44 protein-coding genes and 3 tRNA genes (2 of these 47 cut by a window edge) are annotated in these 57671 nt (G+C 41.8%); 24 read left to right on the top strand and 23 right to left on the bottom strand.

Annotated elements, in window-relative coordinates:
• On the top strand, positions 1-632 hold the 3' portion of the coding sequence (locus OCV39_RS19920; protein WP_253825333.1) for an HAD-IA family hydrolase. It extends 49 nt beyond the left edge of the window; only the last 632 of its 681 coding nucleotides appear in the window; the start codon falls outside the window, past its left edge; its stop codon occupies positions 630-632.
• A gap of 494 nt (positions 633-1126) precedes the next feature.
• On the opposite strand, the gene OCV39_RS19915 is transcribed toward OCV39_RS19920, so the two are convergent.
• The gene (locus tag OCV39_RS19915) at positions 1127-2557 is read right to left on the bottom strand and encodes a methyl-accepting chemotaxis protein (protein WP_261889806.1); all 1431 of its coding nucleotides are present in this window, start codon (positions 2555-2557) and stop codon (positions 1127-1129) included.
• 151 nt (positions 2558-2708) lie between these two features.
• The gene (locus tag OCV39_RS19910; protein ID WP_017053127.1) at positions 2709-3911 is read right to left on the bottom strand and encodes an aromatic amino acid transport family protein; all 1203 of its coding nucleotides are present in this window, start codon (positions 3909-3911) and stop codon (positions 2709-2711) included.
• A gap of 391 nt (positions 3912-4302) precedes the next feature.
• Between OCV39_RS19910 and OCV39_RS19905 the strand changes: the two genes are divergently transcribed.
• Entirely contained in the window at positions 4303-4428 is a 126-nt protein-coding gene (locus OCV39_RS19905) for a hypothetical protein (protein ID WP_017053126.1), read from the top strand.
• A 314-nt stretch (positions 4429-4742) separates the two neighbouring features.
• Complete coding sequence (locus tag OCV39_RS19900) at positions 4743-6014, top strand: DEAD/DEAH box helicase (RefSeq protein ID WP_171757209.1); 1272 nt, start codon at positions 4743-4745, stop codon at positions 6012-6014.
• A 209-nt stretch (positions 6015-6223) separates the two neighbouring features.
• On the opposite strand, the gene OCV39_RS19895 is transcribed toward OCV39_RS19900, so the two are convergent.
• Positions 6224-6655 (bottom strand): FKBP-type peptidyl-prolyl cis-trans isomerase, encoded by a 432-nt coding sequence (locus OCV39_RS19895; protein ID WP_017053124.1) that lies wholly within the window; start codon positions 6653-6655, stop codon positions 6224-6226.
• 382 nt (positions 6656-7037) lie between these two features.
• Between OCV39_RS19895 and OCV39_RS19890 the strand changes: the two genes are divergently transcribed.
• Positions 7038-9518 (top strand): EAL domain-containing protein, encoded by a 2481-nt coding sequence (locus OCV39_RS19890; RefSeq protein ID WP_261889805.1) that lies wholly within the window; start codon positions 7038-7040, stop codon positions 9516-9518.
• Positions 9519-9662: 144 nt separating this feature from the next.
• Here the strand turns inward: OCV39_RS19890 and OCV39_RS19885 are convergent, their stop codons facing one another.
• Complete coding sequence (locus OCV39_RS19885) at positions 9663-10400, bottom strand: TetR/AcrR family transcriptional regulator (RefSeq protein ID WP_113797875.1); 738 nt, start codon at positions 10398-10400, stop codon at positions 9663-9665.
• A 156-nt stretch (positions 10401-10556) separates the two neighbouring features.
• Between OCV39_RS19885 and OCV39_RS19880 the strand changes: the two genes are divergently transcribed.
• From OCV39_RS19880 to OCV39_RS19870, 3 genes are read left to right on the top strand one after another with little or no spacing between them, the layout of a single operon-like run.
• Entirely contained in the window at positions 10557-11633 is a 1077-nt protein-coding gene (locus OCV39_RS19880; protein WP_261889804.1) for an efflux RND transporter periplasmic adaptor subunit, read from the top strand.
• On the top strand, positions 11633-12703 hold the full coding sequence (locus OCV39_RS19875) for an efflux RND transporter periplasmic adaptor subunit (protein ID WP_261889803.1): 1071 nt from the start codon (positions 11633-11635) through the stop codon (positions 12701-12703). Before OCV39_RS19880 ends, OCV39_RS19875 begins: the two co-directional genes overlap by 1 nt.
• The gene (locus OCV39_RS19870) at positions 12700-15762 is read left to right on the top strand and encodes an efflux RND transporter permease subunit (protein ID WP_261889802.1); all 3063 of its coding nucleotides are present in this window, start codon (positions 12700-12702) and stop codon (positions 15760-15762) included. The genes OCV39_RS19875 and OCV39_RS19870 overlap by 4 nt, the downstream gene beginning before the upstream one ends.
• A 74-nt stretch (positions 15763-15836) precedes the next feature.
• Here OCV39_RS19870 and OCV39_RS19865 read toward each other — a convergent pair whose 3' ends face one another.
• The 3 genes from OCV39_RS19865 to OCV39_RS19855 all read right to left on the bottom strand — a co-directional run bounded on the left by OCV39_RS19865 (position 15837) and on the right by OCV39_RS19855 (position 17784).
• Entirely contained in the window at positions 15837-16163 is a 327-nt protein-coding gene (locus OCV39_RS19865) for a c-type cytochrome (RefSeq protein ID WP_017053119.1), read from the bottom strand.
• A gap of 90 nt (positions 16164-16253) precedes the next feature.
• Complete coding sequence (gene ltaE, locus OCV39_RS19860) at positions 16254-17258, bottom strand: low-specificity L-threonine aldolase (protein WP_261889801.1); 1005 nt, start codon at positions 17256-17258, stop codon at positions 16254-16256.
• Positions 17259-17268: 10 nt separating this feature from the next.
• Positions 17269-17784, bottom strand: a complete 516-nt coding sequence (locus OCV39_RS19855; protein ID WP_017053117.1) for an NUDIX hydrolase — start codon at positions 17782-17784, stop codon at positions 17269-17271.
• A 293-nt stretch (positions 17785-18077) separates the two neighbouring features.
• On the opposite strand from OCV39_RS19855, the gene OCV39_RS19850 reads away from it, so the two are divergent.
• The 4 genes from OCV39_RS19850 (at position 18078) to OCV39_RS19835 (ending at position 23226) form a co-directional block, all read left to right on the top strand.
• A complete protein-coding gene (locus tag OCV39_RS19850) occupies positions 18078-19739 on the top strand; it encodes an ATPase RavA domain-containing protein (RefSeq protein ID WP_261889800.1) in 1662 nt (553 codons plus the stop codon).
• Positions 19740-19750: 11 nt separating this feature from the next.
• Entirely contained in the window at positions 19751-21196 is a 1446-nt protein-coding gene (viaA, locus tag OCV39_RS19845) for an ATPase RavA stimulator ViaA (protein ID WP_113797888.1), read from the top strand.
• Positions 21197-21368: 172 nt separating this feature from the next.
• Positions 21369-21442: transfer RNA gene (locus OCV39_RS19840), tRNA-Cys, on the top strand.
• A gap of 182 nt (positions 21443-21624) precedes the next feature.
• Positions 21625-23226 (top strand): EAL domain-containing protein, encoded by a 1602-nt coding sequence (locus OCV39_RS19835; protein WP_261889799.1) that lies wholly within the window; start codon positions 21625-21627, stop codon positions 23224-23226.
• 280 nt (positions 23227-23506) lie between these two features.
• Here OCV39_RS19835 and OCV39_RS19830 read toward each other — a convergent pair.
• The 6 genes from OCV39_RS19830 to glpA all read right to left on the bottom strand — a co-directional run bounded on the left by OCV39_RS19830 (position 23507) and on the right by glpA (position 33047).
• A tRNA-Gly gene (locus OCV39_RS19830) sits at positions 23507-23582 on the bottom strand.
• A gap of 34 nt (positions 23583-23616) precedes the next feature.
• Positions 23617-23703: transfer RNA gene (locus OCV39_RS19825), tRNA-Leu, on the bottom strand.
• Between the two features lie 273 nt (positions 23704-23976).
• Positions 23977-28173: a formate dehydrogenase subunit alpha gene (gene fdhF, locus OCV39_RS19820; RefSeq protein ID WP_261889798.1), complete on the bottom strand. Its 4197-nt coding sequence runs from the start codon at positions 28171-28173 to the stop codon at positions 23977-23979.
• A gap of 506 nt (positions 28174-28679) precedes the next feature.
• Positions 28680-29909 carry an anaerobic glycerol-3-phosphate dehydrogenase subunit GlpC gene (gene glpC, locus OCV39_RS19815; RefSeq protein ID WP_261889797.1) on the bottom strand — a complete coding sequence of 410 codons (1230 nt, stop codon included), beginning with the start codon at positions 29907-29909 and terminating at the stop codon, positions 28680-28682.
• Entirely contained in the window at positions 29906-31351 is a 1446-nt protein-coding gene (gene glpB / locus OCV39_RS19810; protein ID WP_261889796.1) for a glycerol-3-phosphate dehydrogenase subunit GlpB, read from the bottom strand. Before glpB ends, glpC begins: the two co-directional genes overlap by 4 nt.
• Positions 31338-33047 (bottom strand): anaerobic glycerol-3-phosphate dehydrogenase subunit A, encoded by a 1710-nt coding sequence (gene glpA / locus OCV39_RS19805; protein WP_113797898.1) that lies wholly within the window; start codon positions 33045-33047, stop codon positions 31338-31340. Before glpA ends, glpB begins: the two co-directional genes overlap by 14 nt.
• 527 nt (positions 33048-33574) lie before the next feature.
• Between glpA and OCV39_RS19800 the strand changes: the two genes are divergently transcribed.
• Both OCV39_RS19800 and glpK read left to right on the top strand, forming a co-directional pair.
• Positions 33575-34429 carry an MIP/aquaporin family protein gene (locus tag OCV39_RS19800; RefSeq protein WP_017051886.1) on the top strand — a complete coding sequence of 285 codons (855 nt, stop codon included), beginning with the start codon at positions 33575-33577 and terminating at the stop codon, positions 34427-34429.
• A 113-nt stretch (positions 34430-34542) separates the two neighbouring features.
• Entirely contained in the window at positions 34543-36057 is a 1515-nt protein-coding gene (glpK, locus tag OCV39_RS19795) for a glycerol kinase GlpK (protein WP_113797900.1), read from the top strand.
• Positions 36058-36301: 244 nt separating this feature from the next.
• Here the strand turns inward: glpK and OCV39_RS19790 are convergent, their stop codons facing one another.
• The 4 genes from OCV39_RS19790 to OCV39_RS19775 all read right to left on the bottom strand — a co-directional run bounded on the left by OCV39_RS19790 (position 36302) and on the right by OCV39_RS19775 (position 40430).
• Positions 36302-37711 carry a YfcC family protein gene (locus OCV39_RS19790; protein WP_017051884.1) on the bottom strand — a complete coding sequence of 470 codons (1410 nt, stop codon included), beginning with the start codon at positions 37709-37711 and terminating at the stop codon, positions 36302-36304.
• Between the two features lie 27 nt (positions 37712-37738).
• Entirely contained in the window at positions 37739-38848 is a 1110-nt protein-coding gene (locus tag OCV39_RS19785; RefSeq protein ID WP_017051883.1) for an NAD/NADP-dependent octopine/nopaline dehydrogenase family protein, read from the bottom strand.
• A 192-nt stretch (positions 38849-39040) separates the two neighbouring features.
• The gene (locus OCV39_RS19780) at positions 39041-39967 is read right to left on the bottom strand and encodes a LysR family transcriptional regulator (protein WP_261889795.1); all 927 of its coding nucleotides are present in this window, start codon (positions 39965-39967) and stop codon (positions 39041-39043) included.
• A gap of 214 nt (positions 39968-40181) precedes the next feature.
• The gene (locus OCV39_RS19775) at positions 40182-40430 is read right to left on the bottom strand and encodes a YgjV family protein (RefSeq protein ID WP_029203287.1); all 249 of its coding nucleotides are present in this window, start codon (positions 40428-40430) and stop codon (positions 40182-40184) included.
• 345 nt (positions 40431-40775) lie between these two features.
• On the opposite strand from OCV39_RS19775, the gene OCV39_RS19770 reads away from it, so the two are divergent.
• From OCV39_RS19770 to OCV39_RS19740, 7 genes are all read left to right on the top strand, one after another.
• A complete protein-coding gene (locus OCV39_RS19770) occupies positions 40776-41309 on the top strand; it encodes an RNA methyltransferase (protein ID WP_017051880.1) in 534 nt (177 codons plus the stop codon).
• 168 nt (positions 41310-41477) lie between these two features.
• Positions 41478-42074 carry a TetR/AcrR family transcriptional regulator gene (locus OCV39_RS19765; RefSeq protein ID WP_017051879.1) on the top strand — a complete coding sequence of 199 codons (597 nt, stop codon included), beginning with the start codon at positions 41478-41480 and terminating at the stop codon, positions 42072-42074.
• A 198-nt stretch (positions 42075-42272) separates the two neighbouring features.
• Positions 42273-43310, top strand: a complete 1038-nt coding sequence (locus OCV39_RS19760) for an NADP-dependent oxidoreductase (RefSeq protein WP_261889794.1) — start codon at positions 42273-42275, stop codon at positions 43308-43310.
• Between the two features lie 16 nt (positions 43311-43326).
• Positions 43327-43944 (top strand): glutathione S-transferase family protein, encoded by a 618-nt coding sequence (locus tag OCV39_RS19755; protein ID WP_113797910.1) that lies wholly within the window; start codon positions 43327-43329, stop codon positions 43942-43944.
• A 333-nt stretch (positions 43945-44277) separates the two neighbouring features.
• Positions 44278-44934, top strand: a complete 657-nt coding sequence (locus OCV39_RS19750) for a Qnr family pentapeptide repeat protein (protein WP_261889793.1) — start codon at positions 44278-44280, stop codon at positions 44932-44934.
• Between the two features lie 125 nt (positions 44935-45059).
• Positions 45060-45404 carry a YajD family HNH nuclease gene (locus OCV39_RS19745; RefSeq protein WP_017051875.1) on the top strand — a complete coding sequence of 115 codons (345 nt, stop codon included), beginning with the start codon at positions 45060-45062 and terminating at the stop codon, positions 45402-45404.
• 132 nt (positions 45405-45536) lie between these two features.
• Positions 45537-45884, top strand: coding sequence for a helix-turn-helix domain-containing protein (locus OCV39_RS19740; protein ID WP_017051874.1), 348 nt, complete (start codon positions 45537-45539; stop codon positions 45882-45884).
• A gap of 163 nt (positions 45885-46047) precedes the next feature.
• Here the strand turns inward: OCV39_RS19740 and OCV39_RS19735 are convergent, their stop codons facing one another.
• Together OCV39_RS19735 and OCV39_RS19730 are read right to left on the bottom strand one after the other, a co-directional pair.
• Positions 46048-46437 (bottom strand): ASCH domain-containing protein, encoded by a 390-nt coding sequence (locus OCV39_RS19735; protein WP_017051873.1) that lies wholly within the window; start codon positions 46435-46437, stop codon positions 46048-46050.
• A gap of 12 nt (positions 46438-46449) precedes the next feature.
• On the bottom strand, positions 46450-46917 hold the full coding sequence (locus OCV39_RS19730; RefSeq protein ID WP_017051872.1) for a hypothetical protein: 468 nt from the start codon (positions 46915-46917) through the stop codon (positions 46450-46452).
• 231 nt (positions 46918-47148) lie between these two features.
• Between OCV39_RS19730 and OCV39_RS19725 the strand changes: the two genes are divergently transcribed.
• On the top strand, positions 47149-49149 hold the full coding sequence (locus OCV39_RS19725) for a methyl-accepting chemotaxis protein (RefSeq protein ID WP_261889792.1): 2001 nt from the start codon (positions 47149-47151) through the stop codon (positions 49147-49149).
• A 147-nt stretch (positions 49150-49296) separates the two neighbouring features.
• On the opposite strand, the gene emrD is transcribed toward OCV39_RS19725, so the two are convergent.
• The gene (gene emrD, locus OCV39_RS19720) at positions 49297-50502 is read right to left on the bottom strand and encodes a multidrug efflux MFS transporter EmrD (RefSeq protein ID WP_261889791.1); all 1206 of its coding nucleotides are present in this window, start codon (positions 50500-50502) and stop codon (positions 49297-49299) included.
• A 499-nt stretch (positions 50503-51001) separates the two neighbouring features.
• On the opposite strand from emrD, the gene OCV39_RS19715 reads away from it, so the two are divergent.
• Both OCV39_RS19715 and OCV39_RS19710 read left to right on the top strand, forming a co-directional pair.
• Positions 51002-51343, top strand: a complete 342-nt coding sequence (locus OCV39_RS19715; RefSeq protein ID WP_029203286.1) for a YggL 50S ribosome-binding family protein — start codon at positions 51002-51004, stop codon at positions 51341-51343.
• Between the two features lie 448 nt (positions 51344-51791).
• Positions 51792-53861, top strand: coding sequence for an ATP-binding response regulator (locus tag OCV39_RS19710; protein ID WP_261889790.1), 2070 nt, complete (start codon positions 51792-51794; stop codon positions 53859-53861).
• Between the two features lie 46 nt (positions 53862-53907).
• Here the strand turns inward: OCV39_RS19710 and cqsA are convergent, their stop codons facing one another.
• Positions 53908-55092, bottom strand: coding sequence for an alpha-hydroxyketone-type quorum-sensing autoinducer synthase (gene cqsA / locus OCV39_RS19705; RefSeq protein ID WP_113797920.1), 1185 nt, complete (start codon positions 55090-55092; stop codon positions 53908-53910).
• A 411-nt stretch (positions 55093-55503) separates the two neighbouring features.
• Here cqsA and OCV39_RS19700 point away from each other — a divergent pair, with 411 nt between their 5' ends.
• Positions 55504-56376: an NAD(P)-dependent oxidoreductase gene (locus OCV39_RS19700; protein ID WP_017051866.1), complete on the top strand. Its 873-nt coding sequence runs from the start codon at positions 55504-55506 to the stop codon at positions 56374-56376.
• A 184-nt stretch (positions 56377-56560) separates the two neighbouring features.
• Here the strand turns inward: OCV39_RS19700 and OCV39_RS19695 are convergent, their stop codons facing one another.
• Both OCV39_RS19695 and OCV39_RS19690 read right to left on the bottom strand, forming a co-directional pair.
• Positions 56561-56782 carry a hypothetical protein gene (locus OCV39_RS19695; protein WP_017051865.1) on the bottom strand — a complete coding sequence of 74 codons (222 nt, stop codon included), beginning with the start codon at positions 56780-56782 and terminating at the stop codon, positions 56561-56563.
• Between the two features lie 343 nt (positions 56783-57125).
• A protein-coding gene (locus OCV39_RS19690; protein ID WP_261889789.1) for a DEAD/DEAH box helicase crosses the window boundary here: on the bottom strand, positions 57126-57671 show its end. It continues 684 nt past the right edge of the window; 546 of the gene's 1230 nt are visible here — the last part of the coding sequence; its start codon lies off the right edge, out of view — the gene reads right to left on this strand; it ends in the stop codon at positions 57126-57128.

The raw sequence follows: 57671 nt of genomic DNA, 5'->3' as shown, positions 1-57671 counted from the left end.
GTGATGGAACGCTAATCGATAGTGAAAAGCTCTGTTGCCAAGCACTAGTGAATGTATTTACTTCATTTGGGGCAGAGTTAACTCTTCATGAAAGTATCGAGCATTTTCAGGGTGGAAAATTGGCAGATATATTATCTGAAACTAATGCTCGTGTTGGTTTAAATATTTCATTAGATGTTTTAGAACCAATGTATCGAGAGCAAGTTAGCCTCTTATTTCAAGCCGAGTTGAAGCCAATGAATGGCGCTAGATCACTTATTCAATTTTTAGAAAAAAATCAAATTGAGTTTTGCGTGGCATCAAATGGACCAAAAGATAAAGTGCAATATTCACTCTCTTTAACGGGTCTACTAGATAGTTTTGATGGGAAAATATTTTCAGCGTTTGATACCAATAGTTGGAAGCCAGAACCTGACTTAATTATGTATTCTGCGATGAGTATGGGTTTCTTACCATCAGAATGTCTGTACGTTGATGACACAAAAAAAGGCGTGCAAGCAGGTGTTGATGCCGGAGTGAAAACAATCCAGCTATGTAATGGAATGTCTGCAACAAAAGTTGATTTGCCAAGTGTCACACACATCCATCACTTAGGTGAAATTGAGAGTTGGATTAGTGATACACACTGTTAGATAGATATACATATGTGTGTTGGCGTTGATGCTGAAAATGGTGATGGTTGTTTTTGATAATAGATTTGAATTGTTTGGTATGAAAACCACACGATCCACATGTAAACTTTTCACCACTTTCTGATAGTAGGTACTCGTCATGGTGGCAGAGCGGGCATACAACGTCATTGTTTAGTTCTGGTTTTATTTTTATCATATTGGATCCCTGGCAGCAAAAGTAAGGAAAATCCTTATCAATTAAGATTACTCCTTTTGTCTAACTTTTGAGCATACAAAAACTTATTTATGTGTAAAAAATGAGACGCGATTCAAGTACTGGTTATTGGAATGAAATAATGCTGTTATTGAGGTTGTTGAAAGTACCCAAAGTTGTCCATAGACGTAAACTTCGTCTAACTGCTTGCTCGATGTGAAGTACATTCTGAAGATGAATAGATAAAAATAAAGCGCTCACTGAGCGCTTTATTAGTAATGGGCACAAACGTTAGATCGGATTAAACCGTGCGGTAACGTTTCAGTACTTCTCCGAGTGAATTCGATGCTTCTGTAAGGTTCGAAATACCAGCCGAAGATTGTTCAGCAACAGATTTAAGGGTATTGGATTGAGTTCGGATATCACTTAACTCTGCTGCAATATCATTCGCAACTGCGCTCTGCTCTTCAGCAGATGTAGAGATTTGAATACTCATATCCATTAAGGTGGTTGCTGAATTCGCAATTGAACTCACATCACTTCCAATATCAGAAATTAAGTCGCTGCTTGTATGTGCTTGGCTAACTGTTTGCTGAGTGATATTGGCAATATTTTGGCTTTCTGATTGTAATTTCTCGATCATCGCTTGAATTTCGACAGTCGCTGCTTGAGTACGACTCGCTAAAGTTCTTACTTCATCTGCCACGACAGCAAAACCACGACCTTGTTCGCCTGCACGCGCTGCCTCAATGGCTGCGTTTAATGCGAGTAGGTTGGTTTGTTCAGAAATCGCATTAATGGTTGTGATAACTTCGTTTATTTGAGTCGTGTTTTCATTCAAGGTTGCTACTGAATTTGACGCTTGCTCGATATATTGAGACAACTGGCCAATTTCATTAATTGCTTGCTGAACACGCTGGTGACTTGAAGCAACATGTTTAGCATCCTGATCGGTTTGTCCTGTCGCTTGTTGAGCGATGTTAGAGACTTCCTGAGCTGAGGCTGTCATCTGTTCCATTGCCGTTGCAACTGAATCTAAAGACGCATATTGATTGGTGATTTGTGCTTCGCTCTGCTTCATTTCGCCTTCAAACGAAGATGAAGTATTGCTAAGTGTTTCAGCACTCTCTTTAACGCTAACCACAAGTTCTGTTAGCGTATCCATCGATTTATCTAATGCGCAACCGATAGTGCCAAACTCATCACGTCCAGGGTGGAAGCCTAAGCGTGAAGTAAGATCACCCGCCCCAATTTTTTCTGTAGTACTAAATAGAACCCACAAAGCACCACCTAGGAAAGTCGCAACCCAGTATACAAAAATACCAAAAGGAACAGCCCAAAGGTAAGTTAGGAAAAATGAAGTTAAGGCCTGTTGTTTTTTATCGCCTTCAAGTTGTTTTACATTTTCTGTAAGGGTAAATGCTTGACCTGAAGAATGAGTAGCACTAACGGTAACCACACCATTTGTATATTGAGTTGATTGCACACCGTTACTTTTACGTAAAGAAGAGGCGGAAAGAACATCTAGATCTGAATTAGATAGCATTCCTTGCAGTTTGTATTCGGCAGCAGTGATAGATTGTGATTCAATTTGATCAATACTATTGAAATAACGAGCCCCAGCGGTTGCGGTCAACGCTACTAAAAAGAGTGCAAATATCACCCACATCTTGTCATTAATTGACATCTTTATAAATAGGCGATCAATCGTCCTAAATTGTACTTCCTTCATAAATGCTCCGCAGCAAAATTATATTGAGCCATTCTTACGAAATAGAGCACATTTTAATGTGCTCTATCGCACTTTCTTGTGAAACCCACAGTAAGTGACTTTTAATAAGTGTGATCTAAGTCATCAAAAGTTAAGTGTGAATTCAATCTAGTTAACCAAGCGGGCTTAGAATGCCAAAACTTATTAACAATTGAGCTCCAATGATAACACAGCCACAAATGCCACTAAAAACTAATGAAAGATTACCGCCTTTAACTTGGTAAAATTGATCATTATTGCCATTTTTTCTTACAGTATGAGCCATGACTGCAGGTAACAATACAGCAAGTATAGCAAGGGCTATGGCAGCGTACCCAAGTGCCATAATAAACCCTTGCGGGTAAAAGAGAGCGAAGCATAGTGGCGGAACAAAAGTAATAAGAGCAGACTGAACTCGATTTTTCGTACCTTGTTGTTTGTTAAGCGTATCACCCATGTATTCGAATAGGCCTAGGCTCACACCTAGAAACGAAGTTACTAGCGCAAGATCCGCAAAAACCCCAACAATGTTCGCTAAGTTGGAATTATGTACAGTTTGTGAAAGCGTGTTTAGTAACGCACTTAGGCCTGAATTGTTGACTAATACGGACTGGCTGATCACACCCAGTGTGACGATTTGCCATAAAATGTAAATAACCAGCGGTAGAGCAGAGCCAATCACGATCGCTTTCTTCAATGCTTTTGTTTCACCGCCCAAGTACTTCACAATAGCTGGAATACTGCCGTGGAAACCAAATGAGGTAAAAATCACTGGGATTGCCGCTACAACTAAACCTTGCTGCATAGGCATACTCAGAAGGTAAGACTCAGTGACATTTGGCGCAAGAAAGGTGAGTACGAACACCATGGCGACTAATTTTAATGTAAATAGTACGCGGTTTACCTTATCTACAGTACTTGTTCCGACAGTCACGACCATTGCGACAAGCAGAGTAAATAATAGGGTTCCTGAGGTTTGGTTCACGACACCCATATCTAGGCTGTTTAAACGTTCTGTAAATTGAGCGCCTCCACCCGCAATGTAGGCCGCACAGAGAGAGTAGAAAAGGAACAGCATGGAAAAGCTAGCAATAAACTTTCCTTTCGTACCCAAAATCTGTTTTGCGAGGGTATGGAGAGTTGCATCACTACCTGCGTATTGATGGACTTCTAGCATTAATAGTGCTGTGAAAGCCATTAGCCCCCAAAGAAAAAGCATTATGATGAGGGATGTTCCAAACCCGATGCCTGCTGATGCTAGTGGTAGAGCTAGCATACCAGCACCAATGGTGGTTCCAGCAATGATTAAAGTACTGCCAAAGATTTTTGATGTCATGAGTGTATTCTTAATTTTACATTTCAAGATGTTGTAGATACTTTTATTTGGCGATTGGCCATTCTTGTGTGTCGTATCTACTGCTTTTATCGCATTTTGAAGAATAATTAAGTGCAAAGCAATCACTTTTGTACATTATTATTTCCTTGATGTAATTTTTTGTTTACAGTCATTATGTGGCACGGTAGTACAGTCATAAGCAAACGTTTACTTATGATGTTGTTCATATTAGTTTGAGAATTATCTTTAGATCGTTAGCAAACTGTCATATAAGGTAGATATAAAGGCACGGTGGCTTTTAAAAATAAACGATGGGTTTGTCGTCTTAAGATGATTTCACACACTGAACTAACAGCCCATCTATTTTGTGTACAAGAAATGGAGGTCAATAATGAGTGACCAAACAACCAATGAAGAGAGCTTGGAGCTCTTGGATGCAATCGAAATAGGCATCGACTTATCCGAATATGAGCAGGCAGTTGAAGAGCTTGCTGATAGCATTTTTGCAAATAAATAGATAACCGTTGTAGCCAGCACAATCATGTGCTGGCTAAATCTATATTAAAGGGCTCAGTAACTAAGAGCCATGTTAACTAAGAGCGATGTTAACTAAGAGCCATGTTAACTAAGAGCGATGGTAACTAACAGCTATAGCAATTGAGAACTTTAGCAATTAAAAACCTTAGCAATTAAAAACCTTAGCAATTAAAAACCATAGCAATTAAGAACGGTAGTAACTAAAAACTACAGTAATTAAGAACCACAGTAATTCGTGAAAGCGATGAACAGTTTTGTTACAATCCGCGCCTCTTTGATATTTGAGCGCAATTCATGTCTGATACCACTCTTACCTTTGACCAATTAGGTCTTTCCAAATCAATACTCGCAACACTGGCGAAACTGAACTTTTCGCAACCTACTAGCGTGCAAGAGCGCGCAATTCCTCATGTTTTAGCAGGAAAAGATGTATTAGCAGGCGCTCAAACGGGAACAGGGAAAACGGCCGCTTTTGGTTTCCCTATCATTCAACGTTTATCCCAGAATCCAATTGATAGAGAGTCTCATAGCAAAGTGGTTCGTTCGTTGATTTTGGTTCCGACGCGAGAGCTTGCTCAGCAGGTCTTTGATAATTTAGAAAGTTATGCCGAAGGTAGCGATGTTAAAGTCGTTGTTGCTTATGGTGGAACGAGTATGCATGTTCAAACAAAGAATCTACGAGGAGGTGCTGATATTTTGGTGGCGACTCCGGGGCGTCTTATTGATCACCTCTTTGTGAAAAACATTGTTTTAAACCAAACTGAAACTTTAGTGCTTGATGAAGCCGATCGTATGCTAGATATGGGGTTCATGCCTGATATCCAACGTATTCTTCGTCGAATGAACGATGAGCGTCAGACTTTATTTTTCTCGGCAACGTTTGATAAAAAGATAAAGAAAATAGCGCACGATATGATGCGTGATCCGACTGAAATACAAGTCACACCTTCAAATAGCACCGCAGATAAAGTGAAGCAACTTGTCTTTCCCGTTGATAAAAAACGTAAAAGCGAGTTATTGGCGTATCTTATTGGCTCTCGAAACTGGCAACAAGTTCTTGTCTTTACTAAGACTAAACAGGGAACAGATGTGCTTGTCAAAGAGCTGAAATTGGACGGGATCAAAGCAGCATCCATTCATGGAGATAAGAGTCAAGGCGCACGTCAGAAAGCGCTCGATGATTTTAAATCAGGCAAAGTACGCGCTCTTATTGCGACAGATGTTGCCGCAAGGGGACTGGATATTCAGCAACTAGAACAAGTTGTGAACTTTGAATTACCTTACAAAGCGGAAGATTACGTGCATCGAATTGGGCGAACAGGCCGAGCAGGTAACGAAGGCTTAGCGGTATCACTAATGAGTAGGGACGAAGAATACTTACTTGAAGCGGTAGAAACGCTACTTGATACTCGCTTACCGCAAGAGTGGTTAGCTGGTTTTGAACCGAGTTTGCTTGGCGATGTTGAAGAAGATCGCACGCCACATAAAAAAGGACGCTCAGCCGACAAGCGCAAAATGAAGGCTAAGTTGAAAATTCATCAGAACCGAGGCAAAGCGAAGCGTTAAGAATTCGCCTGTGCGGATTTAGTCGTCGGGGTTTGGATGGGTGAGTTGATACGCGATAGCTTATGTGGATAGTTTATGTGTATTGCTGAGACAGCTATCGGCTTTATCGACTCACATAAGGCTTATTCACTTAAACTGATATCTAGTGGTAAACGGTAACGGGCTTTGTCTGGTGAAAACAAAGCCGTTTCGTTATATCCACCAGTGGATTAAAATATATCCAATAAGCGGATATCGATAGTTAAAACAGCATTCGGTCCAATGCTACTGCGATTTCCCTTTTTCCCCCACGCCAAATCTGGCGGGATTACAAATTCATAGCGAGAACCTAATGTCATGTATTGTAGTCCTTCGGTTAAACCGTCTATTGCTTCTTCCACACTAAATTTTTCTGGGCTGTTGGTCTTGTATGTATCTGCGATAATTTTCCCGTCAGTTAACAGAATTCTTTGATGAACCTCAACACTATCATCCATTGTTGGTTTGCGTTCATTCGTAGCTTCAATCACGCGATACATTAAGCCGGAATCAGTCATCGTGACGTCCGATTTTTGTTGATATTTGACAAGAAAATCTTCACTTTGCTTTCTATTTTGCCCAGCGGATCCTTTACCACTTTTTTTATCTTTATTGCGTGCCATTATTTATATTCCAAGCTGATAAATTGATTGGTTTGTAATTTGACTTTAGTTATATAAAAGCCTGATATTTCTACATAAAGAAATATATACATAATAATTAGTACCATTAAATATCATACCAAACCTAACAAATTACGGCTCACTTATAATTGAACGTAATGGTCACTTTTTGCGTGTTGGCACAGGAGTTAAATGTTTTTTCATATTTATGACGGTGAACAACAGATTCAAGCGACATTATTTGAAATATACGTAAAGTGGCATATCATTTTAGCAGGGCATAATATTCAACGTATTGTCACTTGCTACTAAAGTGACGAGCCACTCACGTGAATTTCAGTTGCATATTCGTGGAGTAGGCCAAGGAGGCATTCGTTCACTTATGTTTAGATCATTATGGATTTGCTTTCTAATATTTAGTGGCTCTTTAACTGCGTCTGAATTGAATATAGATGACAGATTTGAACAACAAAATTTAACGTCGCCTTTAGATACTGCTCTTGATATTGATTCAAACTCAGCTGAATACATGCTCGAAAATGCAAATTTTGATACGGCCTCATACCAACATTCCACCTCTCCAAATGCCGATACGTATTGGTATCGAATCCAACTGTCTGCTTCACAGCTTAAGCGGCCTAAAAATCTAGTATTGCTTTCTCAAAGCCACCTATTGCAGCATTTAGATTTCTATCTATTTAAAGATACGACGCTGATAAAGGCTGAGTCGCTCGGAATTCTCGATAGGCCTATGACGAATGAACCGTATAAGGGCGTAAATTTTGAGTTTACAATTCAAGACGATGAGCAACTCACATTGCTGATAAAAAAGCAAAGTGATGGTCCTGCCATTATGCCTTTGGTTTTAATGGATGAACCTGAGTTCGCCCGTCAGCACATGAATACACTGTTTCTTTGGGGTGGCGTTATAGGGATGTTCCTTGCGTTAGCGGTTTATAATGGCTTTATATTTTCTCTAAATCGACATAGTTCGCAATATGGATGGTACTTACTGCTGCAACTTTGTATGTTTCTTCAATTTGCACCGTTACATGGTTTTGGCTATTTAATTTTCCCTGATGTATTTTGCCGATGGTTAGGCACTCATATGGGTGTTTTTCACCTATTGATGCTTTGGTGCGTATTACGGTTTGGTTTCCATTATCTAGATATCAAAAAATTTAGACCGACGTTAGGAAAGCTTATTGGAAAAAGTTCGTGGTTTTTCATTATTCTGCTGGTGGTAAGCTTTCAAATTGCTGAATTGCAACGGATGTATGTCACCTCGGTTCTTATTGTCGTTGTCAGTTATATATGTATCAGTACTGCTATCATCGCGTTGAAACAGAAATATTCTCCAGCACTGTTTTATCTACTTTCTTGGGTGTGTACCTTTGTCGGGGCTGCGGGTGGATTTCTTACTTATGCGAATGTGTTACCACAGAATATAGTGACCTTACACAGTTTTATGCTTGGTGTGTTAGCTGAGTTATATCTGCTATCGGTAGGGCTTGCGAAGCGATTACAATATCAAGAACACCAAGACAAACAGCACCGCTTGATTGATCAAACGTTGAATATGCCCAATCAGCATTTCTATCAATATGTTCTGAATGATCAGTTCATTGCTCGTGGCATCGATATAAAACGAGTCAAGTTGATTTTAATTTATGTCGAAGGATTAGATCATCTCATTAGTACATTGGGTAATGAAATCGTCACAGTTGAAACTAACACGTTGTTATCTAAAGTAGCCAAACCAATCTCTGAATTACCTTGGCAGCTGAGCATGAGTTTAGATCAGGAACATTTTGGTGTGTGTATTCCTCCACAGCAGACTTTAATTTTTGTAACTGATGACGAGAACACCGAAACGCAAATAGAAAAGGTGCTTCATATTTGGCAAAAGCAATTAGCGAGCAGTATATATTTTTCAGACTTATATCTTAGGGCTGCGAGTGCGAATCTGAGTGATGGAGATGATGGTATTTCAAGCCTCCATCAAAAGGCTTATATGGCATTGCTAGAGGCTCAGAAAAGTGGTTTAAAATGGCGGCAATTCAACGAAAAAATGACTGAAAAGATAGAGAGTCATGTAAGAATTTTGCATGATCTTAGGCTGGCGATATACGATCAAAAAATCGATATCTATATTCAACCAAAATTTGATCTGCACACGAATATCGTTGTTGGTGGTGAAGCCTTGATGCGTTGGACGCACCCTTCTTTGGGCATGATACCACCGAGTGAATTCATTCCAATTGCTGAGCAAAGTGGTCTAATTCATAGCCTCACTCGTATCGCAATTGAAAAAATGTTTGCTTGGGTTGCAATGCGAAGAGTCGACATTCAACTGTCTATCAATATTTCGGTTCTTGATCTTCGACAAAAGGATTTTATCGATTTTTTGCAATTCAAAAGAGATGAGTTTTCAGTCGATGCTCATTATATCACTTTCGAAATTACTGAATCTCAAGAGTTAGAGAACTCCAGTGAGCTTATTAAACGTGTCTGTGACATTAAACAATTGGGCTTCGCTATCTCAATTGATGATTTCGGTACAGGCTATTCATCAATGGCTTATCTAAGCCAATTGAATATTGATGAAGTAAAAATAGACATGATGTTTGTGAAGTCGATAGAAAATAATGTGACGAATCAAAAAATTGTCCGAATACTACTGAATATGGCGGATGTTTTTGGCGCTGAAGTTGTCATCGAAGGAATTGAGACGCACAAAGAGCTTACTGTGATAAAACGGCTCGGAGGTAAAGTCGGACAAGGTTATTACTGGTCTCCAGCGATTGATATCAAAAAGTTTGAGCAACAATATCTGCATGAGACACATAGTATTGAATGCTAGGTTTATGTAAGGCTCTTGGGCTATGTTTTGATTCCCATTCAGCCTTTCCATAAGTTACTGTCTTCACATTGGTATTAACGTCTTAGTCGGTCGCTGGGAAGCAAGATTATCCTTGAACCTCTCGTGGTGCCATTTTATCGAAAATCACTCGGATAAGTCCGATTTTCGGTTACAGTTCATCTTGCATTCTACTTCATAAACTATCTCATTAAGTGAGGTCGGTTTCAGTTCATCTTGCGGGGCAATATGGAGTTTTCTAACCATACTTTGATTAAAAATCTGCCAGTGATTAAGTAAACATTGTGACTCACAAGTTGTTTCGTTGGCCCAAGTCTCTTTCATGAATGGAGTGAGACTCGCAGCGGCGTGCGCAGACATGATGGATTGCCACTTTATCTCTTCTATGCGGATCGGCGTTTCCGGAAAATCTCGGTTATAGTCAGCCTCAAGCTTATACACCACCGCTTCAATTTCACCCACGCTATCAATAAAGTAGTCTAATAGCTCTCCGGCCTGCCTCACAGCATCAGCGATAAACTGGATTGGCTCTTTTCTAATGAGCATGTGTGCTTGCATTCTAGTTATAAATAGATAGAGCGTTGTATTTGCGGTCAATCCTTGTGGCATTTCTTGAAGAATATGCTTCATATACGCCAGCATATACTCATGTAAAGAGTCACTAATGGAGTACCAAATGTTCTCTTTGCTGCCAAAATGATGACGGATCAAACTGTGTGAAACGCCAGCTTTCTCACTGATATTTCTTAGTGAAACACGCTCATACCCGAGCTCACAAAACATTTGAGCGGCAACGGTAATGATTTGATGCTTTGTCTCTTCTGCCGCCAGAGCACAGCGGCGACCTTGTTTTCTTTCCGTCATACGAACCTTCTTATCATCTAAGCTGTCTTTTTATCAGATTTCACAATATTTTTCATAAAAATAATTACTGCACAGGTGGAAAGTATACTTGATCTGAACATAAATAACTATATACTGCCCGCATGTATAATAAACCTGAACGTATTGGATTTCGTTATGATTAACTCCCCATCGTTATTTAGTAGTCAGCTGAAATTGACGGCAGTGATTGCTCTGAGTTTTTTTATGGTTGGCTGCAATCAAGCAAACTCAGAACCACAAAAGAATATTATTAAGCCAGTGAAACTCATCACGGTTCCAGATCTATCTAGCCAGCATACGGATAATTTCTTAGCGAAAATTGGTGCCACTGAGCGCGCAGAATTATCGTTTCAAGTCGCTGGTGAAATTGAGTCAGTGCCAGTAAGAATGGGTGAGATAGTTGAGAAAGGGCAGGTGTTAGCACAGCTTGATCCTACGGACTACCAAATTGCGCTAGATGCGAAACAAGCTCAGTTTGATCTGGCTAAAACTCGATTCGACAGAGCGGAGAAACTGTACAGAAAGAAGTTGATCAGTACCGATTCTTTTGACCAAACAGAAACGTCTTACCAGGCTGCTTTAGTGTCCCTTGAGCAAGCGAAAACAGATTTGAGTTACACGGCAATTTCTGCTCCTTTTGATGGTGTTGTATCACTTGATTTCAGCAAAGCACATGAACTTGTTGCGCCTAAGCAAGTGGTGTTGAACCTCATCAATAATGTAAAGATGGACGTGACGTTCAGCATTCCGGTGAAATACGTAGAAAAGAATGGTTTATCCGCAATTAAAAAGACGCAGCTTTTTGTTCGAATGGATAGCCATTTGACCCACCTTATCCCTGCAAATTTCAAAGAGATCTCTACTCAGGCCGATCAAGATACAAACAGCTATACCGCGGTTGTTAGCATCACTAAGCCTGAAGGTATTAACCTGTTGTCTGGCATGACTGGGCAAGTGCAAGTAGTGAATAGTGAAAGAAGCTCAGGGTTCAAGATTATGGATTCGGCGTGGATCACGAAAAACAGTGATAAAGGAACACTTTGGCTTTTTGATAGTGAAAGCAAGCAAGTTGAAAAGACCCAAGTGATGCTTGATGACGAAGGTTACGTATTAGATGGCTTGAAGCAGGGTGACCTCATCGTCGTTGCTGGCGTTAGTGACATTTCGGAAGGACAGCAAGTGAAAGTATGGCAACGAGAAGGTGGAATCTAATGTCGTATAACGTGAAAAAAATAGGTTCATTATCTGTATTAATGTTGGCACTGACTGGCCTTCAAGGTTGTTCAGATGCAGATGTTGTTGCTCCGTCACCTCTATTACAAGTTTCAACGCTAACCGTCGATGCACCTTTAGAGAGCCAGTATCGCAGCTTTAACGGTCAAGTAGTTGCGGCCGAGTTAACGTCTTTATCCTTCCGTATTGAAGGAGAAATCAATCAAGTTGCTGTTCAACCTGGGCAACTTGTTAAAAAAGGTCAAGTGATTGCGACTTTAGACGATCAAAAAGCGAAGCAGAATCTAAAAGATGCGAAATCTCAATTAAACCTAGCAAGTCGCCAACTGAAGCGTGGCAACGACTTATACCGTAATGAGATGGTCTCAAAAGCTGAACTAGATGAATTGACTGCGAACTATAAATTGATGTCTGCAAACTTGAAAGCGGCGGAAATGGCCATCAAATACACACAACTACGTGCGCCATTTGATGGATTAGTGTCTGACGTTCCAAAAGACAATTTTGAAAATACAGCAGCAGGTGAAGTGGTCGCTACTCTATATAAAAACGACACGGTTTACGTACGCATTCAAATTTCAGACAGCGTTTTGGCGATGCTAAACCCAGAAGTTAATTCAGAAAGCTATCAACCTAGCGTTCGATTCTCAGGGGTTGACCAAGCTTATCCGATGAAATATTTAGAGCACACGAGTGAGTTACATCCTCAGTCCCAAACTTATGAATTTTGGCTACAAATGCCGCAAGTTTCCCAGATGATCATGCCTGGAACAAGTGCAACTGTCACTGTCGATATGATGAAAGCGGGCTTGAGTACTGTTCAGGGATATCAGTTGCCGATGACAGCATTGGATGCAGGGAGAGAAGAGGGTGAGTTCTTTGTCTGGAAAATGGTCAATGGAGCGGTTGAAAAAGTGAAAGTTGGCGTTGAAGAAACGACCAGTCAGGGTGTCATTGTTGAATCTGGCATTACTCAAGGAGACGTATTAGTGACGTCTAATCTAAGAAAACTTCGTCAAGGCATGGAATTAAAAGGAGCTGCTCAATGACTATCGCAGAGTACTCGATTCGTAACAAAGTAATCAGTTGGTTATTTATCGTTATATTAGCGATTGGTGGTGTGGTTTCATTTTCAGATCTAGGTCGTTTAGAAGATCCAGCATTTACCATTAAAGACGCAATGATCATTGCAAACTACCCGGGAGCAACGTCCCAAGAGGTAGAAGAAGAGCTGACATATCCGCTAGAAAAAGCGATCCGTCAGTTGCCGTACATAGATAAAATTACATCAACGTCATCAAACGGCATGTCACAAATGATGGTGAGCATGAAGATGGAGTATGGCCCAGACGAACTTCCTCAAATTTGGGATGAAATGCGTCGTAAGGTCAACGATCTTCGACCTGCATTGCCATCTGGTGTCACTTCTGTACAAGTCATGGATGATTTTGGTGATGTTTACGGCGTGATGATCATGCTAACGGGCGATGACTTTGACTATGTTGAACTTAAGCAATATGCCGATTACCTAACGCGCGAAATCGAACTTGTCGAGGGCGTGGGTAAAGTGAGTATAGCTGGTGATCAACAAGAGCAGCTTTTCGTTGAGATCTCATTAGAGAAGCTTGCCGCGGTCAATTTAGACATGTCCATCGTGAACAATTTATTGAATCAGCAAAATAGTGTTCAATCTGCTGGTGAAGTCATGCTCAATGGACAAAAACTTACCATTCGACCAAATGGCAGCATGAGCACGGTTGAAGAATTAGAAGAGCTGATCATTCACGGACGTGATACCGGTAACTTAATTCGCCTAAAAGACGTTGCAGAAGTGTCACGTGGTATTCAAGAAAAGCCGTCAAATATCGTCACTTATAACGGTAAACCAGCGATCAACCTTGGCATATCATTCAGTTCAGGGGTTAACGTTGTTGAAGTTGGTAATGCGCTTAGCAAAGAGCTTCAAACACTTGAAAACATTCGCCCTGCGGGTGTAGAGCTAAATTATTTTTACAATCAATCGGCGGAAGTTGACCAATCGGTTAAAGATTTTGTTATCAGCTTAGCTGAAGCTGTCGCTATTGTGATCATCGTTCTGCTTTTTGCTATGGGGCTTCGAAGCGGCATCATCATTGGTTCGGTATTACTACTGACCGTAATGGGCACCTTCATTCTGATGAAGTGGAATAATATCGAACTGCACAGGATTTCACTTGGTGCTTTGATTATTGCTCTAGGGATGTTGGTTGATAATGCTATCGTTGTTGTTGAAGGCATCCTTGTCGGCATTAAGAAAGGACGTACGAAGGTCCAAGCTGCTAATGAGATCGTAAAACAGACACAATGGCCACTGCTTGGTGCAACGATTATTGCCATTACTGCGTTCGCTCCAATCGGTTTGTCTGAAGATGCGACAGGTGAGTTCCTTGGCGATCTTTTCTGGGTACTATGCTATTCGCTTTTCCTAAGTTGGGTGACTGCGTTAACCATCACTCCGCTGTTGGCTAATCTATTATTTAAAGATGAAAAACCACAAGATGGCGATGAAGAAATAGACCCATATAAAGGGGCGCTATTCACTCTATTTAAATCCATGCTGACATTTGCATTACGATTCAGATGGCTTACCATTGCTTCAATGGTTGGATTGCTGGTCGTCTCCATTATTGGGTTTGGACAAGTGAAACAACAATTCTTCCCGCCTTCAAATACACCGATGTTCTACATTGATATGTGGATGCCTGAAGGTACTGATATCCGTGAAACATCGAAGCAAAGTAAAGAAGTCGAGCGTTATATTCGTGCGCAGGATAATGTTGAATTTGTTACTACTTCGACAGGACAAGGGCTACAGCGTTTTGCACTAACCTATCAACCAGAAAAAAGCTACGAAGCATACAGTCAGCTACAAGTGCGAATGAATGATCGTGAGCATATGTTTGACCTATTGCACTTGCTGGATAAAGAGTTAGCCACGAAATTTGACCAGCCATCATTCCAATTTAAGTTGATGGAGTTTGGCCCTTCGCCTGCGTCTAAAATTGAAGCAAGGATCAGCGGTGCCGATCCACAAATATTGCGTGATATTGCGATTCAAGTAGAAGATATTCTTGCTGCTGACTCAGGTTCTAGAAACATTCGACATGACTGGCGCGAAAGAACGAAGGAACTGGTTCCACAGTTTAATGAATCTAAAGCGCGTCGTTTAGGGATCTCAAAGCAAGATCTGTCAGAAACATTGCAAATGTCCTTCGGAGGAAGTTCCATCGGGCTGTTGCGTGATGGTACGCATATGCTGCCGATTGTTGCTCGCTTGCCAGAAAGTGAGCGTGTCGATTTTGAATCGCTAAGTAATGTAAAAATTTGGAGCCCAACCCTTCAAACTTACATTCCGGTAGAACAAGTGATCGATGGCGTTAAGTTAAGTTGGGCTGAGCCACTGATTCAGCGTCAAGACAGAAAACGTACGCTTACAGTATTAGCTGACCATAATGTTTTGGGTAATGATACCGCGGCGAGCTTATTTGCACGCGTGCAACCAAAAGTCGAAGATCTTCATCTACCTGATGGCTATGTTATTGACTGGGGTGGTGAGTACGAGTCTTCAAAAGATGCACAAACATCTCTGTTTGGTTCATTACCAATGGGCTACTTGTTGATGTTCATCATTACGATGCTGTTGTTTAACTCGGTGCGCAAGCCTCTTGTTATATGGTTCACAGTACCTTTAGCCATTATTGGTGTATCGGTAGGCTTACTTGGCTCAAATCTACCATTTAGCTTTACAGCTTTCTTAGGTTTACTAAGCTTAAGTGGAATGATTTTGAAAAACGGTATTGTTTTGTTAGATCAAATTAATATCGAGTTAGAGAGTGGGAAGGATCCTTACTTAGCTGTGGTTGATAGCGCGGTTAGCCGTGTACGACCAGTTTCAATGGCAGCATTGACCACCGTACTAGGCATGATTCCACTTGTCTTCGATGCGTTCTTTGGTTCAATGGCTGTTACGATTATGGCGGGTCTTGGCTTTGCTACGGTACTTACATTGATTGTAGTACCTGTGCTATTTGCTATTTTCTATAAAATCAAACCATCCACTGCCGGCTAATTTGATTATTTACCGCCAAGCCCTACCGATTATTCGGTGGGGCTTTTTTCGTTTAAGGGACGAAGGAAATGTAATCAAGGTTGAGAGGAATAGAAAGCCGCAATATCTTTGAGATCTTGATCATTAAGACGTTGAAGTTGCGTTTTCATCATGCTGGCGTAATCGCCCGTTCTTTGGTCATTTTGATAAGCTTTCATGGCATTGAAAAGGTATTGTGGGTTTTGGCTGTTCAGATTGGGGTAAGTATTGTTCTGCGCGATACCATTTTGTCCATGACAGAATACACAGCTTGGCGACTTTATCTTACCAAGTTTAGGGTCTCCAAAAGAGGCCGCTGTGGTAGACAATGACGTGAGATAAAAGAAAGAAGCAACGAGATGAGTCAGGAAAGGTTTAGTCATGAAAATCTCACATTAAGAATATAGAACAATAAACTAAAGCCTCCCCTTAGGGGAAGCTCAAGTCATCGTTCTATAAAAAGAGAGTGAGATTTAACGATAGGCTTTAATTTTTTCTAGTACCGTATCAATATCACGCTCAGATATATCGTTGTGGGTAACAAATCGAACTGGATTGCCAGGGCTGATGGTAATGCCATCCTGAGACAGCTTCTGCGCGAGAGATTTGATATCAACCGTGCTATCCAATTTTGCAAACACGATGTTGGTATGGATAAATTCAGGGTTAACATGAAACCCATCTATTGCCGCTAATCCAAGCGCGAGCTTTTTGGCATTGCTATGATCAATTTTGAGTTGTGGGACTTGCTCCGTGAGCGCTAATTTTCCAGCCGCCGCAAGAATACCCGCTTGACGCATACCCCCACCAAGCATTTTACGAATACGTCTTGCTTTGGCGATAAAGGCTTTATTACCAAGCAGCAGTGAGCCAATTGGGGCCGCGAGCCCTTTGGATAGACAGATCGTCATAGAATCAAAGTATTTGCCGATCTCTTTGACTTCCACATCTAATGCTGCCGCAGCGTTGTAGACTCGTGCGCCATCTAAGTGAAGTTGTAAGCCATGAAAATCGACAAACTCTCGTGCTTCAGCCAGATACTGCATCGGTAACACTTTGCCATTAATCGTATTTTCTAAACTTAGCAGTTTAGTTCGGGCAAAATGGCTGTCGTCAGGCTTAATCGCAGCCGTTAGTTTATTAAAATCTAGAGTGCCATCTGGGTTGTTCTCAATCGGTTGAGGTTGAATTGACCCCAATACCGCTGCGCCCCCGGCTTCAAATTTGTAGTTGTGGGCTTGTTGACCACATAAATATTCATCACCTCGTTCACAGTGAGACATAAGAGCAAGCAGGTTTGCTTGAGTCCCTGACGTGGTAAATAAAGCCGCTTCAAACCCATTCTCTTTTGCTACCCACTCTTCAAGTTCATTAACGGTAGGATCATCGCCATAAACATCGTCGCCAACTACTGCTTTCGCCATCGCATTGCGCATTGATTGTGTAGGTTTTGTTACTGTGTCCGAACGAAAGTCCATTTAAATTCTCCTAAATATAACCGCAAAGTTTGGCTTTACTTAAACATGCAATAGTTTTGGCATCAGTGATGCTTTCTTGTCGTATTTTATCTTCCAACTCATCAAGTGACAATGTCACAACCTCGATAATTTCGTCATCATCACAAGCGTAGCGACGAGTCTCACTGAGTTGTTTTGCAACATAAAGGTACTGTATTTCATCACAAAACCCAGCCAGAGGAGTGACAAGGCCAAGAGAAATGAACTCTTCACCACTGAATCCAGTCTCTTCTTCTAGTTCTCGTTTAGCGCATTCTAGAGGCTGCTCCCCCGGCTCAATCGTTCCCGCTGGTAGCTCTAAGAGCCACTTTTTTAATGAAGGGCGAAATTGATTGATTAAAATAATGTTGCCACTTTCTGTCACAGGAAGAATAACTGCAGCGCCGGGGTGGTGGATCATAGTGTGAGAAATCGTATTGCCGTTGGGGAGGGCGATATCTTCTTCAATGAGGGATATGTTTTTCCATCTATGGATAATTTTGCTCATGCAAATAGGGTCACTTTTTCTAGCATGCTGCCCAATTTTGGGTTGATAGCAGAAACCTTAACGATAAATAACGTTTAGCGAAAGCAAAAAAATGCAAAAAAGTTGTTAACTGACCACCTCAGTAGGTGATGTAGTTCCCAAAAGTGCAAACTATGATTGCCGTGAATTCCGTGGTACACAGATCTGATATAAGTACGAGTCAAATTTTAAATTACACTTGTAACAAAGTGATAACAAATGTATATATTTATTATATACATTTATAAAGTACATATTCCCCAAGGAGTTCCGGAATGATAAACACCTCGATAGCGTCTCATGCACAAAAGGCATTGCTTTCGGAACGTATTAATAAGCTTGCTGCTGCGCTTTCAGATGGTGTTTACGAACGAGAAGACACGATAAAGCTTTGCTTACTGGCCGCGCTCGCTGGCGAAAGTGTGTTTCTGCTCGGTCCTCCGGGCATTGCCAAAAGTTTAATTGCAAAACGATTGATACAAGCATTTGATAATAGCAGTTATTTTGAGTACTTAATGACACGCTTCTCTACCCCGGAAGAGGTGTTTGGGCCATTAAGCATTCAAGAGTTAAAAGATAATGGACGTTATGTTCGTTTAACCGAAGGGTATCTTCCTACGGCTCAAGTCGTATTTCTTGATGAGATTTGGAAAGCAGGGCCTGCCATTCTGAATACACTGCTCACTGTTGTGAATGAAAAGACATTTAAGAATGGCAGTGAAATCGAACGAGTTCCAATGAGGTTGTTGGTTTCGGCATCCAACGAGCTTCCCGATGAAGAGAGCGGTCTCGATGCACTTTATGATCGAATGTTAGTGCGAGTGTTTGTCAATCGAATTCAAAATAAGCAGAACTTTAAATCAATGCTTACCGTCGGTACGACGCAAGAAGCCATCATTCCTGAAGGGTTAGCCATTACCGATACGGAATACCACCAGTGGCAAGCTGAGCTTGAAAAACTAGAACTGACGGATGATTGCTTCGAAAAACTGTTCCAGTTAAAGAGCATGTTGGAAAAAACCATCGAGTCTAAAGGCATTGATGCCTCTGTCTCGGACATGTATGTATCTGATCGTCGCTGGAAAAAAGCCGTCAAGCTTCTCAAAGCAAGTGCTTTCTTTAATGGAAGAGATGCCATTAATCCTCTTGATTTACTTCTTCTGCAAGACTGTTTATGGAACAGCCCAGAATCAAGGGATTTGGTACGAGATGTGATCAAAGAGTTCGCCTTGCAGTATGCTTTTGATCAGCAAGAGGTGACTCAACAAATCGAACTGTGTAAAGAAGAGTTAGCGGATATTCAAGCAGAACTAGAAGCACAGTTTGGCGTAGTACTCACAATGGAAGCTGCATCTGGCCTATTGCGCAAAGAGGTATACCAATTTGATACATCGAAAGCGAAGCAGTACAAAGTGGGGAATGCCACCAACTTAGTCAAACTGGTTCTCCTGCAAAGTAACCTCTCTGTCTCGGAGTCTGAAAAGGGGGATAGCCGTTGGGTTTATGTACCTAAAGATGAACTTGAACGAGTCGTCAAAGAGGGGCATGGGGATGTCTATGGCTATGTAAACCAGAACACTAGCTTGTGTCGTTTACGTTTCGATCTCGATGCTTCAAATCAGTTGGTCATAAAAGATATTGCTAATCGAGCAGTGCTGGTTAGCGTGGTGACAACTGAAGGATTGGATGAAAATGTTTATCAGCAGTGGAACACGAAAGCGGATCAAGCTTTAGCTCAGCTTCATAATGCAGAACATCATTTAAGGCTTGTGAAATCTAATTTCCACGGAGCGCTTCCACATAACTTTATCGACCCTGAGCTGCCTGTTGCCATGGAATCGAGCTTGCAGTTAGTTTCTCAGTTACTTGAATCTACTCAAAAAGAGAGTGAAAAAATCGCGCAACGTATTATCAATCTGAAACATTTTTTTGAGTAAGAGGGGTAAGCATGCTAGGAGCCGATGGACTTAATTTAGCGCTGATGATTGCAGACTCCGGTATTATTGATACCGCAGTTAATGATCTACTTGCACGTTCACAAGTGATGATGGTGGCTGAAAATCAAGGTGTAAAAAGCTCAGTCAAAAACCACTTGAACAAGTGGCGAGGTAGTGTAAAAAAACGCATCACTAAAGTATGTGAAACTGAACGTTTTCAGCATGAACTCTCCCTTTATCAAGAAGTGATCCATTGGGATGAAGCGACATTTTTCTTAAAAATTAATGACGTCGTAAAAGAGCTGGAGTGGCACTCTGCTTTCTATATTCAAGCCCGCCGCTTACTTGAAAAAAACAAAGCCATCAATAATCCTATGTTCCCGCATTACTTTTGTGATCAGTGGTATAAAAGTCTATCCGATGCGATTAAACAAGCTCAAGTGTCTGAGCTTAAAGTGAATAAAGAGAAAGTGTTAGCCGATCTTTATCAGCGAATGGAAACCATGAAAAGCATGGATAAAGTGACAGATACTGGTGATGAAGGCAGTGTTGGTCGCTTATGGGATATGGCGTCTGCGAAGCTTAGCCGAACTGATTTAAGTGTCATGAAACGCCATGCAGAGTTCTTAAAGAAGAATAAAGGATTACAAGAGATCGCAGAGCAGCTTGGTCGCATGGCTGGGCAGGTGGATGATCCGGATTTAAACAAAGCACCAGCAGAAGAGCTGCAGATGGTGGAAGAGAAAAGTGATGAAGCGACAGATGATATTGTTGGCATTCATGAAAGTGATGATTTAAATAAACTTCTACCAAATGAAACCATGTTTTTAGCCTACCCAGAGCTTGAAGTGGTGTTTTATAAACATTTAGTTGATAAACGTCTCATGAACTATCGTATGCAGGGCAAATCTCGCACCTTACGTAAGGTGAGAGCGCATAAGCCTGAACATAAGCAGCTTGATGTAGAGAAAGGGCCCTTTATCGTTTGTGTTGATGCCTCTGGCTCAATGAGCGGCTTCCCTGAGCAGTGTGCAAAAGCGATGGCGTATGCGTTGATGCAAATCGCGCTAGCAGAAGAGCGTGAATGCTATGTCATTCTATTCTCTACAGAACAGATCACTTATGAACTTACTCGGCCTGATGGCTTACGTGAGGCGAGTGATTTTCTGAGTTACAGTTTTCATGGCGGGACAGATTTGGAACCAGTGCTGATCAAGTCGATTGATCTGATGAGTAGTGATAAATATCGAAATGCTGACTTAGTTGTTCTATCGGACTTTATCGCGCCGAAGCAGCCTGAAGAGGTTTTAAAGAAAGTCGCGCAGTTGAAAGCACGTAAGAATCGATTCCATGCCGTGAGCTTGTCTAAATATGGAAACCCTGCGTTGATGTCGATGTTTGATCATAACTGGGCATATCATCCAAATATTGTAGGGCGTTTAATTAAAAAGTGGTAATCATCACTTAAGTATTGCTGTTCAATAAATAACAGATCAGATCAAAGCTTCAGCAAGTTGAGGTAAATACAATCAAACAAATTTAATTTTCACTTTTTTGTTTGACTCTGTTCGCTCAATCCGTAAAGTATGCCCCAACGCAAAGGGAACACCCTAACGCGTTGAAAAATATGGCGCCTTGGCAGAGTGGCTATGCAGCGGATTGCAAATCCGTGGACCTCGGTTCGACTCCGGGAGGCGCCTCCAGATTTTGATAAAAAAACCTGAGCTTTTAAGCTTGGGTTTTTTTATGCCTAAAATTGCGTATTTTATGGATTGAGTCATAATTTTACCTTTGAGTTCTTGAACAAATTGTTTAAATGTATATCGTAAGGTAAAAATAAATTGTCCACCTTATCTCTACCAGCGTAATAGACTCAGGAAACTCAATGCCATTTCCTCAAATATCATTTAAATATAATGATGGTGTGAAAACCGTCTTGTTTTTCCTTTTTTCCTTTTTCATGTCCATGCTTCTCCTTGTTCCATTTGCCTCAGTACACTACGAAAATGTGACGTTAAATGCTGTCCATTCTGTTGAAGTTAAGCTAGATGCAATCAAGTCGGATTTCCAAAAGTTCATTGCTCAAGATAGCTCTGAAAAAGGGTGTCCATTAATGGTTCAGGAGTTACGACAAAGTGTTTTTGGAACCCATATGGTGAAAGAGGCTGCCTTATTTGATTCTAGTGGCCTTTTCTATTGCTCAACGACTGACGGTAGTGTGTCTTTTCAACTATTTGAGTCTATAGAGAGGCGTTTAGAGGCTACGAATACGACACTATCTTATTCAAGAGCAGCCGTTACTGGTCTGAAATCGATAATGTTGATATTCACAAATGGGAAGAATGGTGGAGTGAGTCTTCTCATTCCGCCGAAATATATCTATGACGTTGTTCAGTCAGAACTTGGAAAAGATGATATTCATACTAAAGTTGAAGTCATCGGAAGGGATATTAATCCAAGTGTTAGCAGTCGTTATTTATCTCATAAGCGGTTTAAATCGAAGAAGTACCCACTCTCTGTCACCTCGTATATAGATGGCTTATATTACTTTCAGTATATGTTGAACTATATATGGTTTGGATTTCTTATAGCAGGAGTCAGTACCGTCGCCATCGTTTTTCAGCAACACAAAAGACTTGTTCAGAGAAGTTTGGGTTTTTCATTAAACAACGCGTTAGATCAGGGTCACTTGCATGTCCATTATCAGCCCATTGTTGATCAACGCTCCAAAGAAGTGGTGGGTTGCGAATCTCTATTAAGATGGAATGATCCGATAGAAGGGGCGGTATCACCTGCTATTTTTATCCCTTTAGCTGAAAATTTAGGCTTAATCGAGGAGCTTACCTACTTTGTACTCTATGAAGCCCTCACTCTGATCGATAAAAATCCTGAGTTATTTGAAACTCGTTATGTCAGTGTGAACATAAGCCGTAAAGTAGCATCTAACGCTCAGTTTTTTGACAAAGTGACCTCTATTTTTGAAGGAAAAACTGAAGAGCTTCAAAAAATTGTGTTTGAAATTACGGAAAATGGGGAGTGCTCAGGAGAAAATATGAAGCAGATCCTCCTGAATCTTCAAAAATTCTCAGCACTCGGGGTGAAAATTGCCGTTGATGATTTTGGGACAGGGTACGCAGGATTAGACTTTGTTAGACAATTTCCATTTTCAGTCTTAAAAATAGATCGAGTGTTTGTTAAAAACATCACTGATGAATCGAGCATTGGGCTACCTTTGCTTGAATCGATGATCCAATTATCTAAGTCTCTTGATATGAAGCTTATAGTCGAGGGTGTTGAAAACGAGCTTCAGCTTTCCGTGTTATCTAAAATGGGCGTCAAATACATACAAGGTTTCTACTTCCATAAACCGATGCCAAGAAGTGAGTTTATCCATTTGCTGAAGAAGAACGTGGGGCAGCCTCAAACCGCTTCTGAACATCAACCTGCTTGCGAACCTGAATATCTTGGTAATATTCAATCTCTTTAATTCTGAGGCTGGTCACGAGTTGTCATCATAGCCTAACCGTAACCTTAGCGAGACTGTGCTTTCAGCCGGTCAATTCCAGATGCAAAAAAGCCCTGATATTTCTATCAGGGCTTATGCTTTCTTCATAAAGAAATTTGGAGCGACACACGAGGTTCCCTCTCTTTAAACCATTAGGCGTGACCTCAACCTTGGTAAGGTTGTGCTCTTTGCGGACTAACTCTAGATGCAAAAAAGCCCTGACATTTCTATCAGGGCTTAATACTTTCTACTTAAAGAAATTTGGAGCGACACACGAGGTTCGAACTCGTGACCTCAACCTTGGCAAGGTTGCGCTCTACCAGCTGAGCTAGTGTCGCATTGCTGAATTCAAAGAATACAGGCTTTAAAAGATGGTGCCCCGGGCCGGACTTGAACCGGCACAGCGCGAACGCCGAGGGATTTTAAATCCCTTGTGTCTACCAATTCCACCACCAGGGCACGCAATTCTTGATTGCGATAATCGGCACCATTGTCTCGAAAGACGTTTCCAATTTTCGTAAATTCTTTTGTCTGGGACAACTCACTGAAGACGAGACGTACTTTAACGTATTCTGGATAAGAGTCAATAATAAATTTTATTGTTTTGATTCAAGTGGTTAAAAACCGATCTTGCGACTATTTTACAAGCAAAGTTTGTCTAATAAAAAGGCATAAAAGGGAAAGCCCAACAGGTGCTGGGCTTTGTGACGTTATGTCATGAATTTGGAAAATTTAGTGTGGCTGCATCTCCAACACTTCGACTTTCACTGCTGCAACTTTAAACTCAGGGATCTTCGCATGAGGATCCGTGGCGGTGGTTGTAAGTCTATTTACAGGAGACTCAACAAAGTGGAATGGAATAAACACCACCCCTTTTTGCATTCGTTTTGTCACAAAAGCATCAATTTCGATAGAACCACGTCGAGTCGATACTCTTAGTGGTTGACCGTTCTTGATTCCAAGGGCTTCGGCATCAGCAACACTGATCATCGCACGTGGACCGGCTAGGTTGTTCAGTCCTTTTGTTTTACGAGTCATCGTGCCGGTATGGAACTGTTCAAGTACGCGACCTGTTGTAAGCACAAGAGGGAATTCGTCGTCAGGCAGTTCTGCAGCATACCTGAATGGAATCGCCTCCATTTGACCCCGCCCACGAGTAAACTGAGTTTGGTGCATAATACGAGTGCCTTCAGGGTTGTTTTTGTTACTCGGCCATTGGATCCCATCAATGGTGATGTTCTCCCAACGTAACCCGCCGTATTGTGGTGTTACGCGGGCAATCTCGTCTGTAATATCTGAAACGTGTTGGTAATTCCATTCGCCGCCCATAGCATTAGCAATAGATTGGATGATCACCCAGTCCTCTTTTGCTTCGCCAGGTGGTTTTACGGCAGGATTAATACGCTGAACTCGACGTTCGGTATTGGTAAAATGGCCGCCTTTTTCTGCAAAAGAGCAAGAGGGCAGGACCACATCCGCATACTGAGCGGTTTCAGTTAAGAAAATATCTTGTACCACCAAGAAATCTAACGCTTCTAATCCCTCAATAACGTGCGCTTGGTTAGGGTCACTCAACACCGGGTTTTCACCCATAACGTACATACCGCGCACTTCACGCTTACATGCGGCGTCAATAATTTCAGTTAAGGTTAAGCCAGACTCGATAGGAAGGTTTGGAGCGTTCCATTCCATTGCAAATTTTTGGCGAACTAATGGGTTATATACTTTCTGATAGCCCGGATAGTTATTCGGTAAAGCCCCCATGTCACAAGCACCTTGAACATTCGACTGACCGCGTAATGGGTTAATACCACCGCCTTCAATTCCGATATTACCGCAAAGAAGTTGTAAGTTAGCGATAGAACGAACGTTATCGTGTCCTGTTGTATGTTGAGTGATCCCCATTGAGTAGTAAACTGCGGTGCGTTCCGCAGTACCAATTAAACGAGCCATTGCGAAAATATCGTCTGCCTTAACGCCTGTCACTAGCTCTACTTTATCCAGAGCGTAGCTAGGTGACATGACCTCTTGCAGCAAGGTATCAAAACCATCGACGCGATCTTCAATGTACTCTTGGTCGTACCAACCGTGTTTGATAATTTGCTGCATGACCCCGTTAATCAGCATCACATCAGTACCGGGGCGGTGTGCTAGATACAATTCCGCGTGGTCTGAAATATCAATACGTTTTGGATCTGCAACGATCAATCGCGCTCCATGATGACGCACTGCCTGTTTAATGTGCGACCCAATGATAGGGTGAGCGGCAGTGGTATCTGAACCAATGATGAAAATGACATCCGAGTGTTTAATACTTGGAATATCATTGGTCATTGCGCCACTTCCTAGCGAGGCTTCGAGGCCAGTTACGGTTGAGGCGTGACACAACCGAGCACAGTGGTCCACATTGTTCGTTCCAAGCTCACGACGAATGAACTTTTGGAAGGCATAGTTATCTTCGTTGGTTGTTTTGGCAGATGAGAAGCCAGCTAGGGCATTACCGCCAAATCCATTTTTGATGGCACTGAATTTCTCTGCGACGAGTGTAATTGCCTCATCCCAACTCGCAGGCTGTAACCAGCCATCTTTTCTGATGAGCGGCGTGGTTAAGCGGTTGTCATCGGCGATAAAGTCGAAGCCAAAGCGTCCTTTAACACACAACATGCCTTCGTTTACTGGAGAGTTTGCCCCTTCAACATACTGAATTTTATTGCGTTGCTCGTCCACATACATGGTGAGTTTACAGCCGACACCACAATAAGTGCAGATCGTATCAACCGCTTTTAATGTTTCGGTTCGGCCTTGAGAACGATCACGAGCATCGGTCATTGCGCCTGTTGGGCAAGCTTGAATGCAAGCGCCACACTGAACACAGTTAGAATCACCCATTAAGGTTTTATTTGCCCCAAAGTTTGGACGGCATTCAGGACGAGAAGCGGGCGTTCCATCTTTATTGGTCATAAAGCTTAGAATGCCGTGCACCGATTGATCTCGACATGCTTGTACACATTGACCACAACTGATGCAGCGGTTTGCATCGAAAATCACAAATTCTGAACTGCTATCGACTTCGAATTTTTGACGCGATTCTTTGCAGCGATTCTCTTGCCAGTAGTAGTTCGATTGAATGTCGATAGCATGGTCGAAAGTTTGTACTGCGCCATATTCGGTCGAATAATCACGAAGGTCACAATCAGTATTGGCTTGGCAACCACACTCTAAGCATCGTGCTGCTTCAGCGATTGCATCAGCATTATCAAAGCCAGTCTCTACTTCATCAAAACTCTGTGCGCGCTGTTCTGCGGTGAGCTCCGGCATGATTTTACGCGCGACTTTTTGTAGATTCTCAAATTGCAGCGGATCTATTTGCTTAAGCTTCTTCTCTTTACGTGAATTAAATGGAGTAACAGGGATATTTTCCATGTCACCATTGAAGAAGCGATCCATGGCTTCGGCTGCGATACGTCCATCACCAACGGCTTCGACTGCGGTGGCTGGGCCACGACGAAAATCACCAATACTGAATATGTTGCCCGTTCCGCTATGCATTGTTTCCGGATTCGCGTCCGCCGTATTCCAGCGAGTTAATGGAATTTCGAGTGATTCGTTATCCATAAAGCTCAGGTCTGGCTTTTGTGATACTGCCGCAACCACCGTATCAAAAGCTTCTGTGAAAAATTCACCTGTCGGTTTTGGACTGCGTCTGCCAGATGCGTCTGCTGGACCAAGCTTCATGCGCTCTAATCGAACTTCTTTGACACGGCCATTGTCGTCGCTCATGTTTTCGACGGGGTTGGTTAAAAAGTGAAATTTCACCCCTTCATGTTCTGCTTCTTCAATTTCGTAATCTTCAGCAGGCATTTCATCGCGAGTTCGACGGTAGATGAGTGTAGTGTCTGCGCCATCACGTACTGCCGTTCTTGCGCAGTCAATTGCAGTATTACCACCTCCAATAATGGCGACTTTTTTACCCGTAGTATAAGTTTGTTCAGTTACATAATCTTTTAGGTAGTCAACACCAAGATAACAACCATCAAGTTCGCTTCCGGTGTAATTCATCTCTACCGCTTGAGATGCACCAACCGCGAGACAAACGGCATCATAATCTTCACTCAAACTTGATAAGGTAAAATCAACACCAAGTTTTTTGTTGCACTCAATCACCATGCCATTGCGGCACATTAATTCTATCTCTTTATCGAGAATGCTTTTAGGTAAGCGGTATTCTGGAATGCCATAACGCAGCCAACCACCCGCTTGAGGCATGGATTCAAATACAGTGACTGAATAACCTTCATTTGATAGAAAATAGCCCGTGGTTAATCCGCCAGGGCCACTACCCACAATAGCCACACGTTTATTTTTGTCGGCTTTCTTCGGTGGTGTATAGCTCTCTTGGGCGGCTAAATCGGCATCTGCGGCATGTCGCTTAAGTTGTCGAATTGCGATGGAATCATCCACTAAACCTCGACGACATTCGGTTTCACAAAAAGCAGGACAAACGCGGCCAATTGAGAGAGGCATAGGAAGAGTGCGTTTGATGACCTCGATTGCTTTTTGGTGATCGTTTTGTGCGATATGGAATAGGTATGATTGAATATCGACACCCGCAGGGCAGGCGGTTTTACAGGGTGCTTCGCAATCTGCATAGTGATCCGTCATGATACGGTTTAGCGCTTTCTTTCGGTGAGCGCTCAGAGCCTTAGATTGAGTAATTACATTGAGCCCATTATAGACTTCAATCTCACATGAACGTTTTGTTCCGCCACTTTCCACTTCTACGACACAAAGATCGCAGGGCACTTTATCCGCCGTTTTATTGAGTCCGCATAAAGATGGAATGTCGACACCACAGACTTTGGCTGCTTCGAGTAAAGTTTGCCCTTGTTCGGCAATTCTATGTTTACCATCGATAACTATTTGAACCATACGTTCCTCGCTTATTGAATGCGGATGTGCCTCGAATGAGTAATTCTCGATTACTTTCAAAGCTTTATATTTATTCTGGCATGTTGCGTTCAATGCTATTAGCTCGTAGTAGACCTACATGGGAGCTATTCCCTATTAACCATAATAAAATGAGGGTGAAATGCGTGTGACATTACCCTCATAATCCGCACTCTGTCTAGGGTTAATTTTGCATATTTGTCGTATTAAACCATCTTATTGATAGAAATAAGAATAGTTGCGATGTGGACTCTGAAAATAGACTAAAAGCTCTATAAAAATAGTGAGATAAGTCAGTAGAAGAGGAGAAAAATTAAGCCTAATTATGGTAAGAGATAAGAGATAAGAGATAAGAGATAAGAGATAAGAGATAAGAGATAAGAGATAAGAGATAAGAGAGGGCGGCCGTGGATGACTGATGAACCATGGCCGCGCTAAGGATGCTTCTTGCTTCGGTATTTTGAGATATTGCTAATTCAGTTGTTTGGTTACTCGGCTAACGCCATGGCTAATAAACTAATAGGGTGAATCGTTTCGAGTTGAGTATTTTCTTCTATCTGCCATTTACAGGTTTCGCAGTCAGTGATCGCATAGTCCGCTTCTGATGATTTGATTTTCTCAAACAAATGAGAGCCAATCTTCATTGAAGTGTCGTAGTTTTCCTCTTTGAATCCATAAGTTCCGGCTAGCCCACAACATTCGCTATCAAGAATAATAACTTCTAATCCTGGAATCATTTTGAGCAGTTCAGTGGTAAAAATCACGCCGCCGCTGCGCTCTAAGTGACAAGGAGTATGGTAGACAATACGTTTATTTATTGGCTTCATTTTTGGCGCGTTACCACTCATGAACTCTTTCAGAAGGAATCGTGTGACGTACTGGATTTTTTGTGCAACCTTACTGTTGTCGACACCAAGCACATGTGGGTACTCGGTTTGGAGTGTAAAAGAGCAAGTTGAAGACGTAGAGAGGATTTCAGTTTGGTAGGTCCCAACCACTTTTTCCATATTCTCAACATTGAGTAACGCATTTTTTCGCGCTTTATCATGAAAACCGTTGGCAATCAGAGGTACGCCGCAACATTTCTCTTTATCAAGCAGGCGCACACCAATGCTCATCGCGTTCATGACTTTGATGAAATCTTTTCCAAGCTGAGGGTGGTTATAATTGACGAAACAGCCATGAAAGTAACTGACTTGTCTTGGGTAAAGCGGTTGGCTCGTACAGTTCTGCTTAAACCAACGACGGAACGTACCGTGAGAATATTTCGGGAGCGATTTGTGATCGTGTACGCCAATGGTTTTGTGCATGACTTTCTTGACGATATTGATCGACGTTGCCGCATTGACGATAGGCGCGACAGGGGTCGCTATGGAGCCGAAAAGATCGGTATGGCTGAGCACGAAATCTCTAACCGTTTTTGGGTTGAGTTTTCTTTTTTCGTATTTTCCTCTCGCAACCGCGATAATGTCGCCAATCTTAACGCCAGAAGGGCAGGCAGTTTCGCAGCGTTTGCAGTTGGTGCAATACTTGAGTACATCGTCGTAATAATCTGCACTCTTAATTCGTAGGCGTTCACCATCTGGACCGCACTGTTTTGGGCCCGGGAAATCAGGGTTTGCTTTCGCAACAGGGCAGTAAACCGTACATACTGTACATTTAATGCATTGATCGAAGCTGGTGTCTTTAGACGCGTTTTCTATGAAGGCTTGGCTCATAAACACACCTCATCTGTTGTTTGTTCGTTTTGTGGTGATGGCTGTTCTGATTTGTACTGTGCAGGCTCATCAGTTTTAAAGCTGTTATCTGTTTTAGATCTATTATCTGTTACAGAGCTGTTATCTGTTATAGAACTATGGTCGAATGACTGAATGATCGCTTCACTGATGGAGTGGGCGGTACTGATCGCAACGCCACTGCCACTTCCTTCTACGACAGGATTGTAGTGAGCCAAAATGGCCCCTGCGCAGTAAACGTTATTCAGCGTTTTGCCTGCAATAGAAGGGCGGAAATGTTGATCGGTTTCAACACCAAAGCTCATGAATAAGTGGCGTTTATCGGTGAAGAAATCGTGTTCACGCCAAGTTTCACGAAGCCCTGCGTGGCAAACATCTAGGTTAAATACGGGCTCGCTTATCTCCTGATGCCCGGCGATTAAACCTTTGCTGAAGAAACTACCAGAAGCAAGAATGTAGTGTTCCGCTTTAAGAGGTAAATCAGACAGGTTTTTGGTGTTTAAAATGGACAACTCAGTACCATTCTCGGTCTCATTGATTTCTCCACCAATCGCATAATCACCTTTTAAAAGCGTGCCGCCTAAACGGATGAAAGCTTGGCTCATTGTCTCTTCGACGCGAATCCCTAGTAGTGATGGCGGCATGGTGGGAACTTCATGGAAATTGAGTCCTGTTCTGGCTTTGAGTTTCGTCATCAAGGCCAAACCGTCACCGTTACCCAAAATGGCAGGTAATACAACTAAGTCATCTTGACTTGCGTGAGTCATCAGTTGATCGGCAAACGCATTGAATTCACTTTCATCTTTCAACACTCTAGACAGGTCGATAGAGCGAAGTTCATGCGGGTTACGCTCCATGGTTTTGAATGCGTTGATAGAGACATTCAAGCTAGAGACTTCGATCCCTTTGAACATCGGATCTTTTGCTAAATTGTCGACGGCAATCTGTGGTTGAAAATCGCGGAAGCCTTCAATGGAGACCATCATTATCTTTTTGAATGCAAGGCTCGACGCTTGTGTCGTCACTTGGTGTACAAAAGGTTGCGACATCCACGTTGCTTTCAATGTTCCCATAGGGGTAATGCGAAAATGATTTTCACCATTGGCTTGTTGATGCAAAGGTAAACCAAGTTGCGTTAACTTGTGTTGGTACCAATTGAGTGCATTCTTAACCTTCGCTGCACCTAACTTCGCGTAAGGATGAAGCGGAAAGTTCTGTGGAAATTGCCTAATTGCATTTAATGGGAATTGAACGGCTTGGTGATCGGGGGTTTGACCAAGCAGATCAATGGAGCCTGATGAAAAATGCATGGCACTTTGACCTTGGCTAACCAGTACTGTTTTCAGGCCAGCTTCTAAACAACGTAATCCAGCCGTATAGCCTGCAACGCCACCGCCAATAATCGCCACATCAAATTGAATCATACATTTCTCCTAATTTATTTAGGCTGATCTCGTCTTGATTAACCTCGGTGTTCTTATTTTCTTCTGTTTGTGGTTGAACCGCTGGTGGAATATCGCCAGTGCCAAACAAGCCTTCATAAATCCAGTAGCTGAATTCCGCTTCTCTAAGGGCATCGCCCCAAAAAATCGGTTTGATCCCTTTCCATCTCTCTTCTAAAAAGTGTTTCAGCAGTTGGCTAGACTCAGTACCCGATGCATTGCCGTATTCTTCAAATAGGCTTGCGGCACGATAGGTACATAGTTCACCTTGGCATGGGCCCATCCCTAGACGGGTTCTGCGCCTTAGATCTACAAGATTGTGAACATCAAGGTTTTTAATCGCGTATTCAATTTCGCCAGCGGTGACCATTTCGCATTCACAAATGACGGCTTGGCTTTTTTTATCATCCGACAAGAAAGCTTCTGCGCGCTCTCCGTGACGATAAATTGCCGATTCATATACAGGTTTAGCCAGACTTGCCGTGTGTTTCTTCTGTTTTGGCGTTTCATTTGAGCCTGGAAGAGGGCGCAGGTGAGTAGTACATGGCGCAGAGTTATCCAGTTTATGAGCAATCAGATCAGTAGCGTGTTCTGCCATGAGTCGATAAGTCATCAACTTACCGCCGGTGATTGTTGTTAGGCCATTCAACCCATCGCGCTCGGCATGGTCTAGGAGAACGATACCTCGACTAATATTGCGACCACTTCCATCATCATCAACGGCCACAAGTGGACGAACACCAGCATAGGCTCTTAGCACGCGAGTGTTTGCCATGATTGGAGCCAGTTTTGCGCCTTCTTCTAATAGAATATCGACCTCTTTATTGGTGACATGGAGATCGTCGATTTGGTCATAGTCGATATGTTCAGATGTGGTGCCGATAAGTGAGATGGTATCGCCAGGCACTAAAATGTCGGCATCAGAAGGTTTACGGCAGCGGTTGATGACAAGATTGTTGATTCGGTAATCCAAGATCAAGAGTGACCCTTTTGCAGGGAACATTTTGATATTGAGTTCCGCATACTCGCAGATATTTTGTCCCCAGATCCCAGCAGCATTGATCACCTCACGTGCGATGATCTCAAATTGATGATTATTGCGCAGGTTGAGGCAGCGCACTCCTAGTACCGTATCGCCCTCACGAATCAGCGAAGTAACCGTTGTATGAGTGAACAATCGAGCACCATGTTCTTTGGCATCTAGAACATTTGACGCACATAAACGAAAAGGATCGAGCGTTCCATCAGGTACTTTGACTGCGCCAATTAGATCAGGGTTAACGTTAGGTTCAAGGGCGAGAGCCTGTTTGCGTGTCAGTTGTTCGGTTTCAATCCCTGCGTGGTTACAAGAAGAGATGAACTGTGATTGAAAGGATAATTCATCTTCTGGGAGTGTAATAAAAAGACCACTTGTGTCTTCGACGCAATGTTTCGCAATTCGCTTAAGGTTCTGATTTTCTTGGATACACTCTCTAGCTGATTCAGGATCAGTAACCGCATAACGCGCACCTGAATGGAGTAGGCCGTGATTTCGACCTGTGGTTCCTGAGGCGATGTCATCTTTTTCCAAGAGGATGCATGGAATACCGCGTAAAGCACAATCTCGCATTATGCCGGTTCCTGTTGCACCCCCGCCAATAATGACGACATCAGTTTCAAAGCGTGTCGTAGTGGTCATATAAAGCCCTGCATCAAATAATTAACTTACGAATAGTGTGTCATTTTTGGAAGTTAATGTTCGAGAGTTGGCTCACAAATGTTCGTTTGAGCATTTTATGGAGTGATTGAACTTGGCGTAAATGTAAAATAATTGAATGAATCAGGTAATTTTGATCGTGAATTTGATCTGATGCGTTTTAGTTCGATCTATAAACACTTGTTTTGTATGTGGTTACTTGTTAATTCATTTTGTTTACACAACTGTAAATAGGTCTGCAGGCCATGAAAACATTAGCTTTGTTGGTTTCTATAAATTTCAATATGGAAAACTGAGTGCATAAATTATAATTTGAAAAATGCTCTTTATGGAGTTAAAACTCTAATATAAAGAATGCGTCATTTAACAAAAATAAGTCATATTTGTTAAAATTTTGTGCTCGAATGCTCATTTTTGTTGGTTGCTTATGTTCGTGTTCGTTTTTATGTGCACAATGTTCTCCGTGCACTGGGCGCACATTTACTATAAAACGGACAAGGACATTTATCATGACACAAAACAAACAACACACTCTCTTAGGAGAGTGCATAGCCGAGTTTATCGGCACCGGATTGTTAATCTTTTTTGGTGTGGGTTGCGTGGCAGCGCTAGTACTGACAGGGGCTGAATTCGGTCAATGGGAAGTCAGCATCGTTTGGGGTTTTGGTGTTGCAATTGCTATCTACTGTACCGCAGGTGTATCAGGTGCACATATCAATCCGGCAGTGACCATTGCACTGGCGGCCTTCCATGGTTTCGACAAGTCTAAAGTGGTTCCATATATCATGGCACAAATGGCAGGCGCATTTTGTTCTGCTGCGTTGGTCTATAGCTTATACAGCAACTTATTTGTTGATTACGAAATTGCGCACAACTTTGCTCGTAGTAGCGAAGAAGCGTTAGCAACAGCCGGAATATTCTCTACTTATCCAAATGCCTCCCTCTCTTTCTTTGGCGCTTTTGCAGTTGAATTCGTAATTACCGCCGTATTAATGTTCGCAATTTTGGCTCTAGGTGATGAAAATAATGGCGCACCGCGTGGTGCAATGAATCCTCTATTAATTGGTGTGTTGATTGCTGTGATTGGTGGCTCTTTAGGTCCACTGACAGGTTTTGCAATGAACCCTGCTCGTGACTTTGGTCCAAAACTATTCGCTTTCTTTGCTGGATGGGATCATGCGCTAACGGGTGCGAAAGATATTCCTTACTTTATTGTTCCAATTCTTGCTCCGATTGCGGGTGCATGTTTTGGTGGTTGGCTATATCCAAAAGCGATTGGCGCGTATCTACCAGTAACTGGCCAAGGTTGTACCATTCCAAATCAGTGCGATACGGAAGAACAAGCAGAAGAAGCACGAGTTTAATTTAAGATTGTTTTGTGATTTACGTAAAGTGAGTGTCCATAAACTTGTCTTTCGTGAAACAAATCGTCTCCCTACATATAATAATGAATAGAAGAAACAAAAAGGAAATTACCATGACTGAGCAAAAGTATATTGTAGCCCTAGACCAAGGCACTACTAGCTCTCGCGCTGTTATTCTGGATCACGATGCCAATATTGTGAGTGTCTCTCAGCGTGAATTCACCCAAATTTATCCTCAAGCGGGTTGGGTAGAACATGATCCTCTAGAAATCTATGCTACGCAAAGTTCGACCCTAGTTGAAGTGTTAGGCAAGTCCGGTATTCGCAGTGATGAAGTGGCCGCGATTGGTATTACGAACCAACGTGAAACCACCATTGTTTGGAACAAAGAAACAGGCAAGCCAGTTTATAACGCGATTGTTTGGCAATGTCGTCGTACCGCGTCTATTTGTGAAGAGTTGAAATCTCGCGGGTTAGAAGAGTATGTCCGCGAAAACACGGGGTTAGTTTTAGACCCGTACTTCTCTGGTACAAAAGTAAAATGGATTCTAGATAATGTTGAAGGTGCGCGTGAAGATGCAGAAGCGGGCAAGTTGTTATTTGGTACGGTCGATACTTGGTTAGTTTGGAAAATGACACAAGGACGCGTGCATGTAACTGATTACACCAATGCTTCTCGTACTATGCTGTTCAACATCAATGACCTTTGCTGGGATGAAAAACTTCTGAAAGAGATGAATATCCCTCTTTCTATGATGCCTGAAGTGAAGCGTTCTTCTGAAGTGTATGGCAAAACGAACATTGGTGGTAAAGGCGGGACTCGTATCCCAATTGCGGGTATCGCGGGTGACCAACAAGCGGCATTGTACGGTCAAATGTGTGTTGAAGCAGGACAGGCGAAAAACACTTATGGCACAGGCTGTTTCTTGTTGATGAATACCGGGCAAGAAAAAGTAACGTCTAAAAATGGTCTGCTTACCACATTAGCTTGTGGCCCTAAAGGTGAGCCTGCATACGCACTTGAAGGTGCCGTGTTCATGGGTGGCGCTTCAATTCAGTGGCTACGAGATGAAATGAAGTTACTAGCGGACGCAAAAGATTCTGAATATTTTGCAACAAAAGTAGACTCATCAAATGGTGTTTATGTGGTGCCTGCATTTACTGGTCTAGGCGCACCGTATTGGGATGCTTATGCACGTGGCACTATTGTTGGTTTAACTCGTGGTGCGAACTCTAACCATATTATTCGTGCAACATTGGAAGGGATTGCTTACCAAACTCGCGATGTGTTGGATGCAATGCAAGCTGATTCCGGCATTAAACTTTCAGCGCTTCGCGTTGATGGCGGTGCCGTGGCAAATAACTTCTTAATGCAGTTCCAATCTGATGTGCTGGATACTGAAGTTCATCGCCCTGAAGTCACCGAAGTGACAGCGCTTGGTGCGGCTTACCTTGCTGGCTTAGCGGTAGGTTTCTGGGATAGTGTGGATGAACTGAGTGATAAGGCCGTTCTTGATCGCAGCTTTACGCCTCATGAAGACGAAGAGAAGCGTGCTCGTCGCTATAAAGGTTGGAAACGAGCGGTGCGTTGTGCTCAAACATGGGCTGAAATGCACGACGAAGATTAAAAGTTGATGCGCTAATTTAAGTGCAAAGTAACTCACTCTAAGCTAAAACCGTATTGTCTATGATCCGATAGATGATGCGGTTTTTTTGTTTGAGAATTTGAACGCTGAAACCCGAAAACCGAAGCACGAAAGTAAAGAGTGCCTTAATATTCGTTCTAAAGAGAAAAGGCTAGAAATGACGGTGCATGTCTAGCCTTGTGATCTTGACGTTACTAATATTTGGGCTGTTTGGACAATAATCCGATTATGCCCCTATCACGACACCCAAGCTAAGTAGGGCCATGATCATGATAGTTAGCACGCCAATCAGTGGGCCGATGAACTTAAGCCATGAAGAGTAGCCAATTCGACCAATGGCTAAACCACCCATTACCACACCTGATGTCGGCGTAACAAGATTTGGTAAACCTGAAGCTGATTGGAATGCCGTTACAACAAGCTCACGACCAACGCCAGCAAAATCGGCTAATGGTGCCAGTACAGGCATAGATAGTACGGCTAAGCCTGATGAAGAAGGTACGACTAAACATAACACCGCTTCAACCCAGTAGATGGCATTGATGAAAGTGATCTGCGGTAGGCCAGCTAATAATCCTTCTGCATAATTAAGAATGGTGTGAGTGATATTACCGTTATCCATGACGACCACTAACCCGCGAGCGATAGCGATAATTAATGCGACACCGAGCAAATCACGGGCACCATCCACAAAGCTATTGGTGATATCGGCTTCTGGCATTCGAGCAATTAAACCGACAACAATACTAGAACCAATGAATAGAGCGGATAATTCTGCCATCCACCAACCTGCAATAGAGACGCCCCACATCATTACGGCGAAGGTTAATGCAAAAATGGCTAAAACAATCTTTCTAGTGGCGTTCAGCTCAGGCACAGCTTGAGTTTTACCGTGCAAGAAGTGCTTTTCATTCGCTTCTTTTTGGCTTGCTACAATAGAGAGTGAAGGGTCGCGTTTGACTTTCTCGGCATAACGCATCACGTAAATGACGCAAACAAGCCAGCCTAACACTAGAATCGCTAGTCTTAGCCCAATACCATCCATAAAGTTGACTTCAGCGGCGTTAGACGCGATCACTGTTGCGAAAGGGTTGATGGTTGAGCCTAAACAACCTATGCCTGCACCGACCATGATAATGGCGACACCAACAATACTGTCATAACCCGCGGCGATCATAACGGGGATAAGCAGGGCGTAGAACGGAATTGTCTCTTCTGCCATACCATAAACGGTGCCACCAAGAGCGAATAGACCCATTAAAATTGGGATCATCCACTTCTCTTTGCCACCTAATTTGCTCATTGTTCCTGCTATACCAGCATCAATGGCCCCCGTATTGGTCACAACCGCTAAGTACCCGCCAATCACCAGAACAAATAGAGCCACATCTACAGCGCGAGCGACGTAATCATTCGGATCGTAGAACCCTTGAATGGGCGCCATGAGTATGTCGACGATCCCTTGTGGGTTCGCTTCTACAGTATGGTAGGAGCCCACAAGGGGCACCATTCTACCTAGCGCTTCATTGGTCTCCATTTGGTATTGACCCGCAGGGATCAACCAAGTAAGGGCGGCCATGACTACGGTGAGTAGCATCAAGATGGTATAGGCCGATGGAAACTTCATTGTCTTCATTTGAAAATCCTCTTCGTATTTTTATTATTACGCGACAAAGTTCATGATCTCGGTGACAGACATGCCAGCAAGCCCCATCTTTTCCAGAGTTCGTCCATCCTGAAAATAGTTGGTGTCGTTATACGCGTTATCGATGTGTAGGCAAGCATTCACTAGTGGGGTTGGGATGCCCGTTAACTTTCCTAATTCGAAACAGGGGACGAGTAAGTAAGCGGCATCTTCGGTGATGTAGCGATTACTCGCAGAATTTGGCGCACTGTTAAGTTTGCCGTGGGTTTCGGAAGTGCGATTAATTTCGTAAACCGTTTCACATTGCATCGCATACAGTTCGTTCATTGCATCAAGCTCAGGTTTAAGATTGAGATTCAGAGCTTTACCCACCGCTTGGCGCTCTTTTTCCATTACTGCTGCCGCTTTTGCCGTAGAGACAGAGCAACAATCTTTGTAATAATTGAATTGGCCATCAAAGTTTTCGAGCAGACCCATATTGAGGGTGGTAAGCAGTGGATGCCCGCCGAAGTTGATGTTTTCTAATCCTGCGCTAATCACATTCGAAAGTGGAGTCAGAGGAAGCGGCATCACTTTCTGCATTCGCTCAATGGCAGCCTCGGTTTTATTCGCAGGAAATGCCGCCACCGGAAGAAACTCTTTCATGCCTAAAATAGCCAATTGAGCCGGGCCTACAATACGGGTTGCCCAAGGGATAGAGATGGCATCGACAAAGGTAATATCGAGGTCTTTATAACCATGAGATTCTTTAATTTGATTAAGCACCAGGGAGCCATAGTTACCAGGCATCAGCATGATGGTTTGTCCGTCACGTAGATGAGGCAGCATAGCGATGAACAGCGGCTCTTGAGCAAACGATGGAACCGGTAGAATCAACAAATCAGAATAGTCGATGGCATCCTTCAGCTCTCTTGTGATCTGATCGATCGCTTGGAAACCTGAAAAATCGAGAGGCACAGCATTAAATTCGGCGAGGGCTTCGATGCCGCCACGCTGCTCAATATCGGTTAAAGGTTGATCAAAACCTTGAGCGCCATATAGACACACTTTGGCGCCATGAAGAGAAAAATGATAAGCAGCAGTGAGGCCAGCGTTACCGGAACCGATGATGGATACATGAGAAGTCATGTTCATTCCTTTATGTGATTAAGTTGATAAACACCATAAAAAGGAACGACTGGAATGAACATTGCCGAAGGCTGAGGTCAGTATGCAAAAAAAGTATACTGACCGAAGGGTTGAATTTAAGTTGTTGATTTATATTTCAAATAATAGAGGTTTAGATATTATTCGTTGAGTGCCATTATGTGACTTATCTAGTTAGCCATCTATTAAGTCACGGGTGGGACCTATTTTTAGGTAGATATTCATTGAGTCCGCAAGCAGTAAGAATTCTTCGATGAAGCGTTCCGCATGGCGATGAATCGGCTTTAAAGCGGGATAAAGGATGTCGAATTCGAAGGGTAGGCTAAATGTGAGAGGGCGCATGACGACATCGGGATGCTCGCTTGCCATATGAGCGGTGAGCGGATCGGTGATGGTTATGCCAACACCTTCTCGAACTAAAGCTGCCGCAGTAGAAGCTAAAGAGACTTCGACTTGCTCAATAATAGTGAGGTCATTGCGGCGTAATAGCGTGTCTATTTGTCTTTGAATGTGATCTTTTTCGTAACGGATGAGCACTTGATCAGCAATGTCTCGAATTTCGATATAGCTCTTCTCTGCCAGTGGTGACTCTGCAGGAAGCAAGCAGACACATTCACAAGAGACACGCTGCGCAGTGATACCAGCTAATGGTTTATCAATGAAAGCGAAACCAATATCTGTGGTTTGGCTCTGAACATGGCGCAGAACATCTTCAGAACGATAAGTTTTGAATCCAACTTTAACCTGTTGGTTCTGTTTTAGAAATGTGGCTAAAATCCGAGGAAGAAAAGCATTGGAAAGCAAAGGCATCGCTGCGATGTGTAACGAACCAAAATGTCGATTGCGGATGGATTGTGCTGCACTATCTAAACCATTCATGGCTTCAAATACTTTGGATACTTCTAAGTAGAAAGCGGCGCCTTCATCGCTGAGCGTAAGGCTGTTACGTTTCCGACTAAATAGGACAAACCCAAGACGAGATTCAAGAGAAGAGAGTAGTCGACTTACCGCAGGTTGACTTAAGTTGAGGCGTTCAGCTGCCGCTGTGATCGTTTTGCATTCGACAATGGCTTGAAAAGCGTTGAGTTGAGAAAGTTTCATACACGTCGATCTTGAGGAAAAAAGTCACATTAGCAATTTAGTTATTAAAAGTCTTTGATAACGAAAGCAGTTTGAAATGAAAAATCATAGTTAGCCACTTTGAATTAATGTCGCGTTTTTTTAATACAAAAAAGCCCTAACAACATGATTGTTAGGGCTTTTTAAAAATTCGGGTCTAAAAAACTAGGTCTTTAAAAGCTTGATCTTTAAAAACTTAAGCGTTATCAGTTGCTAGTGTTTTTTTTTCTTGCTGCATTTTCATTAAGAAATATACGTTAACGCAAGCGATGAAGCCATTTGTTAGTACAACAGGGAATGAGTCAATCATTAGGCCGTATGCTGTGAATAGACCACAACCAACGAAGTTAAGTACGCGTAGACGAACGATGTCTTTCATTGTTAGTGAAATAGCAACCATGATCGATGCTGCGTAACCTAGGATTTCAACCATATTAAATTCCATTGTTTTTCTCTCTTAATGTTTGCCGATGTTGTGTCGGTACCAATTCATCTCTTCTTGAGATAAGTGAGGAAGCTCCGTGCCTCGATTGGACTGGTTATATTTAACTATGACGAACTATAACAAGGGTAAATGTGTGATGAAAGCCCCAATTTTGGGTTAGGAGATAGTTAGCGATTACGCAAACGATTAATTTCTATTTACAAAAATATTATTACCATTTTTGTTGGTGGTTAGCCCATTTGTTTTCCTTTCTCTCTTATCTTTGCTTTGGTAAAATGCCGCGCTTCATACTGTCATGGCGTGCTAATACCCAAGACGAGCGTATTATTCTGAATGAGAACTTCAATGAAAGAGACTCAAGTAACGATTGGGTTGAGCAACCCTAAAAGCCCATCCAATGTTGGGGCAGTAATGCGTGCCGCTGGGTGCTATCAAGTTGATAATGTGCTGTATACAGGCCAACGCTATGCCAAAGCGGCAAAATTCCAAACGGATACCAAAAGTGTCGCGCGTAAAATACCACTCACCGGTGTGGAATCGTTGCTTGATGATCTTGCTGAAGATGTAAAAGTGGTGTGCGTAGAGCTGGCAGAAGGTGCGGTTTCTCTGCCTGAGTTCCAGCATCCAGAGAAAGCTATCTACATATTTGGCCCAGAAGATGGTTCAATCACGCAAGATGTAGCGGATCGCGCAGATCACGTTGTTTATGTCCCAACGGTCGGTTGCATGAACCTCGCGGCAACCGTCAATGTTCTTCTTTATGATCGCCTAGCAAAGTCGGTCAACATAGAGAAAGGGGATGAGTTAATCCGTAAAAGTCGTGATAACCGTAATCATCTTCAAGTGAAACAAAAAACCGAAGCACAAATAGAAGCCTAAACTTTCAATACTGATATTGAGAAGTTTTTGTGTGTAAATGAAATTAAGTCTTTCTATTTATTGATAAATTAATAGAAAGACTTTTTTGTTGGCCAAAGTGAATTATGCGTTTGAACGTATTAAAATAAATCACTAGACGACTGGTCTATTTTGAAATAAGATAATCCCATGAACATACAAACTAAAGATACACGTCAGCACATTATTGATACCGGTTACGAGTTAATCGTAGCAAAAGGTTTTTCAAATGTGGGGCTGTCTCAGCTTTTGAAACATGCTGAGGTACCAAAAGGTTCGTTTTACCATTATTTCAAATCAAAAGAACAATTTGGTGAAGCGTTGATCGCCGACTATTTTTCACTCTATGCAGCACGACTTGATGAGCTTTTTGAAAGCAATGAAGGGCAAGCGTATGATCGGTTGATCAGTTACTGGCAACGCTGGATTGATATCAGTGAAGGGAAGTGTGGTGCTCAGAAATGCTTAGTTGTTAAGCTAAGTGCAGAAGTCTCCGATCTTTCTGATTCCATGCGTGTAGCATTGTTGACGGGTGCTAATCGTATCATTCAGCGTATCGCAGACTGCATTGAACAAGGTAATGCCGATGGCTCAATGAACGTTGAGGATAGCCAGAAGAGTGCAGAGTTACTGTACAATTTGTGGATCGGAACTAGCCTGATGAGCAAACTCTCTCATTCCCTGACAGGATTTGAGCAAGTGATGACGATGACGCAAAATGTGCTCACTGGAAAAATAAAGCTGTAGAGATAGTTTGAACCGAAATAGACATACAAACTGCGTAACATGATAGAACCCCCGTCGATTTGATGACGGGGATTTTTTTGAATAACAACTAGACGACTGGTCTAATTGAGCGGTCGATATCAATTCTAAGTGGACTTAGGTTCAGGAAGCCAAATTTGGCAAAGAACCTAACAAAAAATAAAAATAGGACGTTACCTTATGACTACGCCAAATAATGACAACTCACGTATTGTTTTAGCTTCTCGACCTGTAGGCGCTCCAACACAAAATGATTTCCGCCTTGAAACTGTGGTTAAACCAATCCCACAAGAGGGTGAAATGCTGCTACGCAGTGTCTACCTATCACTAGACCCATACATGCGTGGAAGAATGAGTGCAGCAAAATCTTATGCTGATCCTGTTGAACTGGATGACGTCATGGTTGGCGCGACGGTTTGTCAGGTAGAAGAGTCAAACAACGCTAATTTTCAAGTGGGTGAATGGGTTCTGGCATACACTGGCTGGCAAGATTATGGCGTATCAAATGGTGAAGGTCTGATTAAGTTAGGTCTGAATCCGACCAATCCGTCTTATGCATTGGGTATTATGGGGATGCCGGGATTCACAGCTTACATGGGGCTGTTGGATATTGGTCAACCAAAACAGGGTGACACTCTTGTGGTTGCCGCTGCGACTGGCGCTGTAGGAGCAACGGTTGGACAAATTGGTAAACTAAAAGGCTGCAAAGTCGTTGGTATTGCGGGTGGTGAAGAGAAGTGCAGCTACGCAAAAGAAATCTTAGGTTTTGATGAATGTATCGACCATAAAGCGGACGACTTTGCAGAGCAATTGGCTGCCGCTTGTGATAAAGGCATTGATGTCTACTTTGAAAATGTGGGTGGTAAAGTTTTCGATGCCGTACTTCCACTGCTTAACACTGGCGCGCGAGTTCCGGTTTGTGGCCTGATTTCACAATACAACGCCACCTCATTGCCTGAGGGCCCAGATCGTATGTCTATGCTTATGGGAACATTGTTGGTTAAGCGTATCAGAATGCAAGGTTTCATTATTTTTGATGATTACGCACATCGCTATGATGAATTCGCACAGGATATGATGAAATGGTTGATGGATGGAAAAATCCAGTACCGTGAACATTTAGTTGAAGGTTTAGAAAACGCGCCAGAAGCTTTTATGGGTCTACTTGAAGGTAAGAACTTTGGCAAACTTGTTGTAAAAACAAACGAAGCATTTTAATAAAAAGGATTGATAGATGATTAAATTACACCACCTGAACAAGTCACGCTCAAAACGCATCCTTTGGTTATTAGAAGAGCTAGGTGTGGACTACCAAGTTGTACCTTATCAACGAGATGCGGTCACTTTTCTTGCGCCACCTGAGTTGAAGGTTGTTCATCCACTAGGAAAATCACCTGTCATTGAAGATAACGGTATGGTGATCACTGAGTCAGGTGCAATCACTGAATATCTCATCGAGACTTATGGCGAAGGTAAGTTTGCTCCACAACGTGGTACTCAAGCGTATATCGATTACTCACAGTGGCTCCATTTTGCAGAAAGTTCAGCGATCCTTCCTCTGCTACTTAAGTTGTTTGTAGAGAAAGATGGTTGTGAAACAAACTTCCTTGCTGGTTACGCTGATGTAGAGATTGCGAAAGTGATCGGTTATTTCGAGCAACGTCTTGAGGGTAAAACATACTTAGTAGGTGATTCACTGACAGGCGCGGATATGATGATGTCATTTATTGTGGAAGCGCTTCAAGGACGCAATGCATTAGGTCTTTATCCAAACATTGCTAAGTATGCAGATCTTCTTGCCAGTCATCCTGCCTATAATAAAGCCGATGAAATTGAGATTAAGTACTCATAACATTCATCTAAAATAATAAATTGAGAGCATTTCTTACCCTTTGGTGAGAAGTGCTCTTTTTATATCTGCGGTTAAATTTTAGCCTGTCATGAGAAAGGTTGAGCGTAAATAGAACTCAAATGTCACTAAAAATTAAGCTTTTAGAGCTAAACAAAAAATAATTTTGGAGTTGAGGGTGCGCTTACTTGTAAATACATGGTTTAAAACGCTGTTTTGGCCCCTTAAAATCCAGATTTAGAGCTTTTTAACTTGTTGTTTTTACAATGATTTAATTGGTGGTTTTTTGCTGCTTCCGGATGGTAGTCTTTGTGCATTCGTTAAAGGGAACCTGAAATGCTAGAAACCAATAAAACATTTGTTAAACACGACTTTTCACATCAGGATTTACGAGATGCTCAATTTGAAGGGTGTAATTTTTATGACTGTAATTTTTCCCGTTCAGATTTAAGAGACGCACAATTTATTGATTGCAGGTTTATCGAGCAAGGTGCCGTGGATGGTTGTCGTTTTGATTATGCCGATCTGCGTGATGCCAGTTTTAAACAGTGTCAGTTAGCGATGGGCTACTTTGTTGGGGCAAACTGCTTCGGAATTGAACTAAGAGGGTGCGATCTGAAAGGGGCAAACTTCTTAAAAGCCAGTTTTGCGAATCGAGTGAGCCATCAAGTCTATTTTTGTTCTGCTTATATTACGGGTTGTAATTTATCGTATGTTAATTTTGAACAGCAGTGTCTTGAAAAATGTGACCTATTTGAGAATCGTTGGACAGGGGCAAATCTACAAGGGGCCTCTTTTAAAGGATCAGATTTAAGCCGAAGTGAGTTTTCCGAAGAGTGCTGGGGGCAATTTTCAATGCAGAATTGCGATTTGACCCACACAGAACTCTATGGGTTGAACATAAGAAGGGTCGATTTAAGTGGTGTTAAAATCTGCGATTGGCAACAAGAACAGTTGCTAGAGCCTCTTGGCGTGGTCGTTTTACCCAGCTAGAAAGATGAAATATAGAATAAATGTCGAGATGATGCCCTTTTGTGATCTGAGAGGCTCTGAACGCGGATTAAGCTTATGGTAATATTATGGATGTGAGCTTAAAAACTTAATTATTAAGGTATCAGATGTCGTCAGATCATAATGGCTCAAGTGCGGCCTATGCACGTAAAGAGAGTGCATATCGAGATAAAGCACTAAAATTGTATCCTTGGGTTTGTGGTAATTGCGCGCGTGAATTTGTCTATTCAAATCTTCGAGAGTTGACTGTGCATCATAAAGATCACGATCATACTAACAACCCAGAAGATGGCAGTAACTGGGAACTCTTGTGCCTGTATTGTCATGATCATGAGCACAGTAAATATACCGACCATGATCGTTATGGAGCGGAAGCAACGGCGAAATTGGATGATCATCAGAATGCAACGCACAATCCATTTGCTGACTTAGCAAAGATGATGAAAAAATAAAGCGATTAAATAAACGGGATCCATAGATCCCGTTTATCATTTAACAGACACCGACATTAAAATTACCTATATCTGACATAACACACCTCTCACTTGGGGAGAATTTCTGCATCTCGCATGTAGGAAATCATTATGGAATTCATAGAAGAAGATCGAGTCGCACTGTATGACACTTGGATGTCTCAAAAAGCTAAAATGCATATCACGCAGATGGCGATGGCAAAAAAATTAGGACTCTCTCAAATTGAGTTTTCACAGTTAATTCGTGGTGGATCTCAGTTAACTATGGGGTTCGTGACTCAATTTTGCCGTTTAATGCGGGTGGAGCCAACACAGATTTTACCTAGCTTGATAAAAGGTGGGTTAGGTGAAAAACAAATTGTTTACTTGCGTAATACGATATCGGTAGATGGCACTATTCAAAATGTTTATGTTGAAGGCAATCAGGTGATAGTGGAATATAGCCACTTAGTTGAGTAGACGCATTAAGCCGTTGTTTTTAAAATAAAGGCTTGGTGGGTTGGCTGGAATTGATTGATTTGAATGATCGCCAATGTCAATTTGAGAGGAATTAACATTGGCATCGTTGGTAAGGCTATCTGAACTCACTCGAACTGGTTTAACAGTTTAGCAGTTTAGCGATTTAGCAGCTTGGCTCAATCTCAATAGCAAAAATACCGTGGATAGGGATCATCTCTTTGTATTCATGGAAACTATTCAGTAATACGATACCTTCTTCCTTGGTATCACATAGAGTGGATAGCACTTCCATGCCTTCGCCATCTAACAATGCGCCTGCATCAGGGTAACAGCGAACGGCTTTCACTGTGACAGAAAGAGCATCCGGCTCAATAACGTCTAGTCCTATAAATGGAGGGCCAGAAATAATTTGAAATTGAATACGGTCGCCCGCCTTTAACTTATCGTATTGAATCGATTCATAGCTGTTATTCGTACGAATTTCGACTTTTTTGCTTCCCGCAACAATTGCTTCTAACGGTTTACGATAAATTTCTAATTTGTAATCTGACATATGGTCTTTACCTTAAATATCGGTGTCATCGCAAGGACGGGGTTCATTAAGCTCTGCGTAGTAATGCAACAGTTCAGTTAACTCTTTAACCCAGCCCAAAGCATCACTTGGTGCTGTTTTTAGAATACTTTCGACTTTAGAACAGTGTGTCTCAAGCGATATCGCTTCTTCCAAGTGAAAAGAGATGGCATAAAAATGCCACAGCACTAAGCGAGTCATACGTTGGCTATTTTGCTTCGCATTGTCCGAATCATCGAATGCCTGTTGGATTTCACTGAGTGCAATTGCCGTCATTCTTAGCCTTGCATCAAGTTGAGCAGACATCATTCGCTCTTCACTGCTCACTTCTTCTTGCTCAAATGTGAACAACTCTGTCATGACGTCTTCTGGAACCATTCGACTAATCATACGCACGCCAAATTCTTCTAACTCGTGGCGTGGCATCGTCATTAAACATTGAAGCGCGTAATCTCGGACCATTTTTATCTCAAATTTTAAATAAAGGAGGGCGGGTATTTTATGCTTTATGGCGTGTTTTTCCACGTTAGTTTTAAAATTGCAGCAAAAAGGGCGCATTAAAACAAAAAATATGTGAGCTAACCTAGCAGTCTTGAAGAAATCAATAGCAAGACAATTAAACTTGTCAATCGATAGTTAAAAAATTGTTGTTTAATGTTATATTGTCTCAAATTTGAAAATAGGAGCTCAAGGATGAAGCTTTCGATATCCAGTAAGTTGCAACTCAGTTTTTTGCTACTTGTCGTACTTTTTATCGCATCCGCTAGTTTTACATATCGAAGTGTATCTGTAGTCGAAAAGAATACACAGTCGTTGTTACTATCTGATTTGCCGACAGTCGATACCAGCCGCGCCATTGGTCAATCGATACAAGCCTCTTTATCAACGGTACGTGCTTACATGCTATTAGGCAGCGATGAAGCGACGGGATTAGATCAATTAAATCAGCTTGATAACATCATACTTCAAACGGACGAAGCGCTTCCTACGCTAGAGCTACTGCTCGCTTCCGATCAATACTCAAAGATTTTACAACAGTGGCAAGATCTAAAACTGGCGATGACCGACATCACCGAACTCAGTCATAGTGAAGAGAACCTCCCTGCCCACAGCCTGTTTATCTATGAAGCGGCACCGATAGCGGAAGTGGCGCTTGATCAATTGCAAGGTCTAATTAATGACGAATCGTCGAATAAAGAGGGCGGCGATCGTAAGCGATTATTCAAACTGTATGCTGATAGCTATACATCGCTGGCGAATGCTTTGGCGTCGATGAGAGATTTTCTTTTGTACGGCCATCAAGACTATTTAGACAAGTACTTCGATTTCATTAAAGCGCATAACAAATCCGTTGCCGAAATTGAATCCAAAGCGTTCTTATTATCCGATAGTGATCAGAGCTTGTGGTCGCTGTTTAACGAAATGCAGCAGTTGTATTTCCCTCTGGCCGATCAAGTTATTACGCTGCGTAAAGGCTCTGATTGGAATAAAGCCAATGCGTTAATGGCGAATAAAGTTATTCCATACGCATCCCAACTGAATCAAAGTTTAGAGCAAGTGGTTCGCGCTCAACAGCAACAAGCTGATCATAGCGGTCGGGGCATTCAAAATAATGTTCAGCAGGTGATTACATTACTGATTGCTGCTGCGATCTTTGTATGTATTGTTGCTGTCGTCATTGCCCGTTATTTAGGGAAAAGCATTGGATTACGTGTGGCAGAAGTGTCGCATCGAGCTCAATTAATTGCAGAAGGTGACGTTTCGCAACCTGCACTGGTGGTTTCAGGACAGGATGAGTTGGCAAGTTTAACGGTCGCCATAAACCAAATGAATGATTCATTGAGGGATATCGTCCAAGGTGTCACGGAAAAAGCTGAGCAAGTAGAAGGCAGTATGGCTGATCTTTCTGACTGCAATGAGAAGACTTTAAACCAAGTGGCTCAGCAGAAAGCCAATATCGATCAGATGGGGCATGAAATTCAAGAAGTGTCAGTTTCAGCAAATAATACCGCTCACCTTGCCCAGCAGTCAGTGAGCTCTTTGACTGCATCTAAACAAGAGCTGTCCCAAGGGGCTTCCGCTCTTGAGCAGAACAGAAATACTATGAATCAGTTGCATCATACTATAGATAACGCGAGTGGCTTGGTGCATGAACTAAGTAAAGAGAGTGAAGCTATTGGTCGAGTGACCGAAGTGATTGAAGGGCTTGCGGAACAGACCAATTTATTGGCGCTAAATGCAGCGATAGAGGCGGCGCGAGCGGGAGAGCAAGGCCGAGGTTTCGCGGTGGTGGCCGATGAAGTTCGTTTACTTGCAACTCGCACCACAGAATCGACAACCGAAATTAATAGCATAGTGCATGCAATTCAATCGTCGACAACCTCAGTTGTTCGAGAAATTGAACAGAGTCAAGGGTTGGCAAGAGAAGGAGCAGAGCATACATCGGATGCGGTTTCACGCTTAGAAAGCACCACGAATCAGATTGAAGATTTAAATGCTCAGATGATGGATCTTGCGGCCGCAGCCGAACAGCAGTCTAGCGTTACCCAAGCGATCACTAATTTAGTGCAAGGGGTAACAGAATCGGTAGATGGTGTTTCACAAATCAGCTTGGATTCAAATGCGACAAGTGAGAGGGTGAAAGAGCGAGTGATCGAACTGAATAGTGAGATGGCGAAATTCAAGCTGAACTAACTTATTGCAAGCTGAACTAACATATTGATAGAGGATATAAAAAGCCTTTCCACTCTTAAGTCGTGCTTACAAGAAAGAGCTTAAGAAGGCTTTTTACTGCTAACTATTCACTAATAGCCTTTGTTCTATGACAAAGGCTGTTTAAAACTATACCGCCATTGGAAGGTTGTCTGCTGGTGGCGAGTTACGGTAAACACGTTTAAGTCCAACAACAACAAGCAGCGACATCGCTAACATTATTCCGCCTACTGGAAGTTGATCTGTGGTTGGCAACATAGAAGCCACCATTGTTGCAAGACCTGCGCCTAGATTCTGCATTCCACCTAATGTTGCACCTGCTGTGCCTGCGTGACGAGGGAAAGGAGAAACCGCCCCTGTCGTCGCAGCTGGAAATAGAATGCCAGCACCAAGAAAGTAAACCGTCGCACCACCCACAAGAGATACCGCATTGGTATACCCAAATAGGCCAGGAATAAGAACAATCAATGCGCCAATAATAATGGCATACAGTCCGACAACTAACGATGTTTTTTCCGACCACTTCATTGTTAGCATGCTCGATAAACCAGCACCCGCAAGGTAGCCCGGAATTGGCATGATGAACAATAAACTCACAATCGTTGCTGGTAAGCCCAAAGTACCTGCCAATAACACACCTGCTGCCGCTTCAAATACAGCGACACCTGCAAATGTAGCCACTAGGCACAGTAGAAAACCTTGGAAACGACGATCTGATAACACAAATTTATAGCTTTCTGTTACTGGCTCAGCGTGGCGTTTTGTTTTTGGCAGTGTCTCTTTCATACTCGTCATCATGGTGATCACTACTGCGAAGCCAAATAAAACCAAGAATAAGTAGCTCGTTCTCCATCCAAACATTTCAGTTAAGAAGCCTCCAAGCAATGGTGCCATCAGAGGAGAAAACATCACACACATGCTGATCAGGCTGTTAGCTTTATGTAGTTCTTTACCTTCAAAGCAATCACGAGTCAGTACGCGAGACATTGCGCCGCCACTGCCAATGCCTGCACCTTGAACAAAGCTACCAAATAAAAATAGCGAGTAGTCTTGAGCAAACAATGTAATAAGCGTGCCAATAATGTAGATCGCTAAACCTGAAACGATAATCGGTTTACGCCCTAGACGATCAGAAAGAGGGCCGTAAATGAACTGCGATAATCCATAAGGGATCAGGTAGCAAGCCATTACCGCTTGCAATGATGCCGGAGTAACTAAGAAATCTTTTGCCATGTGACCAATCGACGGTACATACATGGTTTGCGTCATTTGTCCTACTGCCGTAAGAATCGCGATAAGAAATGTAAGTCGCACTAAAGGGAAAGACGCAGACATAAGTTAATCTCCAACAAAATAATGAAAAGAAAGTAGAGCAAATGAATGAGTTTGACTTAAATAATCTAACACTTCATGAATTGGTTGCTCTGCGAAGGCGCGAGATATTAAGGCTAGTTAGAGATATAGGCAATTAAAAAATGTGACATGGCGCACTATATAATTCTATGCTTCGGATTAGAAAAATTAATCATTAAGGTTTCGTAATTGTTGGGCTCTAACGGTTGAATGTTGTATGTGGTTAACGATGTGGAATTAATGAAGAGTAGGGCGGATATTTATGCGTTTTGAAGTGAAAGAGGTATAAGAATGAGAGATAAAACTTAGGTCATTGATGTATTGATTATGTTGCTAATGTTCCTTGCGACATATAACGACTAATATAGAGAAACTGCCGTTAAATTAACCGTAAAAGGGCATGCATTCAGCTTCTACTTTTCATGGATTTCATAACCGTGTATAAAGGGAAAAGACAACAACTAATAGTGAAGATGAAATGATGAAATTAGATAAGCTGGATAACAAAAACAGACGTATTAGAAAGAAACTTTACCTAGGTGAATTTGCTATTCTTGGTTTTGACGTCAGCTGTAAGACATCAATTACTGATTTTGATAGCTATGACAAATTTGTAGATGAGTTCATTGATTACATTGATGGCATCAACCTTTGCTTTGGTGGCGGCGGTTTGGAGTTGTTCGAAGGCTTCCTATGCTCAACTGAGCGTTACAAATCAGTAACTGAAGAAGAGCAAGCGCAAGTTATCGCATGGCTAGAAGCTCGTGAAGAAGTGAAAGAAGCGGTTGCAGGCCCACTAGTGGATGCAAACTACTTCTTCTAGTTTGATCTGTTGATAACCAAAACGGTCACTGTAATAAAGAAAACGATGAAAGCCGCTTAAATTGAGCGGCTTTTTTATGCCTAAATGTGCTTGATGAGTAAATGCACTAACAACATTCATTCGTTATACGTTCGTTTTTGCTTAATACATTTAAGAACATGTGATTAATACGTGTTATTCGCTTAAGGCGGACTGCTAAGTTTAATGCTTTCCTAGGTTTGTATTTTTAATATTATCAATAATTCGAATCTATGCGATCCATATGGAAATATTTAGCCTTATAATCTATTTCCTCTATTTCCTCTATTTCCATAAGGATAATGGTTAAACTAAAATTCATATCACATAAGTTTCACAATCTGATACAGCAGAGATATTATTAACTATAATAAATATGATATTTTATTGCGTAACCTTTGAATGGTATTTTGTTGATAACGGACGTCATGTGAAGCAAAACTTTAGGGATCGAGCAGAAAAAATATATCAGTACGCAGAACCAAATTTGATGATCGTTGGTTGGATGGGCGCAATTGGATATCCAGCATACTATTTCGTATGGAAATTCCTTTTCCCTCAAGATTATGAAAGTTTGCCTATGCGGCTTATGTGTAGTGTTTTTTATTCTATTCTATTAGTTCGCCACGCATTTCCGCAAAGGTTTCGCCATTTATTACCCTACTTTTTCTTATTCTCCGTGGGGTTTGGTTTACCATTTTTCTTTTTCTATATGCTATTAATGAATGGCTGGTCAACGATCTGGGCGATGTCTTTCATGGCGGCGAGTTTCTTACACATTCTTCTTGTGTTTGATACTAAAGTCATCATCGGACAATCGATTCTTAGTGTTGCCTTCGCCTATGCGCTAGCGTGGTTCAATAGTGGATACACATTAGAAGTATGGGTGAACTGGGCATATACCCCTATCATATTGTTTACCTATGTATTTGGTAATTTGTGTTACTTCCGAAACCAGAATGAACATGAAAGCAAAGTATCGCTCGCAAAATCGTTTGGCGCTGGTATTGCACATGAAATGCGCAACCCAATCAGTGCGATGCTTTCATCTATAGAGTTAATTCGTGGGCATTTGCCAGCATCACCTTTAGGCTCAAAAGATGATCGCACTATATCTCCTCAGCAGTTACGCCACCTGAATGAAATGCTAGATGATGCCCAGCAGATCGTCGTCGCGGGGAATGAAACAATCGATTTGCTCCTGACTTCAATTGATGAGAATCAAATCTCTAATAATACCTTCCAGAAATACAATGTGTATGACGTCGCTGAAGAAGCGGTTAGTCAGTTTAGCTATAAAGCGAAGCCGGATAGAGAATCTGTACAGATTGAAGGGGATAAACACTGTGATTTCTTTGGTAGTGATGTGCTGTTTAAGTATGTCATTTACAATCTGCTAAAAAATGCTTTTTCACATCGTCGCCAAACGGATGCAGCCATTGTAATTAAGATCATACAGTCAAATAACACGACAATCATTAAAGTTCGAGATAATGGTATTGGGATTTCTGATGAGCAGTTGAAGCTCATTTTTGATGACTTTTACACCTCGGGTAAGAAAGGGAATTACGGGCTGGGTTTGCCATTTTGTAAAAAAGTACTGAAAGCCTTCTCTGGCAGCATCAAATGCAAATCAAAGCTTGGCCATTGGACTGAATTTAGATTAACGATTCCGTCTTATTCGTCTAGCCAAAGTATTAGCTTTAGGAACCAAGTTCTGGCAACGAAGAAAATTCTATTTATCACGGGAGTTGAACTCCATCCGTCACGTGAAGTCATGAGTGTTCTTAATGATTGTTCATTATATTATGGTTTCAGTTTAGAAATGTTGAATGCAGAACAGGCTTTGGTTAAAGAGGAGTATCAGTTTGAGTACGACTTGATCTTAATCGATGGGCGAATGGTGGAGCACTCATCTGTCGCTTGGTCTACGCTTGAATCGCGCTTACACTTTACAGAAGCTAAACTGGCCATGTTTGCTTCACCTGGAGTATCAAAGCGGCTGCAATGTGATAAAAACTTGTGGATTGAATGTGTTAATCAGATTGAATTTCAAAAGTATCCTACAAAAGTTTTGTCTGAATTGTTATTTGAACAGAAAATGATAGGGCAACCAGATGTTGCTAAAGAGAAAAGGAAAATTGATGCTCAAATCATGTTAGTTGATGATAACGCTTCTGTGCGTTCACTCACCACCTTAATACTTGAGCAACAAGGTTTTAGTGTAATTCAGGCTGAGAATGGAAAACAAGCGTTAGATCTATTGAGTAAAAACCAGATCCAATTAATCTTAATGGATGCGGAAATGCCTGTGATGGATGGCATAGAAGCGACAGAAAGAGTGCGGTTGTTAGGCTATACTGATTTACCAATTATTGGTTTCAGTGCAGATGCGAGTACAACAATGATTGGAAATATGCTCGATGCAGGTATGAATGACTATGTGAGCAAGCCAGTAAAAAAAGATATATTGATTAATAAACTCATTGATTGGATTTAAATATAGGTCTTAAATTCAAATTTAAGACCTATTTAATTGGTGTGGCTTAATCTAAGAAATACAGCTCATCATTATTTATAGCCATATCACAGACGTGTATGATTTTATTTATATCGTGTTCATTAAGCTTTGAATGTAAAGAAAAACGGAAGTTATTTTTACTTTTTAATGTGGCAGGTGAGCAAAATACGGACCCTATGACACCATTGTTATAGAAAAAATCACGAACTTTTTCTGTATTCACTTCATCTCCTGTTTCTAAGCTAATAATTTGTGTTTCACTACCAATATTAAATCCTAATGATCTGAGAGCGTTTCTTAATTTCTCCGACATTGAAAACAAGTTAGCTCTTTGAACATCACTTTCGATAATGATGTCCAATGTAGCGTCTAACCTATCAAGTTCATGAGGTAAAAGCGCAGAGCTGAAAATTGCAGGGTTAGAAATAAAAGGCAGACATTGTGCCAGTTTGCCGTGAGATAGAACCGCACCAGCACGATAAGCGAAAGTTTTCGCTAAACTGACAGTGATAAAATCAACTTTATGGCTTAGGTTAAGCGAATGGACTAAACCTCTACCGCTTTGGCCGATAACACCAAGTGAATGAGATTCATCGACCACAATCGCGCACTCAAACTCTTCCGCTATCTCTACTATTTCTTGCAGTGGCGTTACGCTTCCACGAATGCTGTAAATTGAATCTACGAGGATGATCCCTGGGCCGTGGCGTTTCACCAACTTCTTTAAGTGGCGGACACTGTTATGAATAAATGGATAGATATCAGCGCCAGCAATTCTTGCCCCTTCCCAGAGTGACATATGAGCAAAAAAGTCGATATAAACCTTTGTATCCTGTTCACAGATGGTTTGCAGCAGGCCGATATTGGCATCCCAACCTGACTGGCAGATATTACAATCTGCGAACCCAACATATTTTGCAAGGTTAGATTGGAATGAAGGAATATCACTTTCATTTTGAAGAAATACACCAGACATAACAACACTTTCGTTATGTTCTTGTATTGCAGTAATGTGCTTATCTTTGAGCTTTTGATTACCAGATAAAGATAAGTAGTCATTACTTTGAAGAAAAATGGAGTCGATATCAGGTATATTACCCAGAACGAGATGTTTTCCATTGACCCGTGGTTTAATATTGTCAGACAAATAACGGTCTAATTTGTTTTCTATTTTTGTTGGTAGTGGCTTAACACTATTAGGCTTTTGCATAATCTATACTCTATGTTTTATTGAATTAAATGCAGTGCCAGCTGACCAATATAGATTGCAATAATGATTATTACATATCACGTCTTATTAATTAAATTCATTAAACTAATTGCAAAATTAAATATTGCGTATTTAAATTCTTATGTTCGGTTTGTACTCCTTGGGGTCTAAATTATTCATTTATGCAGGGTTTTTTACAATATTTATCATGTTATTTCTCTTTTAATAGCAATGATTTATACCAGTGTTATTTCATTTATGTGTGATAAATATAATTAGTGAACTTCTTTAATAAATTAAACATAGTAGAGATGTAAGTAATATTTGTCTTAGAGCCCGTTGATATGTTCAGCCAAAGCCATTAACCTGATAGACCTTATGTAAGAATAATAAAATGATAGGAGAAAGTGCATGGGAACCAAAAAGGTCGCTTTTATTGGCTTAGGGGTTATGGGCTATCCAATGGCGGGACATTTGAAACTCGCAGGGCATGACGTTACCGTCTTTAATCGTTCAACAGAAAAAGCACAATCATGGGTGGAGCAATATTCTGGTGATTATCAGAGTTCACCGAAATTGGCAGCGGAAGGTTGTGATATTGCGTTTGTTTGTGTCGGCAACGATGATGATGTAAGAAGTGTTATGTATGGTGAACATGGCGTGATTGCAGGCTTGAAACCTGGTGCAGTTATCGTAGATCACACGACTACTTCGGCTGATCTTGCTATTGAGCTAGCAAAAGCATGTGCAGAACAAGGGCTTCGTTTTGTTGACGCTCCGGTCTCTGGTGGACAGGCTGGTGCAGAAAATGGCGCACTTACAATTATGTGTGGTGGTGAGCCAACTATCTATGAGTCTGTTTCACCAGTAATGGATGCTTACGCAAAACAGTCAGTATTACTTGGCGAAAACGGCCAAGGGCAGCGTTGTAAAATGGTAAACCAAATCTGTATCGCTGGTGTGCTGCAAGGGTTAAGTGAAGCGATCCTGTTAGCAAAGGAAGCTAACTTAGATATTGAACAAGTTACAGATGTATTAAAACATGGTGCAGCTGGATCTTGGCAGATGGAAAATCGTGCTGTGACAATGGCGCAAGACAGCTTTGACTTTGGTTTTGCGATAGACTGGATGAGAAAAGATCTTTCTATTTGCTTAGATGAGGCGAAGCGTCACGAGCTAGATTTACCACTGACAAAAACGGTAGATGCTCAATATGAAGCGTTGCAGAAGATGGGACTTGGTCGGATGGATACGTCGGTATTGATAAAATCACTGACACAATGATCAGTAGCAAATACCTAAAACATTGATGAGCCTAAAACATTGATGAGATAGACAGATTAGTTGATGCACTCTTTTATTGCTTTAAGCCAATGTTCAATTGGTTTGATTCCGATACGGTGAGTAAAAGTTTGCATCAACATCGTGACTAATAGCGCGTTGCTACACTATGGTCATGTCCCTACTATTATTTTTGCCCCCATACATTACTTACCCAGCCGCCAACATGTTCGTCATAGTGATTGCCGCTAAACTCTTGCCGATGTTCAACCATATGGTTTGAATTGGGCCGAGACTCGAGAATGTGTGAAATGTGTTTCGCCATCGGATCGTTTGGACAAGCTGCTTGGTTTCTGAGTGCAACCTCTTTGATGATTTGTAATCGATAAGATGGATTCATCCTTTTCATTTTACTCTACTCCTTGGTTGGTAATTTACTAAATTTAGAACTGCGAAGTCGTTTCGTCAAATTAGTAGTTGGAAATAAAATGAAGGTGTATTTAGGTGTTTAATAAATTAAGTAGATAAAACAATCCGTTATACTTTTAGTTATACTTTTAGTTATATTTTTTATTATGTTAGTTTATTTAGCTTAAACATAAGCCCCTGTTTTATAGGGAATAAATAATTTATAAAAAACTAGGCATTATTAAGAGTGAGAGGTGTGTTGCTAGAAGTTTTAGGAGGATATTGATGGTAATTCATGTGCTTCAAAAAAGAGAAGGGCAGACGTATTATCTGCCCAACTAGGTTTAACGTCGACGCTTATTTGGTCTAGGTGCCGAATCGTTATTCTCTGTATTACGCTTATGCTTGGGAACATAATTTAATATTGAAATTGGTAGCTCTTTGCTTGGGACAAACCCTTCAATTTCTTTACGAGTGATTAAATGCCCTAAACGACTTTCAATCATACAAAGATTCTTGAAGTTATCTCTGGAAACTAAAGAGATCGCTTCACCTACAGCACTTGCACGACCCGTTCGGCCAATACGGTGGATGTAGTCATCAGCCGGATAAGGAAGATCATAGTTTACCACTCGGCTGAGGTTATCAATGTCGATACCACGAGCAGCCACGCCGGTCGCAACAAGGAACTTCACTTTGCCCGCTTTAAATTGTTCTAACACTTGTGCTCGCACTTGTTGGCTTCGGCCACTATGAATCGCTTCTGCTTTAATCCCACGCTTTTCAAGTTGGCTGACAAGTTTGGCTGCTCCATGCTTAGTCTCGATAAAGATAAGAGCTTGGTCCCATTCACCATCGGTAATTAAATGGCTGAGAAGTGCTGATTTCTT

Origin of the sequence: Vibrio cortegadensis (assembly GCF_024347395.1) — a bacterium.
GTDB lineage: Bacteria > Pseudomonadota > Gammaproteobacteria > Enterobacterales > Vibrionaceae > Vibrio > Vibrio cortegadensis.
Note: the sequence above shows the minus strand (reverse complement) of the source record. Positions and strands in the feature narration are given on the sequence as shown.

Excerpts from the sequence above, each read along its gene's own strand:
- OCV39_RS19800 (WP_017051886.1), top strand. The coding sequence starts at position 33,575 with ATGACACAAAACAAACAACACACTCTCTTAGGAGAGTGCATAGCCGAG.
- OCV39_RS19780 (WP_261889795.1), bottom strand. The coding sequence starts at position 39,967 with ATGAAACTTTCTCAACTCAACGCTTTTCAAGCCATTGTCGAATGCAAA.
- glpA (WP_113797898.1), bottom strand. The coding sequence starts at position 33,047 with ATGACCACTACGACACGCTTTGAAACTGATGTCGTCATTATTGGCGGG.
- OCV39_RS19695 (WP_017051865.1), bottom strand. The coding sequence starts at position 56,782 with ATGAAAAGGATGAATCCATCTTATCGATTACAAATCATCAAAGAGGTT.
- OCV39_RS19885 (WP_113797875.1), bottom strand. The coding sequence starts at position 10,400 with ATGACGGAAAGAAAACAAGGTCGCCGCTGTGCTCTGGCGGCAGAAGAG.
- OCV39_RS19700 (WP_017051866.1), top strand. The coding sequence starts at position 55,504 with ATGGGAACCAAAAAGGTCGCTTTTATTGGCTTAGGGGTTATGGGCTAT.
- OCV39_RS19790 (WP_017051884.1), bottom strand. The coding sequence starts at position 37,711 with ATGAAGACAATGAAGTTTCCATCGGCCTATACCATCTTGATGCTACTC.
- glpB (WP_261889796.1), bottom strand. The coding sequence starts at position 31,351 with ATGATTCAATTTGATGTGGCGATTATTGGCGGTGGCGTTGCAGGCTAT.
- OCV39_RS19865 (WP_017053119.1), bottom strand. The coding sequence starts at position 16,163 with ATGACTAAACCTTTCCTGACTCATCTCGTTGCTTCTTTCTTTTATCTC.
- OCV39_RS19910 (WP_017053127.1), bottom strand. The coding sequence starts at position 3,911 with ATGACATCAAAAATCTTTGGCAGTACTTTAATCATTGCTGGAACCACC.
- viaA (WP_113797888.1), top strand. The coding sequence starts at position 19,751 with ATGCTAGGAGCCGATGGACTTAATTTAGCGCTGATGATTGCAGACTCC.
- OCV39_RS19775 (WP_029203287.1), bottom strand. The coding sequence starts at position 40,430 with ATGGAATTTAATATGGTTGAAATCCTAGGTTACGCAGCATCGATCATG.
- OCV39_RS19875 (WP_261889803.1), top strand. The coding sequence starts at position 11,633 with ATGTCGTATAACGTGAAAAAAATAGGTTCATTATCTGTATTAATGTTG.
- OCV39_RS19755 (WP_113797910.1), top strand. The coding sequence starts at position 43,327 with ATGATTAAATTACACCACCTGAACAAGTCACGCTCAAAACGCATCCTT.
- OCV39_RS19870 (WP_261889802.1), top strand. The coding sequence starts at position 12,700 with ATGACTATCGCAGAGTACTCGATTCGTAACAAAGTAATCAGTTGGTTA.
- OCV39_RS19900 (WP_171757209.1), top strand. The coding sequence starts at position 4,743 with ATGTCTGATACCACTCTTACCTTTGACCAATTAGGTCTTTCCAAATCA.
- glpC (WP_261889797.1), bottom strand. The coding sequence starts at position 29,909 with ATGAGCCAAGCCTTCATAGAAAACGCGTCTAAAGACACCAGCTTCGAT.
- OCV39_RS19735 (WP_017051873.1), bottom strand. The coding sequence starts at position 46,437 with ATGTCAGATTACAAATTAGAAATTTATCGTAAACCGTTAGAAGCAATT.
- OCV39_RS19880 (WP_261889804.1), top strand. The coding sequence starts at position 10,557 with ATGATTAACTCCCCATCGTTATTTAGTAGTCAGCTGAAATTGACGGCA.
- OCV39_RS19745 (WP_017051875.1), top strand. The coding sequence starts at position 45,060 with ATGTCGTCAGATCATAATGGCTCAAGTGCGGCCTATGCACGTAAAGAG.
- OCV39_RS19725 (WP_261889792.1), top strand. The coding sequence starts at position 47,149 with ATGAAGCTTTCGATATCCAGTAAGTTGCAACTCAGTTTTTTGCTACTT.
- OCV39_RS19785 (WP_017051883.1), bottom strand. The coding sequence starts at position 38,848 with ATGACTTCTCATGTATCCATCATCGGTTCCGGTAACGCTGGCCTCACT.
- OCV39_RS19715 (WP_029203286.1), top strand. The coding sequence starts at position 51,002 with ATGAAATTAGATAAGCTGGATAACAAAAACAGACGTATTAGAAAGAAA.
- fdhF (WP_261889798.1), bottom strand. The coding sequence starts at position 28,173 with ATGGTTCAAATAGTTATCGATGGTAAACATAGAATTGCCGAACAAGGG.
- glpK (WP_113797900.1), top strand. The coding sequence starts at position 34,543 with ATGACTGAGCAAAAGTATATTGTAGCCCTAGACCAAGGCACTACTAGC.
- OCV39_RS19740 (WP_017051874.1), top strand. The coding sequence starts at position 45,537 with ATGGAATTCATAGAAGAAGATCGAGTCGCACTGTATGACACTTGGATG.
- OCV39_RS19890 (WP_261889805.1), top strand. The coding sequence starts at position 7,038 with ATGTTTAGATCATTATGGATTTGCTTTCTAATATTTAGTGGCTCTTTA.
- OCV39_RS19765 (WP_017051879.1), top strand. The coding sequence starts at position 41,478 with ATGAACATACAAACTAAAGATACACGTCAGCACATTATTGATACCGGT.
- OCV39_RS19895 (WP_017053124.1), bottom strand. The coding sequence starts at position 6,655 with ATGGCACGCAATAAAGATAAAAAAAGTGGTAAAGGATCCGCTGGGCAA.
- OCV39_RS19750 (WP_261889793.1), top strand. The coding sequence starts at position 44,278 with ATGCTAGAAACCAATAAAACATTTGTTAAACACGACTTTTCACATCAG.
- OCV39_RS19850 (WP_261889800.1), top strand. The coding sequence starts at position 18,078 with ATGATAAACACCTCGATAGCGTCTCATGCACAAAAGGCATTGCTTTCG.
- cqsA (WP_113797920.1), bottom strand. The coding sequence starts at position 55,092 with ATGCAAAAGCCTAATAGTGTTAAGCCACTACCAACAAAAATAGAAAAC.
- emrD (WP_261889791.1), bottom strand. The coding sequence starts at position 50,502 with ATGTCTGCGTCTTTCCCTTTAGTGCGACTTACATTTCTTATCGCGATT.
- ltaE (WP_261889801.1), bottom strand. The coding sequence starts at position 17,258 with ATGGACTTTCGTTCGGACACAGTAACAAAACCTACACAATCAATGCGC.
- OCV39_RS19835 (WP_261889799.1), top strand. The coding sequence starts at position 21,625 with ATGCCATTTCCTCAAATATCATTTAAATATAATGATGGTGTGAAAACC.
- OCV39_RS19760 (WP_261889794.1), top strand. The coding sequence starts at position 42,273 with ATGACTACGCCAAATAATGACAACTCACGTATTGTTTTAGCTTCTCGA.
- OCV39_RS19730 (WP_017051872.1), bottom strand. The coding sequence starts at position 46,917 with ATGGTCCGAGATTACGCGCTTCAATGTTTAATGACGATGCCACGCCAC.
- OCV39_RS19770 (WP_017051880.1), top strand. The coding sequence starts at position 40,776 with ATGAAAGAGACTCAAGTAACGATTGGGTTGAGCAACCCTAAAAGCCCA.
- OCV39_RS19905 (WP_017053126.1), top strand. The coding sequence starts at position 4,303 with ATGAGTGACCAAACAACCAATGAAGAGAGCTTGGAGCTCTTGGATGCA.
- OCV39_RS19855 (WP_017053117.1), bottom strand. The coding sequence starts at position 17,784 with ATGAGCAAAATTATCCATAGATGGAAAAACATATCCCTCATTGAAGAA.
- OCV39_RS19915 (WP_261889806.1), bottom strand. The coding sequence starts at position 2,557 with ATGAAGGAAGTACAATTTAGGACGATTGATCGCCTATTTATAAAGATG.